The sequence below is a fragment of the Vagococcus sp. genome, assembly GCF_036639995.1.
In the GTDB taxonomy this organism is placed as follows: Bacteria; Bacillota; Bacilli; order Lactobacillales; family Vagococcaceae; genus Vagococcus.
This window is the reverse complement of the sequence record NZ_JAVWHO010000001.1, coordinates 128,587-176,448: the sequence shown is the minus strand read 5'-3', so window position 1 is coordinate 176,448 and position 47,862 is coordinate 128,587. Positions and strand designations below refer to the sequence as shown.

At 32.8% G+C, this 47,862-nt stretch carries 47 protein-coding genes and 1 tRNA gene; 5 read left to right on the top strand and 43 right to left on the bottom strand.

What is annotated here, in order from left to right; translation table 11 throughout:
- From RR554_RS00895 to RR554_RS00880, 4 genes are all read right to left on the bottom strand, one after another.
- A partial coding sequence (locus tag RR554_RS00895) for a GH25 family lysozyme (RefSeq protein ID WP_332467228.1) occupies positions 1–722 on the bottom strand: 722 nt, incomplete at its 3' end.
- 68 nt (positions 723–790) lie between these two features.
- On the bottom strand, positions 791–2,299 hold the full coding sequence (locus RR554_RS00890; protein ID WP_332462060.1) for a helix-turn-helix domain-containing protein: 1,509 nt from the start codon (positions 2,297–2,299) through the stop codon (positions 791–793).
- 11 nt (positions 2,300–2,310) lie between these two features.
- Positions 2,311–3,897, bottom strand: a complete 1,587-nt coding sequence (locus RR554_RS00885) for a hypothetical protein (RefSeq protein ID WP_332462061.1) — start codon at positions 3,895–3,897, stop codon at positions 2,311–2,313.
- On the bottom strand, positions 3,890–4,666 hold the full coding sequence (locus tag RR554_RS00880; RefSeq protein WP_332467227.1) for an ABC transporter ATP-binding protein: 777 nt from the start codon (positions 4,664–4,666) through the stop codon (positions 3,890–3,892). The genes RR554_RS00885 and RR554_RS00880 overlap by 8 nt, the downstream gene beginning before the upstream one ends.
- A 213-nt stretch (positions 4,667–4,879) precedes the next feature.
- Between RR554_RS00880 and RR554_RS00875 the strand changes: the two genes are divergently transcribed.
- A complete protein-coding gene (locus RR554_RS00875) occupies positions 4,880–5,233 on the top strand; it encodes a thioesterase family protein (protein WP_332462063.1) in 354 nt (117 codons plus the stop codon).
- Positions 5,234–5,292: 59 nt separating this feature from the next.
- Here RR554_RS00875 and RR554_RS00870 read toward each other — a convergent pair whose 3' ends face one another.
- The 28 genes from RR554_RS00870 to RR554_RS00735 all read right to left on the bottom strand — a co-directional run bounded on the left by RR554_RS00870 (position 5,293) and on the right by RR554_RS00735 (position 32,361).
- Positions 5,293–7,086 carry an oleate hydratase gene (locus RR554_RS00870; RefSeq protein ID WP_332462064.1) on the bottom strand — a complete coding sequence of 598 codons (1,794 nt, stop codon included), beginning with the start codon at positions 7,084–7,086 and terminating at the stop codon, positions 5,293–5,295.
- 159 nt (positions 7,087–7,245) lie between these two features.
- The gene (locus RR554_RS00865; protein ID WP_332462065.1) at positions 7,246–7,806 is read right to left on the bottom strand and encodes a TetR/AcrR family transcriptional regulator; all 561 of its coding nucleotides are present in this window, start codon (positions 7,804–7,806) and stop codon (positions 7,246–7,248) included.
- Positions 7,807–7,869: 63 nt separating this feature from the next.
- Positions 7,870–8,340 carry a GNAT family N-acetyltransferase gene (locus RR554_RS00860; protein ID WP_332462066.1) on the bottom strand — a complete coding sequence of 157 codons (471 nt, stop codon included), beginning with the start codon at positions 8,338–8,340 and terminating at the stop codon, positions 7,870–7,872.
- A gap of 106 nt (positions 8,341–8,446) precedes the next feature.
- Positions 8,447–9,835 carry an L-seryl-tRNA(Sec) selenium transferase gene (gene selA, locus RR554_RS00855; protein WP_332462067.1) on the bottom strand — a complete coding sequence of 463 codons (1,389 nt, stop codon included), beginning with the start codon at positions 9,833–9,835 and terminating at the stop codon, positions 8,447–8,449.
- A complete protein-coding gene (locus RR554_RS00850; RefSeq protein WP_332467226.1) occupies positions 9,836–10,999 on the bottom strand; it encodes an aminotransferase class V-fold PLP-dependent enzyme in 1,164 nt (387 codons plus the stop codon).
- A 9-nt stretch (positions 11,000–11,008) separates the two neighbouring features.
- Complete coding sequence (gene selB / locus RR554_RS00845; protein ID WP_332462070.1) at positions 11,009–12,901, bottom strand: selenocysteine-specific translation elongation factor; 1,893 nt, start codon at positions 12,899–12,901, stop codon at positions 11,009–11,011.
- A gap of 5 nt (positions 12,902–12,906) precedes the next feature.
- Positions 12,907–13,167, bottom strand: coding sequence for a DUF3343 domain-containing protein (locus RR554_RS00840; RefSeq protein ID WP_332462071.1), 261 nt, complete (start codon positions 13,165–13,167; stop codon positions 12,907–12,909).
- A 13-nt stretch (positions 13,168–13,180) separates the two neighbouring features.
- Positions 13,181–13,780: a sulfurtransferase-like selenium metabolism protein YedF gene (gene yedF, locus RR554_RS00835; RefSeq protein WP_332462072.1), complete on the bottom strand. Its 600-nt coding sequence runs from the start codon at positions 13,778–13,780 to the stop codon at positions 13,181–13,183.
- Between the two features lie 16 nt (positions 13,781–13,796).
- Positions 13,797–14,819 carry a selenide, water dikinase SelD gene (selD, locus tag RR554_RS00830; protein ID WP_332462073.1) on the bottom strand — a complete coding sequence of 341 codons (1,023 nt, stop codon included), beginning with the start codon at positions 14,817–14,819 and terminating at the stop codon, positions 13,797–13,799.
- Positions 14,820–14,945: 126 nt separating this feature from the next.
- The gene (locus tag RR554_RS00825; protein ID WP_332462074.1) at positions 14,946–15,818 is read right to left on the bottom strand and encodes a TSUP family transporter; all 873 of its coding nucleotides are present in this window, start codon (positions 15,816–15,818) and stop codon (positions 14,946–14,948) included.
- A 19-nt stretch (positions 15,819–15,837) separates the two neighbouring features.
- Positions 15,838–16,854 carry a proline racemase family protein gene (locus RR554_RS00820; RefSeq protein WP_332467225.1) on the bottom strand — a complete coding sequence of 339 codons (1,017 nt, stop codon included), beginning with the start codon at positions 16,852–16,854 and terminating at the stop codon, positions 15,838–15,840.
- A 29-nt stretch (positions 16,855–16,883) separates the two neighbouring features.
- Positions 16,884–17,354, bottom strand: a complete 471-nt coding sequence (locus RR554_RS00815) for a glycine/sarcosine/betaine reductase component B subunit (RefSeq protein ID WP_332462076.1) — start codon at positions 17,352–17,354, stop codon at positions 16,884–16,886.
- Between the two features lie 30 nt (positions 17,355–17,384).
- Positions 17,385–18,122, bottom strand: a complete 738-nt coding sequence (prdD, locus tag RR554_RS00810; RefSeq protein WP_332462236.1) for a proline reductase cluster protein PrdD — start codon at positions 18,120–18,122, stop codon at positions 17,385–17,387.
- Between the two features lie 46 nt (positions 18,123–18,168).
- Entirely contained in the window at positions 18,169–18,894 is a 726-nt protein-coding gene (gene prdB / locus RR554_RS00805; RefSeq protein WP_332462077.1) for a D-proline reductase (dithiol) protein PrdB, read from the bottom strand.
- Between the two features lie 3 nt (positions 18,895–18,897).
- On the bottom strand, positions 18,898–19,191 hold the full coding sequence (locus RR554_RS00800; protein WP_332462078.1) for a CBO2463/CBO2479 domain-containing protein: 294 nt from the start codon (positions 19,189–19,191) through the stop codon (positions 18,898–18,900).
- An 18-nt stretch (positions 19,192–19,209) separates the two neighbouring features.
- Complete coding sequence (prdA, locus tag RR554_RS00795) at positions 19,210–21,111, bottom strand: D-proline reductase (dithiol) proprotein PrdA (RefSeq protein WP_332462079.1); 1,902 nt, start codon at positions 21,109–21,111, stop codon at positions 19,210–19,212.
- Positions 21,112–21,160: 49 nt separating this feature from the next.
- A complete protein-coding gene (gene prdC, locus RR554_RS00790) occupies positions 21,161–22,447 on the bottom strand; it encodes a proline reductase-associated electron transfer protein PrdC (protein WP_332462080.1) in 1,287 nt (428 codons plus the stop codon).
- A 298-nt stretch (positions 22,448–22,745) separates the two neighbouring features.
- A complete protein-coding gene (locus tag RR554_RS00785; RefSeq protein WP_332462081.1) occupies positions 22,746–23,495 on the bottom strand; it encodes an acyl-CoA dehydratase activase in 750 nt (249 codons plus the stop codon).
- Between the two features lie 3 nt (positions 23,496–23,498).
- Entirely contained in the window at positions 23,499–24,662 is a 1,164-nt protein-coding gene (locus RR554_RS00780; RefSeq protein ID WP_332462082.1) for a double-cubane-cluster-containing anaerobic reductase, read from the bottom strand.
- A 250-nt stretch (positions 24,663–24,912) separates the two neighbouring features.
- Positions 24,913–26,358 (bottom strand): proline--tRNA ligase, encoded by a 1,446-nt coding sequence (gene proS / locus RR554_RS00775; RefSeq protein ID WP_332462083.1) that lies wholly within the window; start codon positions 26,356–26,358, stop codon positions 24,913–24,915.
- A gap of 249 nt (positions 26,359–26,607) precedes the next feature.
- Positions 26,608–26,704, bottom strand: a tRNA-Sec gene (locus RR554_RS00770).
- Between the two features lie 312 nt (positions 26,705–27,016).
- Complete coding sequence (locus tag RR554_RS00765; protein WP_332462084.1) at positions 27,017–27,193, bottom strand: hypothetical protein; 177 nt, start codon at positions 27,191–27,193, stop codon at positions 27,017–27,019.
- Between the two features lie 147 nt (positions 27,194–27,340).
- Positions 27,341–28,312: an LPXTG cell wall anchor domain-containing protein gene (locus tag RR554_RS00760; RefSeq protein ID WP_332467224.1), complete on the bottom strand. Its 972-nt coding sequence runs from the start codon at positions 28,310–28,312 to the stop codon at positions 27,341–27,343.
- Positions 28,313–28,402: 90 nt separating this feature from the next.
- The gene (locus RR554_RS00755) at positions 28,403–28,936 is read right to left on the bottom strand and encodes a GNAT family N-acetyltransferase (RefSeq protein ID WP_332462087.1); all 534 of its coding nucleotides are present in this window, start codon (positions 28,934–28,936) and stop codon (positions 28,403–28,405) included.
- Between the two features lie 5 nt (positions 28,937–28,941).
- A complete protein-coding gene (locus tag RR554_RS00750) occupies positions 28,942–29,541 on the bottom strand; it encodes a TetR/AcrR family transcriptional regulator (RefSeq protein WP_332462088.1) in 600 nt (199 codons plus the stop codon).
- Between the two features lie 130 nt (positions 29,542–29,671).
- Positions 29,672–30,652, bottom strand: coding sequence for an ornithine cyclodeaminase family protein (locus RR554_RS00745; RefSeq protein WP_332467223.1), 981 nt, complete (start codon positions 30,650–30,652; stop codon positions 29,672–29,674).
- A 17-nt stretch (positions 30,653–30,669) separates the two neighbouring features.
- Positions 30,670–31,548, bottom strand: a complete 879-nt coding sequence (locus RR554_RS00740; protein ID WP_332462090.1) for a sulfite exporter TauE/SafE family protein — start codon at positions 31,546–31,548, stop codon at positions 30,670–30,672.
- Positions 31,549–31,551: 3 nt separating this feature from the next.
- On the bottom strand, positions 31,552–32,361 hold the full coding sequence (locus tag RR554_RS00735; protein WP_332462091.1) for a TrmB family transcriptional regulator: 810 nt from the start codon (positions 32,359–32,361) through the stop codon (positions 31,552–31,554).
- Between the two features lie 369 nt (positions 32,362–32,730).
- Between RR554_RS00735 and RR554_RS00730 the strand changes: the two genes are divergently transcribed.
- From RR554_RS00730 to pnuC, 3 genes are read left to right on the top strand one after another with little or no spacing between them, the layout of a single operon-like run.
- Complete coding sequence (locus RR554_RS00730; protein ID WP_332462092.1) at positions 32,731–33,387, top strand: Crp/Fnr family transcriptional regulator; 657 nt, start codon at positions 32,731–32,733, stop codon at positions 33,385–33,387.
- Positions 33,387–34,106 (top strand): nucleoside phosphorylase, encoded by a 720-nt coding sequence (locus RR554_RS00725; RefSeq protein ID WP_332462093.1) that lies wholly within the window; start codon positions 33,387–33,389, stop codon positions 34,104–34,106. The genes RR554_RS00730 and RR554_RS00725 overlap by 1 nt, the downstream gene beginning before the upstream one ends.
- 1 nt (position 34,107) lies before the next feature.
- Complete coding sequence (gene pnuC, locus RR554_RS00720; RefSeq protein WP_332462094.1) at positions 34,108–34,815, top strand: nicotinamide riboside transporter PnuC; 708 nt, start codon at positions 34,108–34,110, stop codon at positions 34,813–34,815.
- A 137-nt stretch (positions 34,816–34,952) separates the two neighbouring features.
- Here pnuC and RR554_RS00715 read toward each other — a convergent pair whose 3' ends face one another.
- The 9 genes from RR554_RS00715 to RR554_RS00675 form a co-directional block, all read right to left on the bottom strand.
- Positions 34,953–36,239 (bottom strand): DUF438 domain-containing protein, encoded by a 1,287-nt coding sequence (locus tag RR554_RS00715; RefSeq protein WP_332467222.1) that lies wholly within the window; start codon positions 36,237–36,239, stop codon positions 34,953–34,955.
- A gap of 2 nt (positions 36,240–36,241) precedes the next feature.
- Positions 36,242–36,469, bottom strand: coding sequence for a DUF1858 domain-containing protein (locus RR554_RS00710; protein WP_332462096.1), 228 nt, complete (start codon positions 36,467–36,469; stop codon positions 36,242–36,244).
- A gap of 132 nt (positions 36,470–36,601) precedes the next feature.
- The gene (rbsU, locus tag RR554_RS00705; protein ID WP_332467221.1) at positions 36,602–37,489 is read right to left on the bottom strand and encodes a ribose/proton symporter RbsU; all 888 of its coding nucleotides are present in this window, start codon (positions 37,487–37,489) and stop codon (positions 36,602–36,604) included.
- A gap of 26 nt (positions 37,490–37,515) precedes the next feature.
- Positions 37,516–37,911, bottom strand: a complete 396-nt coding sequence (gene rbsD, locus RR554_RS00700; RefSeq protein ID WP_332462098.1) for a D-ribose pyranase — start codon at positions 37,909–37,911, stop codon at positions 37,516–37,518.
- A gap of 15 nt (positions 37,912–37,926) precedes the next feature.
- A complete protein-coding gene (gene rbsK / locus RR554_RS00695; RefSeq protein WP_332462099.1) occupies positions 37,927–38,832 on the bottom strand; it encodes a ribokinase in 906 nt (301 codons plus the stop codon).
- A 101-nt stretch (positions 38,833–38,933) separates the two neighbouring features.
- Positions 38,934–39,926 (bottom strand): ribose utilization transcriptional repressor RbsR, encoded by a 993-nt coding sequence (gene rbsR / locus RR554_RS00690; protein WP_332462100.1) that lies wholly within the window; start codon positions 39,924–39,926, stop codon positions 38,934–38,936.
- An 89-nt stretch (positions 39,927–40,015) separates the two neighbouring features.
- Complete coding sequence (locus RR554_RS00685) at positions 40,016–42,106, bottom strand: transglutaminase-like domain-containing protein (RefSeq protein ID WP_332467220.1); 2,091 nt, start codon at positions 42,104–42,106, stop codon at positions 40,016–40,018.
- On the bottom strand, positions 42,093–43,100 hold the full coding sequence (locus RR554_RS00680) for a DUF58 domain-containing protein (RefSeq protein WP_332467219.1): 1,008 nt from the start codon (positions 43,098–43,100) through the stop codon (positions 42,093–42,095). The genes RR554_RS00685 and RR554_RS00680 overlap by 14 nt, the downstream gene beginning before the upstream one ends.
- Positions 43,101–43,102: 2 nt before the next feature.
- Positions 43,103–44,044 (bottom strand): AAA family ATPase, encoded by a 942-nt coding sequence (locus RR554_RS00675; RefSeq protein WP_332462104.1) that lies wholly within the window; start codon positions 44,042–44,044, stop codon positions 43,103–43,105.
- Positions 44,045–44,190: 146 nt separating this feature from the next.
- Between RR554_RS00675 and RR554_RS00670 the strand changes: the two genes are divergently transcribed.
- Entirely contained in the window at positions 44,191–46,227 is a 2,037-nt protein-coding gene (locus RR554_RS00670; protein ID WP_332467218.1) for a hypothetical protein, read from the top strand.
- Positions 46,228–46,285: 58 nt separating this feature from the next.
- On the opposite strand, the gene RR554_RS00665 is transcribed toward RR554_RS00670, so the two are convergent.
- The gene (locus RR554_RS00665) at positions 46,286–46,900 is read right to left on the bottom strand and encodes a PepSY domain-containing protein (RefSeq protein WP_332462106.1); all 615 of its coding nucleotides are present in this window, start codon (positions 46,898–46,900) and stop codon (positions 46,286–46,288) included.
- Positions 46,901–46,983: 83 nt separating this feature from the next.
- Positions 46,984–47,862: sensor histidine kinase (locus tag RR554_RS00660; protein ID WP_332467217.1), on the bottom strand; the 879-nt coding region annotated here is incomplete at its 5' end.

Below are 47,862 nucleotides of genomic sequence, written 5' to 3'. Positions count from 1 at the left end.
GCTTTCGCATTTTTTGTATGATTATCTTTATACTTAATTTTTCCATCTTCTAAGTCATTAATCATTAAAGTTGATTTAGGTAAACCAAGTTCATTGGCCATCTGAGCAAAATACTGAGCTTCTTTTCTTGCTCTTGCTTCATTTTCAAACCAACTATAATGGTAAGCCGAAACAACTAACCCTGCCGCTTTTGCATTGGCTACTTGATTTTTTGCTTCAGGATTTCTATAACCTGTTCCTTCAGTTAACTTAACTGCAACTCCTTTAACACCATATGAGCGAATAACTTTGTACTCTTCTACAGAAATATAACCATTATGAGAGGAAACATCAATAAAATCTGCTCTTGGTTTATTCACATCTGTTATTGAAATAGTATCATTTTTAGCTCTAGGTGCTGCGTAAGAACGAAAACTTGAGGTTAAATCTGATCGATTACTTGGATAATAAAACTCATCCTCTTCTTCAGCATCTTCATGAGTGTTACCGTCTTCTAATCCTTCATCTGCGGCTTTAATATCCATTTTATTATTAACTTCTGACTCTTCTGGTAATGATTCTCCAACTTTTTCACTTGGTTCTGACTCCTGAGTTGATTTTTCCGTCATCTCAATTTTACCAACTTGCTCATCTGTTGCTTCAACAAATGTCGGTACCACCGTTGCCAAACTACCTAAAACAATCGTTGACAACAAAAAATACGTCCCTTTTTTTATAAACACAAACTCTACCTCCAATATTATTAACTGTATTTCATTTTAACACAGGTTCTAAACTTGTAAATAATTAATTAAATGTCTATTAGTCTGTTTTGAGATATCCCCTTCATTTTACGTTCTATTTCCGCAAAATCTCTTTGACTAAAAGGAAATTCAAACAAGTGAACCTTATTGGAAAATCGTAACTCTTCTTCTAACACATTAGGAATATTTGTTAATATTAAATCTGCTGTATCAAGAACATTTTCATTTATAAAAGCTATGTTAAACTCATATTTAAATCGATTAGCAATTTGTTCTGTCACATTGTTTTTGACAAAATACGGTAAATCTGTATCTAAAAAAACTTGAATAATAGGCTCAAAATACGTCAAAGGTAATACAGAAGAAAACAACAACATATACTTTTGTAGCAAAAAGTTTTCTCTTAAAAATAAAGGATCAGGATTACTTTGATGAAGCTCTTTAATCATATTTGATAACTCTATTTTCAAGTTAGGGTAGTCGTTTTCTAAATCTTTAAAGATCATATAACCATCAATATCAACTTGAATATTTGAAAACAAATGACAAAATAAATGTGCACAAAAACTAGTAACAAAAAAACGTTCCTTCAATTCATTTGGTATAGCAATCATTTTTTGACTAAATAAATCCATAAATTGCTCTGTTGCTTGATAAACATTAGAGTTCATTTTTTTATGATAATTCAATACACTATCACAATAAGTTGTTGATTCATAAAGCTTAGGTTTTAACTGAATAAGAATTAAATAAAAATAAAGTTCTGATTCAATATAAATATTATAATCTTCAATGAATGTATTCAATACAGGTAAACGATCAATCAACTTAGGTAAATTAGCATACGTTTTCCAATCTTCTTCCATTTCAATAACATGTTTTTTTCTTAACCTTAGAATATTAACAGCTAGCATATAAGCCATTTGTTTTCTATGAATAACCGAAAAACCTATTTCTAATTCCTCTGAAAAACTGTCCACTGATAAATAAACTTTGTCTTGACTAATAAAATCAAATGGCCAAGTGACTCCTTTAAAAATAATCCAGCCACTAATATAAACTATCAACCGAATTTGTTTTTCTTCTCCTTCAATGATAAACGTGCTTCTTGATAATGTAAGTTGATACATATTTAAAAATTCTTTGATTTTTTTCAATGATTTTCTAACAAGGTTCTCACTAACAAATTCAGCTGCTGCGTATTTTGAAATAGATTGAAACTCTTCAAAAATAATCAATTTAAAAATTTTCATTGTTTCATCATTTTCTAAAATATAACTTTTTAGCTCCATATAATTACTACCACGGTCAATTTCAAGTAGAACGCCTTTATATTTTTCATAACTAATAGACACATGATGGTTTCTTTCTTCATTGTAATCATCTATTAATTCTTTCAATCGATGAACATAGCGCTGAACAGTTCTTTCAACAACATTTAATTCATGACTTATTTCATTTACCGTATACCACCGATGACTTTCAGAAATTAAATCTAACATGTTAATCATGATTTTATTTTGTGTATCTAAAAGATTCAACAGATCTTTTTCCACTACTTCTCATCCTATTCTTTCATTTCATTCCAAAAGGTTTTATTAATTTTAAGTTGATAGCCAATAAAAAGAATAAGCACAATAGCTAAAATAACAACATTAATCAATAAAACATGAGACGACACATTTAACCAAGTAACGAGAATAATTATTAAAATACTACCAATAAACATTGTTCCTAAAATAGTTACGACAATTTGAAACCCGCCCGCTCCTCTGCTGAATAGCTGATTAATATTAGTCCAATTAAGTGACAATGTTTTTGAATCCTTCTTCAAATAAAAGGAAGTCCCTGCATAACAACTTAATGTGTTTCCAAATAATAAAGCCACCATTAATAAGATTGGTAATTGTATCAATATAGATGTAATAACCAAAACAATCGTTGTTAAAATCACTTGAAAAAGAAAAGCAAAATTAAATTTTAATTTTATGTACCCTTTAAATGATATCGGTAAAGACTTAAGAAAAATTAAATTACTTCGATCTAAAGAGATAATCACACTAGCCAAAGAGTTAGAGCTTAAAGTGAAAAAGGAAAAAGTAATTCCACCAACAACAAATACAATGAAATAACTATAAGGTAATCCACTAAAATTAATTCCTCCATTAAAGGCCATTGGTAATAGAATGATTAATGGGAAAATAACAACAGACGTTAATACTTGAATCTGCAGTGTTGGATTTTTAATCAAACCAAAGTGATAGCGAATTAATTGTTTTTTTATACCTTGATACGCAACTTTTTTTCGGCTTACTTTAAAGGAAGCGGTTTGATGAGACAATTTTGGTAAAATTTGACGCTTGATCAAATAACTCATTACCAATAAGCAAAAAATAATACCTAACAAACTGATTAAACCATAACTAGATAATGGATTAGTCAACATTTCGTGGAATGGTTTCAAAATGGTAATAACCGATTGGTCTGGCATAGCTTTTGAATCAAACATCTCACTTTGCCTTTGGTTCATATACATCATCCCAATAACCATTCCAACTGAAGGAATAAACATCAGTAAAATTGTTAAACTTGTTTTAAATCGTTGAAACACTTTTGTTTGAACCAAAAAGGATACCAAATAAATAATAATACTGATAAATAAACAGAGATATAACACAGCTAGAATTAAACTAAATGGAATCATTAACGGTAGCAATAACTGGCTTCTAAAAGCCGTTAAAATAAATAGTGATATAACAGGCAACATGAACGGTAATAAAAAGAAGCCAACAATCAACGATTTTGCCAGAAAAATACTCTTTTGTGTAAATGGCAATGGTAAATAATCTTCGAAATCTTTGCTATCAAAAAACACATTATATACAACAGAAACACCTTGAGCAAAACTCAATATGCTAAACATTCCCATGTAATTTGTAAACAGGCCTGGGTATACCTTAAAATCAATGACAAACATACTCATACCATAAATAAACGTAAAAACAGTTCCTAACATAAGTTGCTGAAGCAACAAACTTTTGGCGATAGCATTTCCATATTTTCCTTTTTTTCTTAATTGGCTGGTTGCTTGAGGATTAGCATATAATAAATTTACCTTGAACAATTCCAAAAGTTGACGTTTTGAATTATTCATCCTCTTGACCTCCAAAATCAGATTCCTCTTCATTGCTGTGACTTTGCTCGGCTTCTCGACCAATCATTTCCAAATATATTCTTTCAAGAGATTTCTCTGGATGCTCTTCTAATAAATCTGAAACTGCCCCATTATAAATTAACTCGCCATGTTTTAAAATCGCTAACTCGTCGCATAACTGTTCAGCAGTATCTAAAATATGAGTTGAAAAGATGACTGTTTTACCATTTTTGGTGTGTTCTTTCATCAATTCCTTCAAATCATAGGCCGCTTGAGGGTCAAGCCCTTGAAGTGGTTCATCTAAAATCCAAATATCAGGATTGGATAATAATGCCCCTATTACAATAACTTTTTGGCGCATACCATGAGAAAAGCTATCAATTTCATTATTTACTTGATGTTTAATATCAAATAAATCAGCTAAATAATTAATCTGTTGATTCATTTTGTCTTCACTTAAATCAAATGCTGCAGCGATTAAATTCCAGTACTCCATAGCTGTTAACTGTAAAAATATATCAGGTGTATCAGGTACATATCCGATTCTTTTCTTTATTTCTAAACGATTATCTTCTAACTTTTTACCATCAAATAAAATATTGCCTGACGTTGGTTCAGTTATGCTAACTAGCATTTTAATAGTCGTTGATTTTCCAGCACCATTATGACCTAAAAAGCCAAATATTTTCCCTTCAGGTATAGTTAAAGACAATCCTTTTAAAGCTTCTTTTGTTCCATATTTTTTTTTTACATTCTCCAAAATAATCATATAAAATAACTCCTTGTTATTTATTTACTATGCTATATTATACAATAATTTCTTAACAAAAAATCAACAATTAATAATTATCTTCAATTAATAACATTTTTTTCGTGAAATAGAGTCTTTTTTTGATAGATAAAAACATTTTGGCTTTTCTAATTGTCAAAGCTGTTTCTCATAGCGTATGATTAGTATAAATAATTTTAAAGGGGAATAAGAATGACGATTGAAATCGGTAAAACGTATAAAAAACATGTATTAGTCACTAAAGATAATATTGCTTCTCGGTTTGAAGCGGGAATTCCTGATGTTTTTTCAACACCAGACATGATTCAAGAAATGGAGTCTGCTAGTTACAGATTACTTAATGAACTGTTACCAGAAGAATTAACATCGGTTGGTACAAAAGTGAATATTTCTCATGAAAAGGGATTGCCTCTTGGTTCGGAAGTTGATATCACTGCAGAAATTATTGAGGTTGATCGAAAAAGAATTACTTTTTCAGTTTTAGCAACTTCTGGAAAACTTATAGTTGGGCGTGGTACCCACGAAAGATTTATAATCAATAAATAAAAAAAGCCGTTTTACTTTGACTACTGTAGCTCAAAGTAAAACGACTTTCTTATTAAATATTAAATAATATGATATTCTTCTAAAATCGCCTCAATTTCAGTATCTTTTATTTTCTTAGTTAACTCATGTTTAATCAAATGAGGTAATTTAATATCTGGTTTTTCACCATCAAGTAAACTTAGACCTGCATACAATAAATAGCGAATGTCATAACGTGAATTAAAGACTTCTGGCACACCTTTTTCAACACCAGTTAGTACATAGACAGCCTCCATTGCGGTTCTACCTGAATATTCTATCGTAAACACAGTGTCACGTCCTGGATCATCCAACGTTTCTGCAAATTGGCCTAAAAAGGCAAAATTAACTGCTTTACTTGGAACAACAAATGGACGGTCGCCTTGTTGTCTAGGCATAAATTGTGCAGTAATATAAGGCATCATAACTGGTACAGCTGTACAAGTTTCAGATAATTCGTCAATTTCTCCAACTGGAACACCTAAATGATACAACCATTCCTTAGTAATCTCCTTACCTGTACAATCTCTCATTGTTTTTTTGATGTAATCTCCCTCAACGTCTGAGAATAAACCATATACCCAAACAATAACATCATCTTTAGGTTGTTCTAAATATTGAGCTTGGCGATTAATAGTCCAACTTAACAACCAAGAAGAATCTTTAGCTGTCACAATTCCTCCTGTCACTGTTTTACCACCATATGGTGAACGTTTAGTTATTTTTTCAATATATTTAGGCACGCGATCATTATGGCAAGTCACTGTACATGATTCCCAATTGGATTGTTCCAAATCAAAATTAAATTTTTCAGGATTTCCAAATTCAGAGGATTGTTTTGCAATATTTTCCCATAAGTTCCAACATCCTGTTAATTCGCGGTTAAATGGGGCCGGTGTATTATCATCACCGTAACCTGACGCTTCTGTAATAGAACCATTAGTAATAAAAACAAGGTCATTTTCAGTTAAATTAATGGAAGCATCTTTTCCTGTACCGTCTGTAGCGACAATTTTTTTTGCTATTTTGTGTTGGTCATTAATATCAAAAATAACATTATCAACTGTTACACCATATTCAAATTTAGCTCCGTGATCTTCTAAATATTTCACCATTGGTAATACAAATGAGGTATATTGATCGTGTTCTGAAAATTGTAATGCTGATAAATCTGGTAAGCCATCCACATGGTGAATGAATCGATTCATATAAAGTTTCATTTCTAATGCACTATGCCAATTTTCAAAAGCAAACATTGTTCGCCAATATAGCCAAAAATCACTATCTATTAATTCTTGAGAAAAAATATCCTCAATTGTTTTGTTTTCCAAAACGTCATCTTTCATCATAACAAAACTAGCTAGTTCTTTTGCCAAATCTTGTCCTAAATTAAACTTGCCATTATCATAACGTTTACCACAGTTTTCAGTTACACGACAATTACTGTAATTAGGATCATCATAATTTGTATAATAAAAATAATCTAAAACACTCATACTAGGATCTTCTGTAGCAGGTAATGAACTAAACAAGCTCCATAGCACTTCAAAATGATGACCCATTTCTCGTCCACCACGTGCTACATAACCAACATTTTGTCTCACATCTCCATCTAGAGAACCACCAGCTTTATCAAGTTGTTCTAAGAAAACTATTTTACTGCCATCCATATGTGCATCTCGAATTAAAAAACAACCTGCAGCAAGTGACGCAATCCCTGTTCCAATTAGATACGCTTTCTTATTATCAATACCTTCAGGCTTTCTAGCTTGAACTAATGCGTGATAACTACCGTTTGTTAACGTTAATCTTGGGTCAAATGTTTTTAATTCCATGAAAAATCCCAGCTTTCATTGTTTGTCTTATTTTTTCAACATATTTAGTATACTTCCCTAGCAAAAAAATAACATTAGACACAAAAAAAGAATGCTAGAAAATCTAACATTCACTACTTATTGTGTAAAAACTAGGCACTCTGCCTAATCTGCCTAAATTTATTTTTCAATACTTCTCTTTAATGAAATAGCAATATTACCATCAAATAAATAACCAATTCTTTCAACAATTTCTTGTGGTTCTTCCTTCATACCTGTTTGTAGCCATCTTACGACCATTCCAGTTAACGCACACTGATAGAAGCCTGCAATCAATCCTTGATCAGTCTCAGAAGCATGAATCGTTTCATTTTCTCTTTTAACGTATTCTTTCATCATATTTCCGGAAATATCAAAAATAAATTTAACTAATGCATCTTGTTGCATAGAATCATATACATGATAAATGGCTTTTTTATTAGCCAAAGCTACGTCTGTTGCCTTAATAAAGCTTTCTTCCCAAGAATTTGATGCATTAAACTCATTAATCACTAATTGTAATTGGGTTTCAAATATTTCTGAAAGTAACTCATAAATATCCGCATAATAATAATAAAAAGCATTTCGATTTATCTCACAATGAAGTGCAAGATCTTTCACTGAAATTCGTTTTAAAGGTTGTTCATTGAGCATGGAAATAAATGTGTCGTGTATTAACTTTTTTGTGTATTTTTTTGCCATAATCTCACCGCCTAATACTGCTTATTATAACATGCTTAATACTACTTCTTTTTATTTTTTTATCTATTTAAATTTTTTCAAATACCATTTGTCCATAGCAGAATGAACAGAACCTTCTAAGGGACCACTCAACAAATCAAATTCGTATTTATCATATAATTGACAGGCTACACCTAGATCCGAATGAGTTTCTAAATAACAAGCTTCATAGTTATTTTCTGCAAATAATAAGGCTTGATTCATTAATTGACTAGCTAAGCCCTTTCCTTGTACAGACGTATCAACATATAATTTTTGTAATTCGCAAATAATTTCATTAAAAGAGGCAATACCTACACCGCCAACAATAACACCATTTTCTTCAATCACCCAATAATTCCCTTTGTTTTCTTTTTGATAAAAAGAATATAAATCATTTAATTCTGGATCGTAGTATGCAGTTCCTGGTTTATCAAGACCTAATAATTTAAGTGAACGCTGAACCAATGCCTTCACTCCTTGATTATCTTTTCTTGTCATTTCTCGTAACATCATTTAGACGCCTCCTTTAAATTATTTTAAAGGCCATCATACTATAATTATCAGAAAAATCAACTATATTAGCATCAAAAAAGAGTCCTAAATAAAGACTCTCTCCTAATTACTTAAATAATTTTTCTAGTTGTTCAGAGATCACTATCATCTCTTTGTGAGTTAAGGTTCTGACGTCAAATAAAATACGGTCATTTCTCACTCTTGTAATAATCGGAATTTCACAGTTTCTCAATTTTTCTTCCAATTGTACCGTTGTCATCTCTGGATTAAACACACTTACTAATTCGCTTGGCAACTGATATTCTGGGTAAGAGCCACCACCAACTTGACTTTTTCCAGAAATCCTCTCAATTTGAAGTGGCAATTGTTTCTTTTTCAATTCTTCTTCAAGATAAATAGCATCATGCAAACAAGTCTCATAACTTTTACTAATCATTTTTAATGTTGGTATTTCCTTGATTGCAAGTTCAGGTTCTAAATATAAAGATAGCGTTGCTTCTAAAGCACTTAGTGTTAATTTATCAACTCTCAAAGCTCTTAACAATTGATTTTTTTTCATTGGTTCGATAAATTCTTTTTTACCAACTATCACACCAACTTGTGGGCCACCTAACAACTTATCCCCACTAAACATTACGACATCACACCCTTGCGCCAAACTTTCCTGAATCGTTGGCTCATATGGTAGTCCAAATTGCTGCATGTCAATCAACAAACCACTGCCTAAGTCATTGATTAAAGGAACTTGATGTTTATGTGCTAATGCTGATAAATCTTCGATTGAGGGAGATTCTGTAAAGCCAATTACCCGGTAATTACTCGTATGAACTTTCATAATTGCTCCAGTATCTTCAGAAAAAACACGTTCATAATCTTCAACATGAGTTTTATTGGTTGTTCCAACTTCTTTTATTTTGCCACCGCTTAATTCAATAACTTCTGGAATTCTAAACGAACCACCAATTTCAACTAGTTCACCTCTTGAAATAATAACTTCTTTATTTGGTATTAACGTGCTTAAAGTAAGCATCACAGCCGCTGCATTATTGTTAACCACTACAACAGATTCTGCTCCTGTCAATTTTTGAACAACCTTTTCAAGATGCTGATAGCGTGACCCACGTTGTCCTATTTCTAACTGATACTCTAAGTTAGTATATGAAAAAGCCGCCTTCTCTAGTTGTTCTTTTACTTTTTCACTTAAAAGCGAACGCCCTAGATTAGTATGCACAATCGTCCCTGTTGCATTAATTACTTGTTGTAAAGAAAATGAAGAACTCTTCTTTTGAAGCGCTAAAATCTCGACGATAATTTCCTCTTCACTTGGTAAACTCTCTATTTTTCCTGAAATAAAATTAGCTCTAATCTCTTTTAAAATAGACTGAACACTTTCTTTAAACGTTTGAGGTGATTCATCTACTAAGTTACTTAATTCTACATGCTTCAACAAATAATCAACAGAAGGCAAGTTAGCTAATTGTTTTGCGTCTATCATTTATTCATCCACTTCCTTACTTAATTCACTAATTGCATTTATTGCGATATCCACTTCTTCTAAAGTGTTAAATGAGGAAAAAGAAAAGCGTAAGGTTCCATGTTCTTTAGTTCCCAAAGCCTCATGCATTAATGGAGCACAATGGTAACCTGGCCTAATCGCAATACCATAATCTTCCCACAAGCAATCACTAACTGTTGCTGAGTCAATACCTATAATATTAAGGGATACCACACCACATCTTTTGGCATTAAATTGACCGTACAGTTGCACATTTGATAAGTCTTTTATTCCTGAAACAAAATGATTACTCAAGTTTAGTAAATGCTCATGAATAGAGGCGACTCCTAAGCTGTTCACATAATCTATTCCCGCGCTTAAACCACGAATTCCTGCAACGTTCATTGTTCCTGCCTCAAGTAAAACTGGTAGCTCTTGAGGTTGAGTTTTAGAAAACGACTGCATACCATCTCCTCCAGTAAGTAAGGGGACTAATTCTTTTTCTAGTTCTCTTTTTAAACAAATACCACCTGTTCCCGTTGGACCGTAAAGTGATTTATGACCTGTGAAACAAAAAGCATCAATCACACCATCTGCTAACGAAATAGGGTATTGTCCCATCGTTTGTGAACCATCAACAATTAAGGTTAATTTATATTTTTGCGCAATTTCTTTAATTTCTTCTAAATCAATAATATTCCCTGTGACATTTGAGCCATGATCCACAACAATCGTAGTTGTTTCATCCGTGATTTTATCTTCAATATCTGACACTCTCAAATGTCCCGTTATTTCGTCACTCTCTATTATATCAAGTGTTACATTTTGAGTAGCGACTAGCTGATACAAGGGACGTAAAACCGCATTGTGCTCCCAAGAAGTCGTAATTACATGAGCATTAGGTTTAATCAGGCCTTTTAGCATCATATTAAGAGACGTAGAAGCGTTGTTAGTAAATACGACTTCATAAGTTGCTGGTGCGGACACTAATTCCTTAATCTGCTCTCTTACCGCAGCAACTGTTCTAAAACTATTTAAAGAATAATCATGGCTTCCTCTCGCTGGGTTTCCATATTCTCCTGAAAGTAACGTTTGGTAGACTGCCTCAGCAACTTCTTTTGGTTTCTTAGCTGTCGTTGCCGCATTATCAAAATAAATCGACATGACTTTTCCCTACCCTTCCATCAATTCACGTGTATTGTCAACTCTCTTTGTTACCCGTTGTTCATCTAAACATTCTAAAATTAGCATGGATGACTTACGACTTGACTCAGTCATATCTCTAAAATCAGCAATCGTCATTGACTTGTTTTTGCGGATAAAAGCTTTTACTAAGTCCACTGATTTTTGATAGTATTCTTGACTAATAACATACTCAAATGTTAATGATACTAAACTTTGACCTTCAAGCATCTCTAAAACATCTTTTCCATTTTTTTCATCCAATTGTGCTAAATCTTCTTTTTTAAGTGGTGTAAAACCAGATTGAATAACTTTCTTTTCAATTTGTTGTTTTACTTTTTCTTGATATTTATTTAATTCAATTTTAAAATCAGGATGAGATAGACGATGATTAGATAGTTTCAAGTCGTCATTTTCTGCTAATAGTGTCACTACTTTATCTAATTGTTTTGGTGTTAATATATTTTTTACTTTTGACCTAACCTCTTCTAGAGGCATCCCTGGTCGCAAACGATAAAGTTTATGATATTGATCCAACTCTTGATATAAAAGGCGTTTAATTTGCTGCAATTTATTTAAGTGAACCCATTCAGAATCAGATAATTGAATAACTGCTCCCTCTTCTTTAAGAGATACTAACATCGATTGAACGGAATCCTTTGGTAAATTCATGTAATCACTAATGTCTTTAACTGTTCCAACAATGGCTTGTTGGTTAACTAAAAAGTCTAAAATCAAGTGATCCATATTTCCTTCTTCTTTGACTTTCAGACTATCTAAAACATCTTGTTTAAAGCGGCGATGCTTACTAGGTACCGCGTCCAAGACCTGGCCCCCACCAATAGTAACCATCGGTGAGTAAGCACGCATAATAAATCTATCTCCCGTTTTAACAGCAAGCTGTTCTTCTAACCGAAGTTGAACAAAGCCTTCTTCATTAGCTTCAATTCTCTCTTGACCAATTGGTACCAATCTAGCAAAAACTTCTTGAGTTCCAACTAACACTCTCACTCTGTCCCATAAATTTAAGCCTAATTTAGCATGAGGTAAACATGCTACTTTGGCATCTAGCATCCACGTCGCCTCAAGAGAAACGCCATTCGTTAAAACGTCCCCTCTTGAAATTTCTTCTTTAGAAATATTCGTTAGATTAAGTGCTGTTCGTTGCCCAGAAAAAGCTTCTTTTTTATCTGTTTCATGAACTTGAATTGTTCGAATCTTAGTCTTTTTGCCACTTGGAAATACTGTCAACTCATCCCCTACTTTGAAAGTACCATCAATCAACGTTCCTGTAACAACTGTTCCAAACCCTTTAACAGAAAAAACTCGGTCAACATTTAATCGGCCTACTTCCTGAATAGTTTTTTCTGGAATCTGTTCAGCAAAGTGTTGAATCGCCATTTTTAATTCATCCAGCCCAATTTTTTCGACAGCATCCGTTTCAATTAAAGGTGCATCTTTTAATACTGTATCAGATAATTGTTCTTTAATATCCTCTTTTACAAGTTCTTTTAAATCTTCATCAACTGTTTGGCATTTAGTTAAGACAATCATAAAGTGTTGAATACCGAGTAAGGTTAAAATATCAATATGCTCTTTTGTTTGCGGCATGATTCCTTCTGCAGCATCGATAACTAACAAAATCAAATCAATACCTGGAAGACCAGCTACCATATTTTTGATAAATTTTTCATGTCCAGGGACATCTACAATTCCAACGCGTTTTTTATTAGGTAAATCAAGATAAGCAAACCCTAAATTAATTGACAGTCCTCTTGTTTTTTCTTCTTTCGTTGTATCTGTTTCAATGCCCGTTAATCCTTTAATTAACGTCGTTTTACCATGGTCAATGTGTCCAGCTGTTCCAATTACGATATCTGCCATATGCCTTAGCCAACCTTTCTATACGTCATGTTCAGCCCCTTACCACTTGCATGAAAGTAGCCTTCAAATAAAATGTCATGTTGATTCAGTAACGCTAAAATTTCTTGTTCAACCTCAATATCATATTTTAAAGAAAAACCACAGCTTTCTTTAATTTTTTCTGGTGTTGAAATAATTCTAGCTGGAAGATTTTTTTCTTTAAGATATTTCTCAGCTTCCATCGCATGATGCGTGGATTCAAAAAGAAGTACGCCATATTCTTTCATGCTTTATAGCCTCCTATGGTTTTACCACTTTAATCGCTGAACTCATCATTTCAACGATACGATACATATTGGTAATTTCTCCAATGGCAAGTTGATCTGTTAAGCCATAAAAATTCAAACAAGCGCCACAAGCATAGATCGTCACACCTTGCTCTTTCATTTGTTTTAAATCATCTAACACATCTGAGCCTTCAACCGCTAATTTCACCCCACCGTTATAAAAAATAATCGTTTCAGGTAATTCGTCTTGTTCAAGTAAAGAATAAATAAAGGCTTTCATTAAATTAGCCCCTAACTCATCTGAGCCTCTACCCATTACATCTGTGTCAATAGCTACTGTATAACCAATTTTTTCCGGTACAAGTTCTTCTGTATTTACTGTATTAGAAATCTCAATCTGAGCACCTTCTTTACTAATGACAGTAACAAAGTGAGTATTAGAAATTTCTTCTCGTTGATACGTCAAACCAAGTTGTTCAGCTAATTTTTTTAAGTTTTGAGTCGCAATATCGTTATCAACAATTGTTGTAACACTTTCATTTTCTTTCAACGCTTTTTTAGTTTTAATAACTGGCAATGGACAAGCCATCCCTCTTGCATCAATTTCAAACATATCTATCTCACCTTTCTTATTTAACAATCATTTCGTTCGTTGTTTTTTCAATTATTTGACCAAAATCTTTAGCTGGAATTCCAGCTTCATTCAACTCTTTAACTAATTTTTCTGCATCTTTTTCTGCAATACTAATTAATAAACCGCCAGACGTTTGAGGATCAAATAGTAGTTCCTCAATACCAAAATCATCTACTTCAAAAGAAACAAATTCTGTTAAGTAATTTCTATTTCGTTGACCACCAGCTGTTAAAATAAATTCTTTTGCTCCAGTATAAGCTTCTTTAAAATAAGGTAAATTATTACTATCAATTACTGCTGAGAATTCATCATGTAACATTTCATGTAAATGACCTAAAAGTCCAAATCCAGTCACATCAGTACAACTATTAATTGGATATTTTTTAGCAATATCCATTGCGTATTTATTAAGTGTTTGCATATAGTCTGTCGCCACTTCAAAGGCTTCTTTACTAATTTCACCAACGCTATATCCCGTTGTAATGACACCAACACCCAAAGGTTTAGTCAAAATTAAATGATCACCAATTTGTCCTGCGTTATTCATTAAAACTTCCTCAGGTCTTGCTGTGCCTGTAACTGATAAACCATATTTAACGGAATGATCATGGATTGAGTGTCCACCAGCTAAAATACCACCAGCTTCTTGAACTTTCTCAGCCCCGCCTCTTAAAATTTCTTTTAATATTTGAAAATCCTTTTCTTCAGGAAATGCGACAATATTTAAAGCAGATAAAACGGTACCACCCATTGCATAAATATCGCTTAATGCATTAGCTGCTGCGATTTTTCCAAACAAATAAGGATCAGTTACCATCGTTGGGAAAAAATCTAGTGTTTGTATAATTACTTGATCATCACTAATTTTTATAACAGCAGCATCATCCGTGTTTTCAAACCCGACTAAAAGTTTCTCGCTCGTTACTTTTGGTAAATCCGCAAGTAAATCTCCTAAATCTCCTGGTCCAATCTTAGCATTACAGCCACCGCATACAATCAATTGTTCTGAATTTTCCATGTTGTCATCTCCTCTTATCTACTAAAACAACAATACCATAAAAACGCTATTATATTGTTATTTTAACAGACAAATTAAAAAGGACGAAAATAAAGATTAAAAGAGCTTTATTTTCGTCCTTTATTATTAAGCTACTGTTTTTCTGCTCTTTAAGATATAAGTAATACCTGTATAAATAATGACTGCGATAATAACCCAAGTTAGAACATCCATTGGCATATCAGTTACAAATTTAGCTGCAATCGCAACCCCAATTACGCCACCAATAATAATACCAATTGTTCCTTTTCTTGAATAATTACCATTTTTAATAAACTCAACTCCAGCAACTGGCATTAAACCAGCACAAGAAGCCATCATGATTGGAAATGCAATCAATGGATTAAGTCCTAACATATATACCATTGCCATACAAGGTGCATAAAGTCCTACACCAATTGTCATTAAAGCTCCAAAAATGAAGTTTCCTACAACACCAATAACTAATTTAATACCAGTTAAGGCTGTTGCTGTATTACCAGCGCCTAGCATATCAAGCCAGCCTAATTGTCTAGCTGCCATTAAAAAGGCAGTTACAACTAGAGCTAATCCAATGTAAAGTTGTACTTTCTTTTCAGGTAATTTAGCTACAGTTTTAGATCCTACCCAAGAACCAATAATTGCTGCAAATACAAGTGATAATAAAGTAACTGGTGAAACATCAACTACTTTAATGAAGATAAACGCTTCAATCATTACAGGAATTGTGTGAGCTATATTAAGCGTTCCTGGAATTTTTTTATCATCATCCATGTATTTTGTTAATTGAAATAACATTGTAGTAGGTGCGAAGCTACCAATTCCTAAAGTATCCAAAAAGTCTGTAACAAAACCTATTCCAATGGCAATCGGAAGACTTTCATTTCCTAAACTTGCTTTATTTGCAATTAAATCTTTCACTAAGAAGAATACGTAGTAAAGAAGTAATAAACCTAAAATACCTAATAATACTGCTACCATTTTTTTACTCCCTTCCTATCTAGCCCAATACGAATCCATCTTTAAGTTGATCTTTTGGATCAATTAAAAATGTATTAAATCCGTTAATATTTGCTGAACCAGATACGCGAGGAATGATAGCTTTATAATCGCCTAATTCCGCTGTACGTACTACTTCGCCTTTAAATTTAGTACCTAAAATACTTTCGTAAACAAATGTATCCCCAATACCCATTTCACCTTTAGCATATAATGTTGCTAATTTAGCACTTGTACCAGTACCGCATGGTGAACGGTCAACTTGTCCATCACCAAAGACAACAACATTTTGATAAGTTGCATCTGGGCTTGTTGCTGGACCATAGATTTCTACTAAATCAACTGTTTTAATATGTTCTAATGTCGGATGTTGAATTTCTACTTGCTCATTAACAGCATCTCTGATTTTAATTCCTACATCGGAGAATTTAGATGCGTTTTCAGGTTTGATTTCTATACCTAAATCAGTTGCTGGTAAGATAGCAAAGAAACTACCACCAAATGAGATATCAATTGTTAATTCACCAATTTCTGGCACGTTAACTTTTACGCCTTCTTTGTATAAGAATGATTCCACGTTTTCAAATGATACTGATTCTGCATAGTAATCTTCACTTAAATGAACCTCTCCATGAACAATTCCTGCAGGTGTATCTTGAACAACTTTTACTTCTCTTTGACCAGGCTCAACATCAACCCAACCAGTTTCTACAGCTGCAGTCATTGCTGCAATTGTATTATGTCCACACATATTTAAGTAGCCACCAGCATCCATAAAAATAATACCATAATCAGCTTCATCGTGAACTGGCTCACAAATAAATGCCCCAAACATTTCATTATGACCTCTAGGCTCATGCATAATAGACGTTCTTAAATAATCTTTTTGTGTTTCTAAATATTCTTTTTTCTCAGCCATAGTTTTTCCAGGGAATTTGGGAATTCCACCGATAACTAGACGAGCTGCTTCTCCAGCTGTATGTGTATCAATTGCTGACATCATTTTTGAAAATTTCATTTTTATATGACTCCCTTCAAAAAGTTAATTTACCTTTTATCTTTTCTCATCTTTAATTTAATGGATGCAAGCGCTTTACTTGCATCGCGAGAATCTATCGTATTTTCCCCAACTACCTCGGTCTCTTTTCCTTCTTCAGATTTATTAAAATCTAAAACAAAGTCCGTGTAATTATTTTCTACAACAAATTTCGCTTGTTTTCCGATAAATTTTAAGCCAATCACACTAATATCACGTTTTCCGATTTCTTCTAATGTATTGGCAAAATCAACGTCTGAATTACCCCAACCATCTGTTGAGACGATCGCTCCTTGACAACTCATACTTTTCAACCAAGTTGCTGTTCTATTTCCCACAAAGTATTTCATTTTGTTACTTTGCGGCGTTCCAACAACAACAACACCTAGAAAATTAATATCAGGATCAGTTGACAACAAATCGACAAGTGGATCTTGAAAGTGATGGAGGGTGGTTTCTTTTGTTGAAGGTCCTATTCCCATAGTTATCCCACTCTCTTTACCACAAAAACATCAGACCATCGCTCTGATAGCACCGTCACGATATTCGTTTGGCGAAATAATAATTGGCACGTTGTTCATATCAATAATAGACGTTCCACCTGCAAAACCACTTGGTTCATTTGGAAAAATCATATTATCATACATGGCACCTTGACCTGCCACTTGTTTGACAAGTGCCACTTTTGGCTTATCCACGTTATATGTTTCAACAAAATGATGACTTTCTGTCGCTAATCGACCATCCATCATTTTTAAAGCTTCTCTTATTTCTTGAATGTAATTGTCAGTAATTTCAAACATTTTCAAACATAATTCACGATCAAATTTTGCCTGTTTTTCAGCTAAAATATCAATATGAATAATATAATCAGTCTCTTTCGGCGTACCTACTCGATTAAGTTGCAAATTTTCTGACAAAATACCTTCTGAAGAACCAAATTCATGCATCTGTTCTCCCTCTTCAATGGCTCCCGTTAAAACAACACAAACACCTGTTAAGGTATGTGTTATACCATCACCAAGTTGCCCCAACACTTTAGTGGATATTGGAATAACATCCATAATAGTGTTGGTGCTAACATTTAGGTGATACGGAGACAAAAGCTGGATAGATACTTCTTTGATGTCCTCATCAACAACATCATAACTATTCTTTATTTGTAGAGCGTTAGCGTCTAATTGAAACTTATCTCCTGATGTCACTGTGTTCATGTGAAAAGCTTTTATTTTTAGCTCTCTTTGATTCATCATTTAACCCAGCTTTCATTTCAATCAAAACTTACTTTATTCTCTACTAAACGTGAGCAATGTATTCGTAAGGTAAACTAACAATTTTTCCTGGAGTTTCAATTGCTACTAATTCTTTTAATGTATCTTTTAAGATACCTGTTTGCATTTCAATATTGTGAGGTTCTCCTGCATTTGCACCCATTGGAACTAATGGAGCAACTGCTCTAGGTGAACCATTTTGACGCACTACTGGAGGTAGAGCGGCGATTAAAATTGTAGGAATTCCTGCTTCCTCAATAGCTCTCTGCACGATCACGGCAGTTCTGTGGCAAGTCCCTCAGCCAGCTGTTAAGACAACTGCATCAACGTCTTCTTCCACTAATTTTTGAGCGATTTCTGGACCAGTCACATCGTGAAATGCATCTTGGTCTCCCCCGCCACCCATGAAACCAAAGTGCATAGGAGCAACTTCTTTAATGAAGCCTTCTTTAGCTAATTCATGTAGACGATCAATTGGGAACATAGCATTAATGTCACGGTTAACGTCAGCATTATCGTATCCACCGTGAGAAACCATTAACTCTTCTGTTGTTGCAGTATCAGGGATTTCTCGATAACTTGTATCCCCTGCTAAATTAAATCTTGGATCTGTTTTTAAATGTACCCCAGCAGCTGTTGCCATGGCTACACGCATTTCTTTTAACTCTTTTTTTACAGGAGTAAAGATTGATTTTGGTGTAATTGGTACGTAAATTTCTGATTGTAAACCTTCAAAAACCGTTAAACTCATGGTTTAAATCTCCTCTCGTGATTTCATCATTTTTTCTTGTCTTGCTTGATGTTCTGTGATTGCATTGACATAATGTTCATTAGGATTCTCATCTAAAACTTCAGGGTATGACATCATAAAGCCAACTTCTTGGCCAATTTTAACGTCATATTCAGAAATTAACATTCTTCTTGGAATTTTAAATTGTCCTAAACGACCTTTAATATCAATCGTCACGCTTGCATCAGTAATATCTACTAGTATTCCTTCAAACATTCTCTCAGTTGATAAATACTTTAATTGATCTATTCTATCCATCTTCTCACCTACGATTTTTTATTCTTTTTCGTAAATCTCTTGACGTTTTTTACTCTTAGGTAAGATTTGTTCATTTTCAACACGTTCAATTTTTTGACCGGTTGTTTTTTCAATGATTTCAAGGTTATTTTCTTTAACGTTAGGATTCCATTTACGTTCTGCTTCTTTGATTGTTCCGCCACCCATTAATGTTTTCAACATTGCTAAGTCACGAATCGCATCTTCTTTACATAGTGTATTGTTTGATAATACTTCATTTTCAATACCTTGTTTTGATTTGTTGTTATCAACCATCGCAATCATTTCTTTGTTACCAACAACTAAAGCACCTTGAACGGCACTATAAGAGTCACCAACAACATGAATGCCACGTTTACCAACTTCTTCAATATGAGAAGCAAAATCAATATGGTTATTCCCAAAACCTTCAGTTGTCACAATAGCACCATCGATGCCCATTGCTTCAATTGTCATACCTAAACGTTTTGATACATAGTATTTTTCAGAGTTTGCTTGAGGAGATCCTACAAACATAACTCCAACTAAGTCGATTTCTTCATCTTTCATTGCTTCAAGAACTAAAGGTTCACGCCAGTAATGACGAGATGTTTCTTTAGAAGCTGGTCCAATACAAGTTAACGCATGAATACCACCATCCATAACTTCTGTTGGCGCTAAGATAACTGGTAAGTTACCTAAGTCAACGTTAGGTTTTGCACCTAATGTACCAACTGGTTCAACTGGCATGATTAAGTTATCATGCATTGCACCTTGTCCCATAATTTCTTTAATAACAAGAACTTTTTTCTTACCAGGACGACGGTATTGAACTAATTCATCTTCGTTATAAACAAGAGATGCATCAGCAACTTTAAGAGCTTCTCTGATTTCTTGTGTAATATAATCAGATGCTTTATGAGCAGCAAGAGGTCCAGGTCTTTCCATATTAGCGCCCGCTTTGATTGTTACTTGCGTTTTAACAAAGATTTCGCCTTTTTCTGGAGCACCAGGGCGTCCCCACATGATGTTACGGTCTAATTCACCTTCTGATGAACCAAACTCACCAATTTGAACACCGTTTTCGTCAGTACCAGTAACAACCATAACAACGCCATCAAGTACACGAGTAATTCCGTGACCTAAATCGCCTTCTGTTTTAGTTGCAATTGGTTGAACATCCATGATTGTTTCGCTATATTCACCGTAACGATCTGGTGTAATAATATCGATTTTCATGTCAGTTACTAAGTTTTCTAACTCAACAGCTTCTTGACCTAATACTTTAGGATCTCTGATTGTTAATGTTGTTCCTTCGATTTTTGTTTCATCTCCGAAAACAACTTCCTTAATCATTAAATGCTCTCTCTTAACTGAACGCATTTTAATTGCTTCTTCTTCTTTTTCAGCAACCACTGAAGTACTTGATTCAACTCCTGAAGTAGTAGCTTCTGTTGCTTGAGCAGCTGGTGCTACTGGTGCACTTGTAGTGCCTCCCGTCATAACGATAGGTAATTCTAAATCTATACCTTTTCCTTCAGCAATATGAATTTTGATTGTTTGATTTGTTGTTACAGCTGTTTGTGCTACTGCAACTGGTGCTGGTGTAGCTGATGGTGTATTTTCAACAACTTCTTCTACTATCTCTTCAACAACTTCTTCTTCAATCACATTCGCACCTTCTACTAATTCTGGTGTTAATGGAACTAAAGCGTCTGTTGTAGCTAATAATTTAGCACCCAATACTTCCTCAATTGTTAAACAATTTTCTGGAACTTCTAGTAAACCTGAATCCTCTAAATCAGGGAAAATCGCTGGATCTTCCAAGTTAGATGGTTCAATGATGATATTTCCTTCCGCGCGACAACAAAGCACCGCAGGATCTTTTGCATGATCTTTCGCAGTTTCTACAGTAATAGACATTCGAAAACTCCTCCTAATATTTTTAATAAATTGTATTTCTTCTATAACACTATTTATTTGGTAGTTTACGATATAGTTTATGTCCAACTGCGCGAAGAACATGATCTGTGTGATGATAAACTGGAACTCCTAACCTAGGAGCGACACCTAAGACGGTGTTAGTTCAATCGGAGCAGGTACCTGTAATTACTACTTCGGCACCTTCTTTTTTCATCTTCATGATTTTTTCGGCTTGCCCAGGACATACGCCTGGTTTAGAACATCTATATCGTCCATTTACTTCTACCATTCGCTTACACATTTCACTAGCAACAACTTCTGCTCCCATGTTATTGGCAATTTCTGTTAGGCGTTCTTTTGAACCACCACATTCACAAATTAAAATACCAACTTTACGATTTTCTTGTGGGAAAGGCATTGCTACTAATACTCCACCAGTTGTTTTAGTTACTGGGGTTGACTCTGTGCCGCTAGACCCGGTCATAGGTCCGCCAATTACTATTTCTCCATGAGGTTCTATGTATCCACCTGCTTCGTCAATTAAGATTTTAACAGGTAAACCAATCGGAACATTAAAGAAAACATGAGATTCATCTTTCACACGACCAGAAACGGTTACGTCTTTATCAATGAATGGTTTGCGGTCTTCAATCGCTTCAACAATATGTTTTAATGTTTCAACGTTTGAAACCACAGCACCTACCTCAATAGGTAATTGGCCTGGTTCTAAAACAACACCTAGAATTTCACGAATAATCATTCGTTCATCTCCAGCTGGGTAAAGATCAGGTAATCTAAAAACTTCAATAAACGGTTCGTCTTTTGTTGCTTTTAAAAGTTCGATAACGGCTTGACGATTTTTATCTTTAACAGCTATATAACTTTTTTTAGCTTTCGTGATTTCCATCACATATTTGACGCCGCGAACTAATTGGTCCGAATGTTCTCTAATCTGTTTAATGTTATGGCTAAGTAAAGCTTCACATTCAACAGCATTGGCAATAAAATATCCTTCTGGAATCTCCACATTTAATTTAACATGTGTCGGAAATCCAGCTCCTCCAGCACCAACTATTCCTGCTGCTTCAACTAAAGCTAACTTGGAATCTGATTCTTTTAAAGGGATATAATCAACATTTTGTTCGCTAGCTGGAACTATCGCGATAGTTTCAGTAGTTACCTCAGACACTTTACCTGAAACACTTGCATGAATATTAGCTCCCAAACCAGCTGGGATAGCGATAAGTTCTCCTCGTTTAACATTATCGCCTTTTTTCACTAACGCTTCACATGGTGCTCCAACGTGTTGTTTTAATGGCATATAAAATACGGTCACTTTTTTCACCTCCTGTTTTTTGTGATATCGTGAGCATTTGAAGGTTAACAAATCTCGTGAACATAATAACACATAGAATAAAATTTGGGTACCCCCTTTTCTATTTATTATGTTACATTTTTACCTTCTTAGCCTTTTAAACTTATTCAATCGTGATATAAACTGATAGTGTTTTCTTCGTGATTTTAAGTAAAATATTCACAAACAAAATAAAATAACAGATTAAAATCTATTTTTATTTTGATATTATTTCACAGTCTTTTAATGTGTCCGCTTTCACGAAAACAATGTGATTCTTTCACATTTTCTTAATCATTCTAGCCGCCCCAATTGCTCCTGTATACTGAGCTAAAGGATGCGTAACTAATTTATTACCTGTGAAATCTTCTAAAATCTTTTTCATTTCTTTGCTTCCTGATAAACCACCTGAAAAGAAAATTAATTCTTCTTTTTTGGGAGAAATTTTTAAAAATTGCCCATGAATTCGATGGCAAATTGAATGAAGTACACCTAAAGCAATATCTTCTCTTGATTCTCCTTTAGCAGTTAAGCTGATAACTTCTGTTTCTGCAAAAACAGTACACATACTATTTATTTTAATTGGTTCTGCATTATTAACAAAAGTATCAAGATGATCAATTTCTTCACCTAAAATGCGCATTAGTACTTCCACAAATCTTCCTGTGCCAGCTGCACATTTATCATTCATATTAAATTCTTCCACTTGACCAAATGAATCTAAACGAATTGTCTTACTATCTTGCCCACCAATATCTATGATACTCGTGATATCAGGATTTAAAAATTTGGCACCTTTAGCATGACACGTAATTTCAGTAATACACTTGTCTGCTTCTACCAACCTTCGTCCATAACCCGTTGTAACAAGTAGTGTTTCTTTATCATAGCCTAACTGATCAAGTATATCAGCCATGGCTTTTTTAGGATTTCCTGCGGTTAATACTAATGCTTGATTTTTAATCACATCATCTTCCATCAACACACCTTTTGTTGTGGTTGATCCTGAATCAAGTCCTATTACACGCATGATTTATCCTCCCATCATTTCAATAAAAGCTTCTACTCTCGTATTAATTTGTTCCACATCCGCATTGGAATAATCTGTTTCCAAATAAAGATATGGTACACCTTTTTCTTTTTGGCAAAACTCTTTAATTTTAAGTGACTCAACAGAAAACGGTGTACAGAACTGGAGAACCATATCTAAAACGCCATCTACTTGATATTCATCAATCATACGATCAAGCATATCAATTCTTGGTTGGTTATTAGAAAGACACGCGCATCCAATATCTAAGTATTTTTCAGCTAAAGCTTCATAAATATCTGGGTTTGTTTCATCCACAAGACGTTCAATTGGTTTGGCTACTGTACAGTTTTCATAAGCAACAATTTCCCCACCATTTTCTTCAATTGCTCGAATTACTTTTTCAGTTACTCCACCAATTGGAGAGCCAGTAATCAAAATACGTGGTTTATTACTTTTAATTTTGGGTGTTTCTTCGTAATCTTTTAAAATATTTTCAGTCATTTCATTTAAATCTTGAATTAATTTTGGTTTATCAAATGTATAATTAGCTCCATACATGACTTTGAAAATTTCAGACCCTTTAATTGGTAGCGGATTCAATTTTCCTAACCCATAAAAATTCTTACGCGCACGACGTTCCTCATTTTTTAAGATAGTTGCTTCTCTAATGGCTTCCTCTGTTACTTCAACACCAAAATAATCTTCTAATTTTTCTTTAAAGCGAATCATTTCAGCCTTCCATAATTGAAATGCTTCTGGACTATTTCTCATATTTGGTAAATGCATTAGATAGAGATCTTTAAAATCAGTCATGTATTCATACATTTTCTTTTTACCATCACACGTTGCTTCACCTACAATTAAATCTGAGAAATAAAAGTATGGACATTTATCTGTTTTACCAAAACCAAAACTAGATTTAATAAGTGGACATAAATTTCTTGGTAATATTTCTTCTGCATCAGGAATTGTTTCATCAGATGTTGAACATAAACTAATTTGAAGTGCACCTGCTGCCATAGTTATTTCTTCTGGCATAAAAGTACAATAAACACCAACAATCGGTTTACCCTCATCTTTTAATTTTTTTACAGCTAAAAAACCTTGTTGTCTTGCTTCTGCGAAATCGTTAAATATCGTTGGCAATTCAGTTCTAACTTGCATATAAAATCCTCCATTTCTTTTGTGTCTTGATTCACAATAAGCTTAGTGGGTTTTTCTTTTTTTTTCAATCCGTTTTTTTATTTATTCTATTTAAAGCACCTTTTGAGTAATGGATATTTAATGAACATTCGATAAAAAAGTGTAAACAAAAAGACAAAATACTCGAGGAAAGTATTTTGTCTTTTTTGCAATTTTTATTAAAAATAACACACTAGATATTAATCCGCTTTTTATTAACCTTCAAATAATATTAGTATGCTCTTGCCCAGTGCATCATGTACTTCGCGTCTTTGCCGTTCCATAAATCTTTCACGCCAGTTAAATCAGCATCCAGATATTCAAAACTTAGGCATCGAGATGAAGCACCTGTTTCTTCTTTGATTTGATCTTCCACTTCAGGGTCTCCAGACCAAGGTGCAATAACAAATCCGCCGTCTTTAGCGTATTCTTCAAATTCTTCTTTCGTATGTGCCACACGTGTTTTAGCATTTTGGCGTTCACGTGCTTTTTCTAACATACTATTATGAATATCGTCTAATAAGTTTTCGATATTTTCTGTTAAGTTTTCGTCTAATGCCATTGTCATTTTTTCTAATGTATCACGACGAACGACTACTACTTCACCAGCTTCAATATCTTTTGGTCCAATTTCAATTCTAACTGGAAAACCTTTCATTTCAGCTTCACTGAATTTCCAACCTGGTTGTTTGTCAGATGCGTCAACCATAACAGTCACTTTATCTTTCAATTGATCGCGTAAATCATAAGCTTTATCAAGAACGCCCTCTTTATGTTGAGCAATTGGAATAATTGCTACTTGAGTTGGTGCGATTCTTGGAGGTAACACTAAACCGCGGTCATCACTATGAACCATGATTAAACCACCAATTGCTCGTGTTGTAATTGCCCAAGATGTTGTATTTACAAATTGTTCTTCACCATTTTTATCTGAGTAGGTAATCTCAAATGCTTTACCAAAGTTATCTCCTAAATGGTGAGAAGTAGTAATTTGTAAAGCTTTTCCATCATACATCAATGTTTCATTCGTATATGTTTTATCTGCTCCAGCAAATTTTTCACTTTCAGATTTCACTCCTGAAACAACGGGTATTGCTAAAACATTCTCACAAACATCAACATACATATCTAAAATCATTAATGCTTCTTTATCGGCATCTTCATAATCAGCATGACAGGTGTGGCCTTCATGCCAGAAAAATTCTGTTGTTCTTAAAAATGGTCGCGTTGTTTTTTCCCAACGCATAACGCTTACCCATTGGTTATATAACACTGGTAAGTCTCTATGTGAATGAATTATTTTTTTGAAATGCTCACAGAACATAACTTCTGAAGTTGGTCTAACTGCTAATCTTTCTTGAAGTGGTGAATCTCCACCAGCTGTAACCCATGCTACTTCAGGAGCAAATCCTTCTACGTGTTCTGCTTCTTTTAATAATAAATGTTCAGGAATTAACATTGGCATTAATACGTTTTGGTGTCCTGTTGCTTTAAGATTAGTATCAACAATATGTTGAATTCCTTCCCATAAAGCTGTACCCAACGGACGAACAACCATACATCCTTTAACACTTGAATAATCACATAATTCAGCTTTCAAACAAACGTCTGTATACCACTTAGCAAAGTCTACATCACGACTTGTTATCTGCTTAACGAAACCTTCTTTTTTTGCCATTTTAATTCCTCCTAAATTTAAATAAAAAAAAATCCACTTTGAATGCAAGGACCATTGACTGGCGGTACCACCTTGCTTCAAAGTAGAGTTACTTTACGACTTGAGGGATTTATAAAGGTATCCAACCTATATTTAATTGGTAGGTTCAAGGGCTTTTCTACTAGAATCTTTTCAGCTACCGATTCCTCTCTTTTCATAGCAAGTTGTCCTTTACTAGTCCATCTTTATATTATATTTTTAAAATTATTTTGGCGGGAAAGTGTGGGAATCGAACCCACCCAAGAAGCTCCTAACTCCTCATACTGGTTTTGAAGACCAGAGGGAACACCAGAACCCATCCATTCCCATGTAAAAATTAACTTGACAACAATGTACCATTAAAAAAAATGCTTGTCAAACACATAAATTAAAAAAAACAGATAATTTGTCTTTTTTCTTAATAAAAAAATGTGAATTATTCTTCTAACTTCAACTTCCTCTCAAATGAAATAAATAGATAAAACACTTGTTTTAAAGAATGCTAATAACTCTTTTACTTAATAGTTAAATAACAAAATTAATTTCACAAAACTATCACATTAATTATTTTTTTATAATTCACTTTTAAATATGTATAAAATAAAAAAGCAGCATGGATCTTATTGGACCCAAAACTGTCTTATTTTTTACCGTGAATATATAGCATTAGCTCTTCTTCAGAAAAATAATCTTGTGTTCCTGCACTAAAGCGAACTAAATATTTGTTTTTTTGACTATCTTTTTCTGTTATTAACCCAACTATTGGAAGTTTTGGATTAGTTAATTGAATAATATCTCCAACATTATATTTTGTCACATTTACACCTCTTTCCAACATACCTAATTAGTAAGACCTAGTTTAATACAGGTATTAACAAAGTACAATAAAAAATCATTGATTATATCAAAATAATCAATGATTCTAATTAAATTCTTCTATTTAATCAATAAAGACAAACTTAAATTACATTTTTTTGCGTAAAACAAAGCCCATTCCCAAAATTGTGAATGCTCCTAAGAGAGTTAAAACGGTTTTTTGTTTTTCTTCACCTGTTTTAGGTAAAAAACCGCCTTTATCATCAGATGTCGTTGGCGTTGTTACTTTACCTTTTTCTGTTGAAGACGTCACAGATGGTTCAGTTGTTTGACTTGAGCTACTTTCTCCTTCACCGCCATTACCATCGCTACTTTGTAATAATCCAGCTATTCTTCCAAAAGGTAATTCTTCTCCTTTTGCTCTTGCTTCTTCTTCTAATTTTTGCAAATTGTTTAACTTAGCAATTAACTGGTCATTTGTTAAATTAACGCCTGGGATAAAAGTACTATTCACAGGGTAAAGTGTTTTTAAATACGTTTGTAACTCATCCACTCGAGGAATCATTTCTGAGTAGCTATTAAACCCACTTGGATTGAAGTATAGCTGTGTAAGCGCGTCGTTTAAGTTAACAGTCTTATCAACAAATAACGTTGTCAATAGGCGTGAATATGCGCCGTAATCCATCCCAGTAATATCATAGTTATAACGAGTAAATAGTGTCATTGTTTGTTCTAGTTGTTCATCTGTATATTTATCCAATTCTTCTTTTGAAATACCGTAACCACCGCTAGAAAGTTCTTCTCTAATTTTTGAAGCTGCCGGCTTATCATCTACAGGAACTTCTTCACCTTTTTTCTCACCCACAAGTTTTTCAACTGTTTTTTCAACTTCTGAGGTAGTTGTTCCTTTATTGTCTTCACTTGTATTAGTTGTCGCTTCCGTTGACGTACTTGACTCTGTTGAAGCGACTTCTTTTGATTCAGTTGCTTCTGTTGATAGCTGAATCTTTTTATCATTAGCAGAATCTTTTGTTACGTTATCAGCTAACACAACATGACTTCCTGTCATTCCAATAAGTAATAATGTGCTGATAAGTAATGTTTGTTTCTTCATTGTCATAAAAAATCCTCCATTCATTCAGTTTAATTGTACCCCTAAGAAAGACAAAAAATAAGGTTTATCCTTTTTTTTAAGTTATTCTTAATAAATTTAAGACTGTTTCTGATATTCTGATTTCAAAATACTCATTATTTTAATATCGTGCCACATACCACCACGATAAAAAGCTTCTCTTAAAGTTCCTTCCAGTTGAAAACCTAATTTTTCATACATAGAAATTGCCCTGGTATTGAATGAAAAAACTTGAAGCATTAATCGGTGAAGATTCCATTCATTAAAGGCAGTATTCATCAATAATTTCAAGGAATTCTGGCCTATTTTTTGCCCCCATTTTTCTTTTTCTCCAATATCAATAATACATTCTGCTGATTGATCTTTTCTATTAATATTTATTAAAGAAATAATACCTACTGTTTTATTATCATCTTTAGTCACTATCATATAACTGCGACTTGTTTCTGACACTAGAATCCCCTTAATAAAGCTTTCTGTTTCTTCCAATGTAAATTGATCTAGCTCCGGGCTTGTTGATGACATAACATCAATATCATTTCGCCATTGATGATATATTTTTGCATCTGATATTTCTAATTTTCTTAATTTAATTTGATTTGTTTCAAACATTGCATTCATCCTTTCTTTAAATACAGTTCAGTCATTTCTAAAAAACTCGTTATTTTCATTTGTCTATTTTTTTTTGTAGAAGGCGTACTTGATTCATGAATCAAAATACCATCAATCATTGATAACAACGTTTCCGAAAAAAGGTAAGTATCAATATTTTTGGAAACAAATTGTTTTTTTTGACCATCTTTAAAAAATTCAGACATTGTTTCCTTTAATTCATTTACTCTTACACCCAAATAAGGATAACTTTTTTTATCGTGAGTTAATAAAAATTCAGATTTAGCCTGAGACAAGTTAACACCTGAATCAAGTTCATCAAAAATTTGGAACATCTTTTTATTATACTCTCGATAAAAACTAGATATATCTGATTTTACTGTAAAAATCGTTGCATTTTCTAGGTCATCATATTTTAATACGGCGATAAATAACTCCTCAATATTTTTGAAATAAGCATATAAACCACCTCTTGAAATACTTGCTGTCTCGAGCACATCTTTCATTGTTGCACCCGTAAATCCCTTTTGCGCAAAGACGCTACGAGCTGCAATTATTATTTTTTCTTGTCTATTTTCAATATAGGTTGAACTTACTTTCGGCACTAGATTTCCTCCTTAGTCCATATTAGACATTCGTGTTCATTTTAATATAGCCGCTTTTTTAATTTTTGTCAAAAAAAAAGATAGAAGTGATTTTTTTACTTAAAATCACTTCTATCTTCTCTATTTTTCGTTAATTTATTTCTTGTCCTAATCCTTTTTCTTTTGCTTTTTCAACAATTTTATTCGCAACATAAACATCTAAAACAGCAGATCCAACTGTTTTAAAGATTGTAATTTCTTTATCATCTTTACGGCCTTCAATTTGATTTAACGCTAATTGTCCTAACTCACCTTTATAATGGTCTTTTTTAATATAACCTTCTTTAAGAGGTTGAATAAAGTCACCTGCTTCTTCCATTACGCCGTCTATTGTATCAAAAATGACAGTAGTTGCAGCTTTTATTGCTTCTTTTGGAATTTCACACATTTCAGGAGTATAAGCACCAACACCATTAATATGAGCGCCTTCTTTTACCCATTCTGCTGAGAATGTTGGGCGTTTTGAGGTAGTCACACTTGTGATAATATCTGCTCCTTCAACACATTCTTTTGCTTCATGACAAGGCACCATTTTAACTTTGTATTTAGCTTCCATCTCTTTAGAAAAATTTTCAGCACGAGCAAAATCAATATCAAAAATTCGCACAGATTCCAATTCTCTAGCTGTTAACATTGCCCATAGTTGGCCTTCAGCTTGACCACCAGTTCCGATTAAAGCACCAATTTTAGCATCTTTTCGAGCCAACATTTCAGTTGCTGCTCCTTGTACCGCACCTGTTCTTAATTGTGTTAAGTATGTACCATCTAAAATGGCTGATACCATCCCTGTTTCTGCATCTAATGTCACCATTGTCGCCGGAACACTTGGTATATTTTTTTCAATATTTTTGGGATAAACTGAGACAATCTTGACTCCTAAAGCATCCTGATCTGCCTCAACGTAAGCTGGCATGTAAAGACTTTGTCCTTCTTGTTTTGCTACATTTATATTTGTTCTTAACGGTACACTTGCTTTTCCTTTAGAGTATAATTCCAAAGATTCACGACAAGCATCCATTGCTTCTCTCATTGTAAAACTTTCAATAATATTTTCTTTTGTTAAAAATAACATGTATAATATCTCCTTTTCTAAGCTTCTTGTCTTACTTGTTTAAATTGTGTGATTAACATTGAATATGCACTATATAAAAGCACAATAATTACTAACCATTTTAATAAATAGGTATTCAATGATTTTACTAAGAATACCGCCACTAAAACGCCTAAAACACCGAATGTTGAGGTGAAGAAAGTAATTTTTCTACTGTATTGATCTAACTTAACAAATTGAACGCTACCAACTGGTACTGAGAACGTACAAGCACCCATCATAATTGGAAACGCAGCAATTGGATCCATTCCTAGTAAATAAACAGTCACCATTGTTAATGCATATGAGCCAATACCAATATTATTTAAAGCACCATACACGAATAATAAAACAGCTGCTAAAATAAGTTTACCACCATATAATTCTGTTGCAATACCATTAGATGGAATCCAATTAACTTGTCCTGCAAAAATTAAAAAGGCTGCAATAATAAGTCCAACACCTACAAAGTTTTTTATCGTTTTTTCGGGTAATTTAACCACAAATTTTGGTCCAATATACGCGCCAATAACTTGAGAAATAATACAAACTGCTAACGTTTTAATACCGACTTCAACAGAAGAAATATATGATAACGCCATTGCTGCTACTGGAATAACACATTGTGTATTTAATGTTCCTGGAAGTTTTTTCATACTTGTCCAATTAAGTTTTGGATACAAAACTGTTCCAATAGCAAAATCGGAGATACCAAAAGTTGATAAGAAAAATGTGATAAATGACGTAAACGGAAGTAACTTCATATCTCCTGTTTCTTCTTTAAATTCTTTTTTATTATTTAATAAATCTTTCACAAATACTACTAAAAAATAACCGTTGACTAAAATAATTAAACTTAATAAAATCGTTTTTACCATTGTTTAATCCTCCCTATAAATTAACCTGATTTTTTCAAAATCTTTTCCGTATTTTTCTTGTAGTTCACTTGGACTTTCTTTAATAATCTTCAAAGTATACGCATCATGTTTAACGTATTCTTTTGACAAACTAACCATTGCTCGATTATGCGTCCATGTCACATCAATCAAATAATTACTTGAATCCATTGTGCCAAAAACAACTTCTTTTTCATCTGCAACAACATTGATCCATCTAGAACCAAAGTCTTGTAATTTTTCTTCTTCAAATCCGTGAATATAATAGTTTTTTATTGGAATATCATAGTTATGTGCGTTACTAAATAAGATTAAAACAAATTTTTCTACTCTCTCTTCTGCTTCTTGAAGAACGTTTAATAATTCATTTGAAAGATCGTCTTCCCAAATTTGGATTAATAAACTTTTTGAAGCATTACTGATTAAGTGCTCTACTTTTTCTAAAACGTTTTCATAACTTTCTAACTTCCAGAGCAATTCTTCTTCTTCTTGCTCCTTAATTTTTCCAAGATTATTTTCTAAAATACTTAGGTCTTGTTTGACATTTTTTTCCAATCGACTCAAAAATTCATCTGATGAGATGGCATTATATAGTTTAGGTTCTGATTTATTAACGACCACCAAATTTTTTTTCATTAATTTTTCTAAAACGTTATATACTTTTGATCTTGCAACACCAGATTGTTTACTCACTTCATAACCAGTCATTACACCTTTTTCAAGTAGTGTTGTATAGACTAATGTCTCCATTTCAGAAAAATCATATTTTTTCATTATTTGTACAATCGTTTCCATATTATTATCTCCTAATTGTTTAGTAGCTACTACGGTAACTACTATAACTTATATTTTTTAATTCCGCAACACTTTGTGTTTATTTTTACAATTTATCACCCTTTATTAACAACGTTTCTAATAATAATAATCACCAATAGTGAATATATTAACAATAGTTTTTATCTGTTTTAATTGTTTTTTAAATATAATGTAATATTATTTCACAAACTAATAAGCATATATTTAATTTTAGTGTTAAACTAAATTTATTAGGACAAATGTCAGTTTTTTCCTTCTTTTCTTAATAGTTTTCTCATATTGTAAAGACATCCGTCCTATCAAATAAAGCGCATTCATAATAAAATATAACTATCGGAGGAAATAAAAATGGAAACATTGCTAGAGGTTATTAAATCCAACAAAAAGATAAATCATATCTTTCAAAACTGTCCATATAAGATTTTATCTCACATGGAGTTAGTTCATATTAAAGCAAAAAAATTTAGTCTAGCCCAAGGTAATTGCTATGATTCTGTTTATATTATTGTTAGTGGTAAACTAAAAATTTTTGTATCAGAAGAAAATGGACGTCAAATTTTACTTGATATTTACAAAGAAGGAAACTTTATTGGCGAACAAGAAGCTTATTTAAATGCTCCTTACAGCGCATCTATCGAAAGTATTACAGATTGTCTCATGATAAAAATTCCTAACATTTACTTTTTAGAGTGGGTAGGTTTAGACTCTCATTTTAATGAATTACTTCTTCAATCTTTATGTGAACAAATGTATGAATTAACTAATCGTGCCGCAAAGTATAGTCTTGCAACTGTTAAGGAGCAAGTTATCGCAACCATTTTTGATCTTCATGAATCTCATCAGATTATCGAAAAAAAACTATTGGTCGAATCCGTTTCTGCAACACCTCGAAGTGTTTACAGAGTACTAAATGAACTTGAGCAACTTTCATTAATTCAGATAGAACCAAAGCTTATTTCAATTTCAGATGAGAATAAATTATTATTTGAAGGGAAGAAAATTTAATGGAAAAACAAGCACATATTCAATTGCAACCGATGGAAAATGTTACAAAAGCTATTATTGTTGGAGATCCAAAAAGAGTAGATACTGTAAAGGCACATTTATCATCAGCTAAAGATTTAACATTCAATAGAGAATTTAAGTCTGTATTAGGTAATTATAAGGGAGAAAACATTTTAGTTATCTCCACTGGAATTGGAGCACCTTCAACCGCTATTGCGATTGAAGAATTATATAATATCGGTATCAATAGTGTCATTCGTGTTGGTAGTTGTGGCGCCATGCAAGCTAATATTCCACTTGGAGAATTAGTTATTTCAACTGGTGCTGTTCGAGATGAAGGGTTAACTAAAAAATATGTACCTGCTGATTATCCAGCAATCCCTACCCCATCCCTTGTATCAAATGCTCAAAAGTTATCTCCTTCATCTCATTTTGGTATAACTCGTTCTCATGATGGTTTTTATATGCCTGACAATGCAGATACAGAAAAGAAATGGTCTGAGTTTGGTATTTTAGGTGGAGATATGGAAACAAGTACGTTGTATACTCTTGGATCTCTAAAAAAGATGAAAACCTTAGCTATTTTAAATAACGTTGTTTTGTTTGAAGCTGATTTAAATGAAGGTGTTAATAATCTTGTTAACGAGGCCGAAGTGGTTGCAAAAGGAGAGCAAGATTCTATTGAATTAGCTTTAGCTCTTTTAAAAGGAGAAGGATAATATGGAAGCAGAAAATAAATCTTGGTGGTATCAACAATTATTTACAGGTTGGAAAAAGTTTGAAATTACTTATATTATTGCACTTTTGGTGCTACAAGTAGTTGCTTATTTAATTGCTCCTGACTCAGTCATTGGAATGATTAGTGGATTAGCAGGTGTTATTTGTTTAGTATACGGAATGAAGGGCCGTAAAGTTACATTTATCTTTGGTCTAGTACAAACTGTTGCTATGTCTTATATTGCTTTTAAAACTCATGCTTATGGTTCTTTTGCTATGAACATCATCTATGTTATTTCTCAACCTATTGGCTGGTTTTTATGGGGAAATGATGAAGCTGTTAATAGCTTTAGTGCTGGCGTTAAGAAAAAACTATTTCTTGGTGCATTCCTTGCTTGGGGTATCGGTTGGTTAGTTCTGGCAAATTTAGGCGGACAACTGCCTTACTTTGATAGTGTTAACTTAGTCATCTCATTAATTGCCCAAACACTTTATATTTTTAAATACAAAGAAAATTGGTCACTTTGGATTTTTGTTAATATTGCTAATTTAATTTATTGGTCATTATTAACTTATCGTGTCTTTACGGGAGCTGTGGATGTTGGTACTCTTGGTGGATGTCTCTCTCAAGTAGCACTTCAAGCAGCACTTTTATTCAACAGTATTTATGCAAATAAAGTATGGAATGATTATGATTCCGTAGCAGAATAAAAGTAAAAAAACACAGAGTGGCTATTCCAATATAGAATAGCTACTCTGTATTTTTATTGGTTCGTTTTTATTGATTTACCAACAATTTAAAGAATAACGTTTCTTTTATACTTGTTATTTTAACTGGTTTGCGACAATTAATCTAACAATCGTTTTTGACCTTCGAGGTTTTGGATTTTGGTAATATCTTGTGTCACTTCTAAACATCCAAGATAATTTTTACTCTCGTCCCTTAAAGCAAAATATCTGATATACACTCTTCTTTCTCCGAGATTAATCCAAAATTCCGCATCATTTTTTTCACCCGATTTAAAGTCTTTTAATATTTGTTCTACCATGTGCATACTTTTTGGCGGATGACAATTAACTACTTCTCGTCCAATAACTGATGTAGTTCTTGGAAATACTCTATTTGGACCTTCTGAATAAAACCTCACTTTATCCTCTGCATCAACAATCGTTAAATCAACAGGTAATACTTCAAACATAGCCTTCAATTCTTTTAAGTTTAAATTTCCTGTTGGTAGTTCTATTAAACCATCCTCAGGTAATGTTGGCTTGTCACTTATTGTTTGCTTTTGCAATTCACTAAATTTAATTGATTCTTGGATAGCTATTTGTCTGAGAGGTTCGTTTTCAACACTTTTCTTCTTCGCCTCTTCACTTGCTTTATAGTTTACTGGTGTTGGAATAAATGAAAAGCCGATATCCATACTATTTTTAGCAATTTCTTCCCAATCCTCTAAACTAAATACTTCAAGCACCATTGGCACCATGATTTCTTCTTCTTTAAAAATCATTTCTTCAATGTCATCAATCATTGCCATTAAAGGTTCTCTTAGTTGATTAATAATAAAGGTTGGTGATGAAAATTCTTTGATTAATTTTTTTATTTGCTCTCTAATGTCATCATCCACACCCCACATTACTTGTGGTGGAGCAGTGATCCCGTATTGCTCCATATAAGAGAAAAATAGCATTTCCTTTCTTTGGTAATGAGTATCAATTTGATACAAATCTTTCAAAACAGAAACCAAACGATTCTGCAAACTCAAATCACCTTTAACTATTTTTTCAAAAAGAGGCAGTAGTTCATCTTTTAAAAGAGAACGAATCACTATATTTTCTAATTTTAATGTATGAACAGGATGCCCTGGCGTTTCGTGTTCATAGTTTGAATGATGAATATCTTTAATAGATCCTTTAAATACTGCTGCATGAACCGTACAAAGTTTTTGAATCTCCTGTGGATCTAAACCACCTGCAATTAGTTCTCTTTCAGCTGATGTTATCTCGCTAACATCAATATCACTAAACGATTCATCAAACATTGCTTTTGCTTCTTCAAATTGGCCACCTTCGTGTAAAAGGCCTAATATTTCAATTAATTTTTTCTGTCTTTCTAATGCTCTTTTTTCACTCACTGCTACTCCTCCTCAAATTTAAAACCATGATGATTGAATACCTCTACAACTTTTTCCCATGGGATTTTCTTAGTTTTTGCACCCGTAACAATTGTCATTTTTTTCCCTGCTGTTTTTAGAAGTAAAGGATTAGTTACACCGTCTAGCCCTACTTCGATCAAGGCCTCTTTTATTTCCGGATATTTTTCAATTAACTCAAAAACAGTTTGGTCATATTTTATTAAGTTCATTTAACACACTCCTTTGATAACTATTCTCAATTAACAAAATAATAGCATTTTTTTTATCATTTTACAATGTGTTAAACTTCACAATTTATAATAAAAAAAGACACCCACTAGTTCGGAGTGTCTTACATACTTTTATAGCATTACTGTAACTGTTGCAGCTACTAAAATTAATACTAAACCAATAATTGTCATTGTCATTTCTTTTTTCGTTCTCTTTTGACCTAAGAACCAGATACCAGTTAATGTTGCAAGGATAACTGATGTTTGAGAAAGGATAAAACCTGTTGCTAAACCATTCATATCTGGTTGTGCTGAAATTAAGTAAGTTAATGCAGCAAAGGCAAAGAAGAAACCAGAGAAAATATGTTTGTAAGAAACAACTTCAACAAATGCAGATTTTTCTTTTTCTTTAACTGCTAAAAAGATACTATAAACAACTGCAACAAGTAACATGCCCATTGCTTGTGGTAAAAATGCTTCTTGACCTGTTAAGCTAGTTGCTTGAGGTGCTGCTGAGTAACCCCAGTAGCCAATTTCACCAATTGCTAACATAATAACCGCTTTTTTCAAAACACTTGAATTTTCAGCAGATTTTTCTTCTGTCCAAACAGTTAAACTTGCTCCGACAATAATTAAGATTAACGCTAAACCACCTAAGATTTTTGCTGTCACACCTGGCCAGTTACCTAAAGCAATAACACCCCAAAGAGATGCACCAAGTAATTGGAAAGCTGTTGTTACTGGCATTGCTTTAGAAGAACCAATCAAACCAAAACAGTAAAATGTAATAATTTGAGCAGATGCCCAACCAATACCTGATAGCATACCTAACGCTAAATCAGAACCTGTTGCTAAGCCAATTCCTTGTACCATTGAAAAGACAATGGCAAAAATTAAAGTTCCTATTGTTGATCCTAAAATTTGATTAACTGGTTTTCCACCAATTTTTGATGCAATAGTTGGGTATAGCCCCCAACCAAGTAAAGGTCCTAAGCCAATTAATAGTGCTGTTGTATTCATTTATTTCTCCTCCTAATTACTAATCTTTAAAAGACTACGCCGCTTTCTAAAACGATATTAGCGTAAGGTGACATTTCACCTGTTCTGATAAAAGCATGACAGTTATTTAAATCTTGTTTCATGTCACTATGTGGAATAAATTCAATTGGTGTTTCTGGTAAACGTTCTTGAATTTGTTTTAGAACAGTTGGGTTCATTTCTTTAATTTCTTCAGCTAAATACACTTTTTGAACTTCTAATTCTTCTAATACATTGTTTAACACTTCCATAAAACTTGGAATACCATTATCTACTGCTAAGTCAATTTTTTCTGTGGTCATTGGAACTGGCATACCAGCATCTCCAATGCTTAATGTATCAAAATGACCCATTTGAGAGATAACTCTTGAAATATCTGAATTAATAACTTTTGATTTTTTCATTATATGTTCTCCTTCTTAAACCAATTCATTTTTATACGGAATAGATGGTTGTGCACCAAAACGTTGAACGGTTAATGATGATGCTTTATTACCATAAGTAATAGCTTCTTCAATATTGCTGAAATCTGGTTTTAATACTGTGCTTAATGCGCCAATAAATGTATCTCCTGCTGCTGTCGTATCAACCGCTTGCACTTTAAATGCTGGAACAATCCCAGTTTTACCATTAACATCATAGAAAGCACCTTTACTACCAATTGTAATAATAACTGCTTCAATTCCTAAGTTATGTAAGTAATCAGCAGCTTCTTTCAAACTTTTTTCATCTGTTACTTTAATACCAGTTAAGATTTCTGTTTCCGTTTCATTTGGAATAATCATATCTGTCACTGTTAATAAATCTTTAGGAATATCATTTAATGCTGGAGCTGGGTTTAAAATTGTTTTTACTTTTTTATCACGAGCAATATTAAACGCTTCCACTGTACTGTCCATAGCACTTTCAAATTGAGAAATCAGGAAGTCACTTTTAGCAATTGTTGCTGTAGATTCTTTAACTTGTTCTGGTGTGAAACTATTGTTTGCTCCAGAAAAAATCATAATACTGTTTTCACCTGCATCATCCACTGTAATAAACGCTTGACCTGTTGATTGATTATCTAATGTACTAACACCTGCTGTGTCAATTTCTTCATGAGATAATAAATCACTCATCATCATACCTGCACCATCATTCCCAACTGCACCAATAAAATAAGTATCCGCACCTGAACGTTTTGCCGCAACTGCTTGGTTAGCTCCTTTACCACCACCAGCTGTAAAATGTTCTTTTGCATGTAATGTTTCACCTGGTTTTGGCATTTGGTTCACTCTAAGCGTTGTATCTAAGTTGATACTTCCAATAACAGTAATCGTATTCATTTTTGTTCCCTCCGTGTTTTTGATATACTTTTAAATGTTAAAACGTTTTATTAAAACGTTTTAATTTGACAACAAAAATATAACACATGCTGAAAGCAATTTCAAGCATGTGTCGTAGAAAAACGATTTATTATATTAACCGGTAGTTTTTTGATAACCCTTTCTTTTTTAGGATTTTCAATTCTATCAAGTAATAACTCTGCTGTTTGTTGTCCTAACTCATAAATTGGTTGAGCAATAGTTGTTAGTGGTGGTGTTACATATTCACACATGTCTACATTGTCATAGCCAATAATACTATAATCTGTTGGAATGTTTTTATTTAATTGTGTAAAACCTAAATACAAACCAAATGCAATCTCATCATTAATCGCAAATATTCCTGTAACGTCTGTTTTAACTAGTTCACTTGCAGCTTTTCGTCCACCTTCTTTAGTTAAAAGTGCATCAATAATAGTCACATTTGATTGGTAAACAGTTCGAAATCCTTCCAATCGTTTTGAAATATTCGCTGTAGCATTTTCTGGTAAGACCACAGCCACTTTTTCATGACCTAATTCTTTTAAATGCTGTGCAGCTAATTGCCCACCTAAGAAATCATCTGTTCGAATCGTATCACTATTCTCCTCAGGACTTTTCTGGTCTAAAATAATGAAAGGATGGTTTTTCTTAACTAATAATCGTTCGATGTCTTCATTATTAATCGCTGAGCTGGCAATAATAAAACCGTCTACTCCTCTTCGGCTTAATTCTTCTAAAACGATATTTTCTTTTTTGTTGTCCTCATTAGCATTACAAAGCATGGTTATAAAATTTTCTTGGTACAACACGTCTTCTATTCCTCTAACTAATGTAGAAAAAAACGGATTGGCAATATCTGGTACCATCACACCAATTGTTTTACTCTTTTTCATCACCATACGTCTAGCAAAATAGTCTGGAACATAATTTAATTCTTCTTTGACTTTCAATACTCGTGCGACTGTTTTAGGACTAAAATTCTTACTGTTACCATTCAAAATCTGTGAAACTGTTGCAATTGACACCTCAGATGCTTTTGCCACATCTTTGATAGTTACTTTTTTATCAGACATTTTCTTCTCACCTTAATTTCATCATTGCTCCCATTGTAACCGATTTTTTACCATTTCACATTAAAAAATTGATAACTCTTTTAATTAAATTATTTTTTGTGTAATTTTTTCAACAATCTTAATAACATGTCTTTATCAGATTCAGAAAAAATCACAGTGTTTCCGTATAAGTTCTCTTCAAATACAGCTGTTAAATGATAAAAATCACCTTTTAATGTTGGATATCTCTTCTCAATTTTAGTTGCATAATCTAAAAGTGGGACCTCTTTTTTTCTAGAAACTTTTCGTTCAAATTTCCTTAAAATAAGAGGATAAAATGTTATAAATGAGAAATTTTTTCTTTTTATCAGAAGCCAACCTATTACTAAAAGTCGAAAATAAAATATTATCAGTAATATACCAATTAAAAATAACCACAGTACCCATTTTAGTACTGTCTGCCATTTTATATTATCTTTACTTTCTTTTGGTGTTTTTTTAGTTTGATTTGGTTGTATTTCTTTATCAGTTGAGTTATTAGTCTTTTTTTGAGGTGGGTCTTCATTTGAAGAACTTTTTGTTTCCTTTTTTTTCAACACTTTTTTTTCATTGACACTTGGTGTGGCAAAAGTCGGTGTTGGCTCAAAAGGTAACCAACCATACTGATCAAAATAAACTTCCACCCAAGAATGTGCATTTCTATTTCTGATTAAGTATGCATCCTTGTCTCCATCTTTTTCAACAACTTCCCCTGTATTAAAGCCTTTAACCCATCTTGAAGGAATTCCTAATGACCTTAACATGACAACCATTGAAGTCGAAAAGTTGTCACAATATCCTTTTTTAGATTCGAATAAAAAATGTGCGACGTAATCTTCATTATCTTTAGGATAATCAACTTCTTTTTTTGTATATTTGAAATCTGAACTATTTTTTAAATAACTCTCAATTCCCCGTACTTTATCAAGTGTTGTTTTCTTATCTTTTGTCAAAGTTACAGCTAGCTCCTTAACCATTGATGAATAGTTTTTTGGTAATTGAAGGTAATCTACTTTTTCCTTTGGCAAAGCTAACTCTACCTTTTTTAACTCTTCATCTGAAAAGACAAGTTCCTGTAATGTCATTTCCACTTGGTTAATTTCTTCTTTTCTTTCCAAATCCACTCTACTAGTGACTGGATTTTGTGTGAATACAGATTCATCACCAATTTCTCTTAAAGAAAAATTACCATATGTCGTTGGCATATAGTTTGCTTTATAAAACAAAACAAATGCTAACGTTTCTTTTTCTTCTTTAACAGACAGACTACTGTGACTCTCTATTTTATCTGTATAGGTTGATGACATTGACTGACTCTTTTCAGAGGATTCCCACCCTTTCCCTGTGTAGGTATCTTTACTATCAATTCGGAAATAATGAGGATTTTTTTGACTCACTCGAAATTGCATCGTATCATCATCCAAAATAGCCCCACCTAGTTGACTATCATCTTCGTCAAACCCTGTTTTTCCAATTGTTTTATATTTTCGACTATCAATATAATCATATAATCCTTTTTTATCAAGTTCCTGTCTATAAGGTGCGGTTACCTTTAATAGATAAGACGAAGCATTTGTTTCTAATATTAGTAATGTAGAAAAACTCACTAGCACTAAAGATATTACACCTAAAATAATAACTTTTGGCTGCCTAGTGCCGTACACAAGTATTAAGTGATTTAACAACGTGAGGCAAAAAATACCTAATACATGATAACTAACCGAAATATCATTAAAAATATTTAAAAGAAGCAAATAAGAAACACAGATAGTCGTCACAAAAATAACCATTTTCCCGACAAATTGATATTCAATCATAATCGTTAAAAAAACAAACAATAAACCAAATGAAATAAGCATAGAAATATCTTCAAAATTCTCCATTGGTATCCCAGACACACCTCTAAGCCTGTTAGCTAAAAGCTGATTAAGAGTATCTTTACCTACCACATATAAATTAGCTATTATTATAAAAAAATAGATAGGAACCTTTATCAAATATTCCTTAATAAACAACGCAGTTAGACACAGACAAATAATAGAGCCATAAAAAAATTTAGTTACTGGAATAGAAAACACCTCTAGCATTGTCGGAAATGCTAGAAATAATGTTAAAAGAGAAAGAATAAAAAAAACAAGTTTATCTTCATTAATTTTTCGCATAAACTTCTTCCCCCTCAATCATTTGAAAATCAATAACTTGAATGATTTTTTGATTGTCATATGTATCAATTTCTTTTAGTAATCGTTTTGTTTTTTCAGGTGTGAAAATAAGGATAGTTGATTCTGTTACTTCAGGAATTTTCCCAGGATTTTCAATTTTCTCTAACTTAGCAAAATCCTCTAACTCTGGTCTCTCAATAACTTTTCCCTCACTTTCCATTAAGACAAAGCGACAGAATTGACTCTCTACTTGTTGAAACAAACTAAAATAAACTGACAACATTCGTTCAAAATAGAAACTTTTAACACCATAAAAAATAAAAACAGTTTTTGTTGGTTGATATGTTTCATATTCTTTTAATATTAATTGTTGTTTCTTACTGGATGTTTTCCAATCAATTTGTTTGACTGAGTCCCCTAATTGATAGACTCTCAATCGTTCTAAATTAAAATTAGTATCTCCAAATAAATTTTTCCTAATACTTGGTTCAATCAAATGCAATAAACCACTAATATCTTTCTCTTGCTTTGGTAAAATACAAACAGAACACTCCACCGTTTGAACGTGCGTTTTATATAAAACACCAAAAAAATCACTACTTCTTACTTCTATTTCCACGGATTCATAATAACCTCGTTTTTGAGGTAGCCAATCAAAACTTATCTCTTTATTTTTAGAGTAAAACAAGGGTATCACCTGATTTAAATCTAATCCCTCATTTTTTAATGATAATAAAGGATAAAAACGATGATTCAAATTTTTACTTTTTACTTTTAATGTGACTCTTTTCATCTCATTAACAGATGATACTAACTCTTGAGCAAATGTTACTTGAATATTTTTAAGAGAATCAATTAATAGTAGACCGTTAACAAGCAAAAAAATAGTTAGGAAGATAAAAACCAACCAACCAAGTTCACTATCAAAAGTCACTGCATAAATAAAAATAAACGCATATCCTAAAAAAATTATGCCTTTTCTAATAGAAGTCATCTTCAGTCCCTCCCAACAGGAACTGGAATACTTTCTATAATGGACATCAAAATGGAAGTAACCTCTGCTTCTCCTAACCTTTTATGTGACTTAAGCTTAATTCGATGCCCAAAACACGCTAGTAAAAGGTGTTGAAAATCACTTGGCTTAACATAGTCTCTTTCTTCCGTTAAAGCATAAGCCTTTGCTGCTTTTACAAAATCTTCACTACCTCTTGGGCTGACACCCAATAAAATATCTTCGTGATTTCTTGTTTCCCGAACCAATGCCAGAGCATATTTAGCAACTTTTTCGTGTAAAAAGACATTATCTACTTGTGATTTTATTGCCGTTAATTCATCAAGTGTTAGTATTTGACGAACAGGTATTGCCTCTCTTTTTCCACCAGTCATAAGGATTAGTTCATCCTCTTCATTTGGATAACCTATCTTTAGTCTCATTAAAAAACGATCTAATTGCGCTTCTGGTAAAGAAAAAGTTCCCTCGAATTCAAATGGATTTTGAGTGGCTAAAAGCATAAAATTTTGAGGCAATAAATAGGTATGATTATCCACCGTCACTTTTCTTTCTGCCATTGCTTCTAGCAAAGCCGATTGGGTTTTTGGAGTAGCTCGATTGATTTCATCAGCTAAAAGAAGCGACGTAAAAATCGGCCCTTGATGAAACTTAAATTGGTGATCTACTTGATCATAAATTGACACACCCACAATATCACTTGGAAGTAAATCAGGTGTACATTGGATTCGGTTGTAATCACTTTGTATTGCTGATGCTATTGTCTTAACTAGAAGCGTTTTCCCAACGCCAGGAACATCTTCAAATAATATATGCCCACCTGCCAAAATTGCTGCCACTGTCAATTGAACAACCTCACGTTTACCCAAAATGACTGATGATACTTCTTCTATCAAACAGGAAACTTTACTCAAATCTACAATAGTCACTTGTTTCATCTCCTTTTTTATTTTTATTATACTATATCCCCATAAACATCCATAAAAAAAATTAGTAACACCACAAAGAAACAGTTGAACCTATGATATAATCAATAAAAAGAAGTTACTTAGTTTATATTATTGGAGGGGTGACTATGACGATTTATCAAGTTTTAGGAATAACTGAAGAAGCCTCAATTGATGAGGTTCGAGCTGCTTACTCAAAAAAATTAAAAGACATTGATATGTCAAAAAATATTGAAGATTACCGGGAATTAAGAGAAGCTTACAATAAAATTTTGAAAATATTAAATAAGCGTGAGACTTATTTATATCAGGAAGTAACAACTCTCAAAAAGCCTAACGTTACTGTTCAGAAGAAGACTCCTAATATTGAGAATTCATCAAAAACACCACTGACTAAGAGTACCGATAAAAAGATAACTACACTCATTGAAAAAAAACAAGAACGACCTATTGAAGCACCTGTTGAGACACACCAAACGGACTTTCCAGAACAACTGGCAAAATTTATATTAAATAAAACTTTTTACAACGATACAACAGGTTGGACTTTTCTTATTTCACCGTATCTAAATGGGACAAATGAAACAAGAGAGATTGTTGTCACTACTATAAAAGTCTATTTACTTAGAAATCACAAATTATTAGATGATCGCACTCGTTTAGAGCTCATTCATCTCTGTAAAATAACAGAAGAAGATTATGATACTGGTGAAGACAAACGAATATTTAGAGAAAAAATAAAAAAAGAAAACTTTTTAAACTATGATTTCTTTGATAAAATTTCTAAGGATTTTAGAAATCAATATTTTAAAGGACGTTATCAACTCCATGAATTTATTCAAGTAGATGACTCAGAAGAGGTTATCTTACAAACTGACATCAATGATTTGAAACAATTAAGTGTTCCTGATGACGATGATTTATTTTATTTTTTTAGCCTCTATGAACTAATTGATAGTTCCTCGCCTAATTTTTCTGAGGTAAGAAAAAATTTAAATACTATTAAACAAGATAAATATCGACATGACGTTGAAGTACTATCGACTTATACCACTGCTTTAGAGGGGAAAAAGCATCATAACATCAATAAAAGTAGTGTTGATAGTTTAAGTTGGGCATCAGAAAATATTAAAATAAAATTAGTCAATCAATTAAACAAAGCAACACTTGCAAAAGAAAAAGTTGAAAAAAAACAAAGTCGTGTTGTTAAGAAAAAATCACTAAAAAATATAGGAGAAAAAGAACATTCTTTTTCATTAAAAAAAATACCTTATTTTATCTTTGGTTTGTTGATTCTTTTATCTGTAGGCTCTTCTATCTTGGAAGAAATTCCATTCCCAAGTAGTGATAATGAAGAATTGATTGACAATGGTTCTGATGATCAAAGTAACGCAGAGATGTTAGAATACAAGATTGAAAATCGCAAAAATAACTTAAATTTAAATTATCAGATTTATGATTATTTATTTGTTGATACTCCTATATCAAAGGAAAATAATCCTTCTTTTTCTGATGAATTAATAACATCCATCGAGAAATTCAAAGAAGATAACAAGACGGCATTTGAGAAGTTGAATATTAATTCTATAGATGAAATGAGAAAAAAATCTCATGAAGTCCACTATTTTACAGAGGATAATCAACTCATCTCATACACAACATTTACTGATTACACTGACTTTTCAATTAAAACAACTGTTGATAAAGACAACGTCATCACTAAAATGGAAGCAGTCAAACCTGAATATTTACCTAAAAATATGACACTTGGAACATATGATACCGTTAAATTTTTCAAAGAAGAATTAGTCAGCAATTATGATAGATTAGATCGTTATCTATCTAATTTAAGCGAATTGCATGAAACCTACCTGACAGAAAATGCCTATGATATGCTGCAAGAAATGGATGAAGACATGTACAACAGTCTTTCTAAATTCTCCTTTAATGCGCCAATATTATTAAACACTACTGATTCAGATAACGAAATATTAGCACTTTACTATGATAAACAATTTTTATTCATTGAATTAAACCAAGAAAATAAAATCGAAACCTTCTATTCCGAAATATTCGAAAACATGCCTGAAGAATTATTAAAACAAGCAGAAAAAATTGATACTGACCAAATTGACTACGATCCTTGGCAATTTCAATTAGGCTAAAAAACACACGAGAAATGGCAATTTTTAACCATTTCTCGTGTGTTTTCGTTTATTAGTTTTAGTCATCCACTTTAAATTCTAATACTTTTCCTGATTTAGCATCTAGCTTAGCTTGAGTTTCTTTTCGACCATCTAATCCTGATACTTCCCAAAGCATTGTATCTAACTCTTTATCTAGGTTCCACTCCACAGCTTTTCCAAAACCAGTCTCTTTTTCAGCAATTTTTGTTACCTCATCTACTGATAAAATACCAGCTAAATCAAGTTTATCTTGTTTTCTCTTTACACCATTTTGTTCGTTTTTATCTAAGTTCTCATCTCGGTCTTTTTTGATTTCTTTAGAAATAGCATCAATTTTAACATCGTATTCTTTGTTATCATCCACACCTTCTACTTTATAAATAAACCCATTTCTTTCATTCTCTAATTCAAGAGATGTTATATCTGTTTTAGGATGAGCTTTTTGATAAATTTTAATGGCTTCATCCACGCTTATAATGTTAACTTGTTCTGATTTGTTAGTGCTACCTGTTGTTTTACTTTCTGATGTGGTACTTAGCTTAGTTTCTGATGCGCTCGTATTTGTCACAGGTTGTTGAACTGTTTTTTGTCCACACCCTACCATTACGCCTAATAAAATGATGCTTAATCCTGCAAAAATTGTTTTTTTCATTGTTAATCTCTCCTATTCGTTATTGTTTATCTCTTTGATGACTTTAGTATACGAGATATCTCTAACAAAAAAATCAAGTTTTCTTAAACTCTAGATGAAGATTTCTTCATCTTTTCTTTAGGTAATTTTACAAGAAAAATAGTTCCTTTTGGTTCATTGTCTTTAATCATGATGCTACCTTGATAGTCGTCAATAATTTCTTTGACAATTGAAAGACCAATACCTGAGCCTTCAATATCACTTGTACGGGAAGCATCCACTCGGTAAAAACGTTCAAAAATACGTTTTTTATTCTCATCACTTATCCCAATTCCTTCATCTCTAACTTCAAGTAATAGTTCTGATTGATTGGTTCTTAACTCCACCTCAATTGTTGAGCTTTCAACAGAATATTTTACAGCATTCTCTAATAAATTTTGAATAACCTGCTGAACATCTACCCGTCTTGCTTCAATCATGCTATCTGCTTCAACACGGGAGCTAAACATTCGATTAGTTAAAGATTGAATTTTTTCAATCTCATCTAGTACTATTTCAGACATATTCAACATGGTAAATGATGATGAATCTTTCTTTTCTAACGTTAAAAGTTGATTACTTAAACGTTCTAATCGCTTTGATTCTTTATCAATAAAATCGATAGAAGTTGGAATAACTTCAGGATGAGACTCTCCCCTTCTTCTAATTAAACTAACATGACCTCTAATTGCGGCTAGCGGTGTCTTTAAGTCATGAGAGGCATTAGTAATAAATTGTTTTTCTCGCTCAATTGCATCCTTTTGTTCATCTAACAACTGATTAAAAGCAGTCGCAACATCTGTCATTTCAACTGGATTATTTGGAACAGTTATACGAGCATCTTTGGTTATATCCAGTGCCTCAATTTCCTTAGACATCTGACTTAATTTTGAACTCCATTTCTGAACACTAAAATAAATTAAAACACCACCTAAAATAATCGC

What these genes read in the sequence shown, in the direction of transcription:
- RR554_RS00870 (WP_332462064.1), bottom strand. Translation starts at nt 7,086, where the DNA reads ATGGAATTAAAAACATTTGACCCAAGATTAACGTTAACAAACGGTAGT.
- RR554_RS00735 (WP_332462091.1), bottom strand. Translation starts at nt 32,361, where the DNA reads ATGGAAACGATTGTACAAATAATGAAAAAATATGATTTTTCTGAAATG.
- RR554_RS00875 (WP_332462063.1), top strand. Translation starts at nt 4,880, where the DNA reads ATGACGATTGAAATCGGTAAAACGTATAAAAAACATGTATTAGTCACT.
- rbsK (WP_332462099.1), bottom strand. Translation starts at nt 38,832, where the DNA reads ATGAATACGATTACTGTTATTGGAAGTATCAACTTAGATACAACGCTT.
- rbsU (WP_332467221.1), bottom strand. Translation starts at nt 37,489, where the DNA reads ATGAATACAACAGCACTATTAATTGGCTTAGGACCTTTACTTGGTTGG.
- RR554_RS00680 (WP_332467219.1), bottom strand. Translation starts at nt 43,100, where the DNA reads ATGACTTCTATTAGAAAAGGCATAATTTTTTTAGGATATGCGTTTATT.
- RR554_RS00815 (WP_332462076.1), bottom strand. Translation starts at nt 17,354, where the DNA reads ATGGGAATAGGACCTTCAACAAAAGAAACCACCCTCCATCACTTTCAA.
- rbsD (WP_332462098.1), bottom strand. Translation starts at nt 37,911, where the DNA reads ATGAAAAAATCAAAAGTTATTAATTCAGATATTTCAAGAGTTATCTCT.
- RR554_RS00860 (WP_332462066.1), bottom strand. Translation starts at nt 8,340, where the DNA reads ATGATGTTACGAGAAATGACAAGAAAAGATAATCAAGGAGTGAAGGCA.
- rbsR (WP_332462100.1), bottom strand. Translation starts at nt 39,926, where the DNA reads ATGTCTGATAAAAAAGTAACTATCAAAGATGTGGCAAAAGCATCTGAG.
- RR554_RS00755 (WP_332462087.1), bottom strand. Translation starts at nt 28,936, where the DNA reads ATGTTTGAAACAAATCAAATTAAATTAAGAAAATTAGAAATATCAGAT.
- pnuC (WP_332462094.1), top strand. Translation starts at nt 34,108, where the DNA reads ATGGAAGCAGAAAATAAATCTTGGTGGTATCAACAATTATTTACAGGT.
- RR554_RS00880 (WP_332467227.1), bottom strand. Translation starts at nt 4,666, where the DNA reads ATGATTATTTTGGAGAATGTAAAAAAAAAATATGGAACAAAAGAAGCT.
- RR554_RS00885 (WP_332462061.1), bottom strand. Translation starts at nt 3,897, where the DNA reads ATGAATAATTCAAAACGTCAACTTTTGGAATTGTTCAAGGTAAATTTA.
- RR554_RS00840 (WP_332462071.1), bottom strand. Translation starts at nt 13,167, where the DNA reads ATGAAAGAATATGGCGTACTTCTTTTTGAATCCACGCATCATGCGATG.
- RR554_RS00825 (WP_332462074.1), bottom strand. Translation starts at nt 15,818, where the DNA reads ATGGTAGCAGTATTATTAGGTATTTTAGGTTTATTACTTCTTTACTAC.
- RR554_RS00780 (WP_332462082.1), bottom strand. Translation starts at nt 24,662, where the DNA reads ATGCAAGTTAGAACTGAATTGCCAACGATATTTAACGATTTCGCAGAA.
- selD (WP_332462073.1), bottom strand. Translation starts at nt 14,819, where the DNA reads ATGGAAAATTCAGAACAATTGATTGTATGCGGTGGCTGTAATGCTAAG.
- RR554_RS00710 (WP_332462096.1), bottom strand. Translation starts at nt 36,469, where the DNA reads ATGAACTTAATAAAATATGACCAAACTGTTTTTGAGTTAATTGAAAAA.
- RR554_RS00820 (WP_332467225.1), bottom strand. Translation starts at nt 16,854, where the DNA reads ATGAAATTTTCAAAAATGATGTCAGCAATTGATACACATACAGCTGGA.
- selA (WP_332462067.1), bottom strand. Translation starts at nt 9,835, where the DNA reads ATGATAGACGCAAAACAATTAGCTAACTTGCCTTCTGTTGATTATTTG.
- RR554_RS00665 (WP_332462106.1), bottom strand. Translation starts at nt 46,900, where the DNA reads ATGAAAAAAACAATTTTTGCAGGATTAAGCATCATTTTATTAGGCGTA.
- RR554_RS00725 (WP_332462093.1), top strand. Translation starts at nt 33,387, where the DNA reads ATGGAAAAACAAGCACATATTCAATTGCAACCGATGGAAAATGTTACA.
- RR554_RS00740 (WP_332462090.1), bottom strand. Translation starts at nt 31,548, where the DNA reads ATGGTAAAAACGATTTTATTAAGTTTAATTATTTTAGTCAACGGTTAT.
- RR554_RS00800 (WP_332462078.1), bottom strand. Translation starts at nt 19,191, where the DNA reads ATGGATAGAATAGATCAATTAAAGTATTTATCAACTGAGAGAATGTTT.
- prdD (WP_332462236.1), bottom strand. Translation starts at nt 18,122, where the DNA reads ATGAATCAAAGAGAGCTAAAAATAAAAGCTTTTCACATGAACACAGTG.
- RR554_RS00760 (WP_332467224.1), bottom strand. Translation starts at nt 28,312, where the DNA reads ATGACAATGAAGAAACAAACATTACTTATCAGCACATTATTACTTATT.
- RR554_RS00865 (WP_332462065.1), bottom strand. Translation starts at nt 7,806, where the DNA reads ATGGCAAAAAAATACACAAAAAAGTTAATACACGACACATTTATTTCC.
- RR554_RS00685 (WP_332467220.1), bottom strand. Translation starts at nt 42,106, where the DNA reads ATGCGAAAAATTAATGAAGATAAACTTGTTTTTTTTATTCTTTCTCTT.
- selB (WP_332462070.1), bottom strand. Translation starts at nt 12,901, where the DNA reads ATGGCAGATATCGTAATTGGAACAGCTGGACACATTGACCATGGTAAA.
- RR554_RS00730 (WP_332462092.1), top strand. Translation starts at nt 32,731, where the DNA reads ATGGAAACATTGCTAGAGGTTATTAAATCCAACAAAAAGATAAATCAT.
- RR554_RS00670 (WP_332467218.1), top strand. Translation starts at nt 44,191, where the DNA reads ATGACGATTTATCAAGTTTTAGGAATAACTGAAGAAGCCTCAATTGAT.
- RR554_RS00745 (WP_332467223.1), bottom strand. Translation starts at nt 30,652, where the DNA reads ATGTTATTTTTAACAAAAGAAAATATTATTGAAAGTTTTACAATGAGA.
- RR554_RS00850 (WP_332467226.1), bottom strand. Translation starts at nt 10,999, where the DNA reads ATGTCGATTTATTTTGATAATGCGGCAACGACAGCTAAGAAACCAAAA.
- RR554_RS00785 (WP_332462081.1), bottom strand. Translation starts at nt 23,495, where the DNA reads ATGCGTGTAATAGGACTTGATTCAGGATCAACCACAACAAAAGGTGTG.
- proS (WP_332462083.1), bottom strand. Translation starts at nt 26,358, where the DNA reads ATGGCAAAAAAAGAAGGTTTCGTTAAGCAGATAACAAGTCGTGATGTA.
- yedF (WP_332462072.1), bottom strand. Translation starts at nt 13,780, where the DNA reads ATGTTTGAAATTGATGCAAGAGGGATGGCTTGTCCATTGCCAGTTATT.
- prdA (WP_332462079.1), bottom strand. Translation starts at nt 21,111, where the DNA reads ATGTCTATTACTGTAGAAACTGCGAAAGATCATGCAAAAGATCCTGCG.